Raw genomic sequence first — 54,207 nt, 5'->3', positions numbered from 1 at the left:
GCGCTGACGTGGTCAATGGCGTCTACATTGAGCCGTTGTTCGAGTTCCGCGGTGGTGTCAGCTACAACAACGTTGCGGACGCCATGTATTACTTGGACGGTCGAGTAGCCAACCTAGAGCAGAATCCGGGCACGGGTCCCGGCGCACCTGGACCGCAAGGTCCCCAAGGACCAGCGGGTCAAGACGGTAAAGATGGGGTGGACGGAACCGCAGGCACCAGTTCCGGCTCAGTGGCCAAGGCGGGCAAGAACGTTGAGGTCACCACCAACGCGGACGGTAGCCAAACCGTTTCAGTCAGCGACAACGTCCAGCTTTCGGATGCTGGATCTGTCCAGGTCGGCGCGACCACGGTCAACGCCCAAGGCGTCTCCATTCAAGGGGGGCCCTCGGTCACCACGGCGGGGATCAATGCAGGCAATCAACGCGTGAGCAACGTTCAAGCAGGCCGGGTCGAGCGTGGCTCGACGGACGCGGTCAACGGCGGTCAACTCTGGGACGCGCAGCAAGCCTGGAACGACCGCTGGACGGACACCGAACGCCGCGTGCGTCATCAGGACCGTCGCATCAATGCTCTGGGAGCACAGCTCGGCGCAATGAGCCAAATGGCGACGGCTGCAGCACAGAACGGCGGGACGGCGGTGGGCCAAGTCAACCTCAACATGGGCGTCGGCTTCTCTGGGGGCGAGGCGGCGGTGAGCGTCGGCTGGGGGGCCCGTATCTCCGAGCGCACCAGCGTTTCTGCCGGCCTGTCCTTCGGCTCCGGGAACAAGCCGGTTGCCGGGTTTGGGGTAAGCATCAACTTGGGGCGCTAAACGATTGCGTGGTGGACTAAGGAGGTGATCGATCTCGGCAAGGGTCCTTCGGAGCCATTGTTCGTTGAGCCCCTTGACGAACCCGGATTCTCTTCTATGGGTATGTAGGTATATCCATTGATGGAGGAGCCTTGGTCTGGAAACGCAACCAAAAATACTTGCCCCGCCCCCGACATCTCTACGGCCTGTTCTTCAACAACGGCTGCTGCTATGTCGGGCAAACCGTGGACTTGAAGCAACGGGAGCAGCAGCACCGGAGTAGTCGCGGAGGCTGGCAGGGACAACCGTTCTCCTTTGTTCCGCTCTCCAGCATGACCGGCACGCAGGCCGACGCTGAGCAGCACGAATTTGCGTGGCGCTACAAGGCCTTTCAGAAAGGCTGGCGGATGTACTCCAAGCCGCCGGGCGTCCTCATCCGGGATCCCCGTCGGCGGACGACGTGGCACATGAAAAGTCTGGCGCATGGGTTCATGTGGCCAGCACGCGCACCAGCACTTGGACGGCATGCAGCGACGAGCAACGGCCTGCTTTGGGGTGCCTTCAAGTGGCTGTTTCTCTACCCCGTTTTGCTCGCATTGGCGCTGTCGTCGTCACGCATCGTCCTGCGCTAGGTATGCCGCCGGAACAGGCCACTACCGTCTCTGAGCTCGCGAATCAGGCATCACCATGATCGATGTGCTGACTTCACTCCTCGCGGAGCGCATCGTCGGCCATCCGCTCATCAAGCGTATTGAAACGCTGATACAGATCTTCCACATCGCCCAGAAGGTCAACGCCCAGATGGTTTGCAAGCCGCTGTATACCCACGAAAACATAGCGACAGGACGTCATCAGAAGGTGATCAAAGTCCCTTTCCTCCGGACCTATGCGTATCGACTCTAGAACGTCCCCGTTGGTCACCAACAGGCCTTCCAAAGACTTCGGTGAAAAATGAAGCGCCTCAGAGGCCATGACGAACCTGCCATACATCAGCTGATCCACGCCACCTATCTGAGCCCAATCAAGTGTCTTGATGTCACGGGCCGTCCGTCCTTGCTGATCTTTGAAGTGGGTCAAACGGTGGGTAGCCTCTGCTATTTCCTGCCGCAACTCCTCATCCGACGGCTCGGGAACCATCTCAGGCGGCCAGTCCTGGCGGAAGTTGAGGATGTCGCCCAACATCTTCTTCCGATTCAAGACGTCTTGGATCAGATAGTCCTGAAGCAACTCAGGGCGAGCTACTAAAGCCGACAGACGGGCCAGCGCCTCCATTAGGCTTCGTTGGTGTCCCAGCGCTTCGGTGTAGAACCCGTTCACTGCCAAGAGGGCCAGCGCACGAAGCGCTGACACCTGCCTGATGAGAAGGCAGGTAGGGATGAGCTGATGCGGATCGTCGGCCGATATCTCAAGCTTGGCGACGAAGAGTTCACCAGCAGTTGCAAGAGAGCCAGTGATTTCCAAGGACTCAGCATGGCGACCAAGCATCTTTTCGATGTATGGACCCCGGCCGTTGATGGGATCAAGACACTGCCCAGACATTGAATCTGCTCCTCTTATCACTGAATCATCCCGTTCGAACTGGTTGAGAGCGAAAACGAGAGATGGCTATTGTCAGAAAACGACAGCCGTCAGCGAACACTCTACTGTCCACGGGCGTTCGCCAAGACCTCTTCGGCCTGCAATGGCGGGATATAGATCACCATGGCAACGCTCTTGGCGTCAGATGTCATGGTATTGATCAATCCGTGCCTACGGACGTCTTGTTCACTAACCGATGAACCGTAGGGAATGAAAACGCCGGCGCGGACTGCGGGATTCTGCGGGGCAGGCACACGGAAGGCGTTGAACGATTTGATGATATCCGCCTCCAGCACGGCCGCTGCCTCACCACTGACCTGAACACCACACACTCCCAAGTTGTTGATCACGAGGTTGAACGATGACGTCCCATTTCCTTTCGACGGGAGCGTATACATCTGTCGCCGCCCTCGCTGAGGCGCCCTGGAGTAGCCGCTGGCCGCCTCGTCAGCAGGTTGTAATGCATCAACTTCAATTAACCGCGTCACCTTCGCTGTATCGCTCTGGGTGTCATAGCAATACTTCCGGAAACTAGCGATAGCGGAGCTTTCCTCGACGCTCGAAGCAGAGGGAGCTTCTGAAGGAACATCCGCCGGGCTACTAACCTGCGGGCCATTGTCGACCGCAACGGGGGCAGTTCCGACCGGTGCCGGTGTGCCACCGGGCTGGCAAGCCACCAGCAAAGCCCCCATCGCTCCGGCAAAGACCGATCCGCCAAATCCATTCGCTTTCAAGCTGGTTCTCCTTGAGCACCACACGGCTCTCCGCGAACTATAACGCACCCGCATGTCGTCAGCGCCCCAGTCCCTGCTGTAGCCGTGAGGCCGGAATCCGGGCCCCTTCCAGAGATCCTGGTGGTATGGTCGCTCGTTGACGGCCATGATCGAAAACCTCCAAGAGGCGGCGCGCTTTGCGCTCGCCGTCACTCATTGCCCGTCGTGTTTCTTGCCCTTCTTTGTGCTCGTGGAACAGCGCATCGAGCTTGCTTTGAAGAGCCCCGGCCTGTGTCCTGGGACTCTGGGCTGGGGGCATGGCCCCCTGCCGCTCCTTGACCCCGGCATCGAGCACGGTTGCCTTCAATCGCTCCAGCCCCAACCGGCTATTGAGCTGCTCCACGTCGTCGTAGGTCCCGTAGAGCTTGTAGCTCCCCTTGGTGAGCCGGGTAAAGGCCACGAGCGACGACGCGTTGTCCATCATCCCCAGGTTCATGAGGTGGAACACTTCGCGCCTGCCCTGCCCCTGTGACTTGTGGACGGTCACGGCGTAATCGTGGACCACCGCCTTGTGCTCGTGCGTGTTCCAAACGACCTTGCGCCCGTTCTCCTTGGGGTTATCTGACCGCAGCGTGCCGGTGATGTCGTAGCCGCCCGCTCGTGACGGCTTGATGGACTGAATCGTGGCTTGGGATCCGTTGACCACCCCCAGCTCCATGTTCTTTGCGGTGAACATCACCCGATCCCCTTCCACCAAGGCTAGATCGAACTTGCGGCCATTGACGCGCCCCTCCACCACCACTTCATCGGTGCCGATCTCGCCGCGGTCCTTCAACCGTTGGCGAATCTTGGCATTGAGGGCATCGACCTCGGCTCGGCTATGCGCCAGCACCAGCTTGTCGTCCAGCGCGGCGTTGTTGTTGAAGTAGTCGTTCACCAGGCGCTCGATGGACTTCTCTTGGGAGTGCGCTTCCACGATGGAGTCCAATAACCGCTCCTTCTGCTTATCGCCCATGTCCAAGGTTTCGCGCCGGCTGCGGGTGCCCTTCTTCAGATCGACCACCTCGCCGTTCACGTCCTGGGCATAGAACCCCATTGCCGTTTCGCGGTCCTCCTGCCGCGCTTGCCGGCGAATCTCGGTCAACTTCACGTCGCCCACCGCCCTTTTGGTGAGCTGAAAGCCGGATCCCGCGCCGATGGGCTGCAACTGCTCTGTGTCGCCCTGGAGGATGACCTTGGCCTTCGCTTTCTCGGCATGGGCTAACAAGGCTCGGGTGTCGCGGGTGTCCACCATGCCTGCTTCATCGATCACGATCACGTCGTTGGGCTGAAGCAAGCGCTTCCCGTCATCCAAATCGAACAGCATCTGGGCCATAGACGTGGAGGGAATCCCCGATTCCGCTTCAAGCTTCTGGGCGGCCTTGTTCGACACGCACACCCCCAGGAGCACCATGCCTTCGGATTCCAGGGCCTCCTTGTAGAGCTCCGAAATCGTGGTCTTGCCCGTGCCTGCCAGGCCGCTCAAGTTCGCTACTCCACCACTGCCGCGGCAGATGTGGTTCACGGCCACTCGCTGCTCTTGCGACAGTTGGAAGCCCTTGGCCTGTTCGTAGTCCGCGACGACACGCGTCACGGTCTCCGGGCTGGCGTGGTGCTGGGTCTCATTGGCACGGCGGTTGGCAATGCCCACCACCGCCTGCTCCGCTTCCAGCATCCATGGGGCGCAGAACCGATCCTCGGTGTGCTTGCGGGCCAGCGTCAGCCCCCGGTCTTCGTCTGCCAGGCGCTCGGCGTTGACCAGCACCAGGCCATTGTCTTGCTTGAACTGTTCAATGCGGGCATCGAGCCCGGCCGCGTCCAGCTTGCCGGCGTATTCCATCCCCAGCACCCGCACCAGATCGATGTCGTTAAACACAGCCTCGTTCTGATGCAGCAGCTCCAGCAAGTCGGCGTCGCTCATGTGCTCCACTGCGTCCAGGTTGCCCTGCGCCGCTTTTAACGTTTCCGGGGTCAGCTCGAAGCCCTTCAACGCTTCCTGCCAGTGCTCCGCCAGCTCGGCATACGTGGGTTCGTGCTTGTGCTTGCGGGTGGCCTTGTTCGCCTGCTGGTTGGTGACCCCGTGCTGCTCTGCGTATTCGAGCAGGGCCTTCCGGCGCTTGCTGAAGTGGTCGATGACGTCCTGGTCGATGCCGGCCAGGCGTGCGTAGGATCGGTCGGTTTCTTTGCCGTCGTCGTCCAGCTCCCGGACGTGCTCGACCTGGTAGCCCAAGTCCTGAAGGTTCTTGTAGAGCTCCAGCTTGTAGATTTCGTCCATGGCCCGGGCATGCCGGTAGATTTCGACGGCATCGAAGGTCGATTCCTTGCCGTCCTCGCCCAACGCCACCCCGTAGACCAGGTGGTGGGTGTGGAGATCCATGTCCAGGTCTCGTCCCGCGAAGTGCTGGTGGCTGGACCACACCAAGCCGCTGACGCCGATCACGTCTTTGCCGCCTTTCCCGCGGCGGGTCTCGACCATCGATTCCAGCCGGTTCATCGCCGTTGCAGAAGCGGCCTGGTGCGCCTTGAGCACGGCATCGCGCTTTTCGGGCGACTCCATCGCAAACAGGATCCCCACGTCCTTGGGCGCCGACACCGTGACGTCGTAGCCGACCCGGTGACCACCGACGACAACAACCTCGGGCTTGCCCTGGGCATCCATGACGGGATCCCCGTTCTTGTCCACCTTTGGCCGCACCCTCCCCTTGTGCCCTGCGTTCTGGCATAGCGCCCTCCCCGTCAGTGGGTCGAACCCCTCGGCCAACTTGCTCATTGTCTCGCGTGTCACCGCGGCAGAGAGCAGATTGAGGTGCGCGGCCATCTTGCCGCCCCAGGCCATGGTGTCCTGCGCGGTTCCGTCTTTGTCGAGGTAATACTCGGTAGCCATCAAATACTCAACGACGGCTGCACCGGACTTGTTGTCCGTGCCTTGGGCGGTCAATGCGGTGACGTTGAACATGGGTTCCCCCTCGTGCTGGCTATCCCTTCAGATCTACCAAATCCCAGCCACTCCACAACCCATCACTTGCGAAAAATCGCATCCAACTCGTCGTTTGATACGGCGCGTAACTTGGGCGACACCGCGCCCCGCTTTTCCAGCTCCGCGGCTGCCTGGTCGGCGGTCATCTTCAAGACCTGCTGGACCTCCGCCGCGCTTTGCGCATCGCTCGGGGGCAAGGGCTTTTGCTCCACCGGACGCGCGCCCTGCTTGGTCCATTTCGCGCGTTTCTGCCCCTCTCGAACTTTCGGGTAGCTCACCCCAGGCCAGTCCAGCAGGAGCAAGTCTCCGGTCGTCTGGAGGATCGCACGGATACCCCAGCGCTCAGGGCCGAAGGTCTTCCCCTTGCGGAATCCCAGGTCGTCGGTGAGTCGCCCTGGCCCCACTATGGCCTTTGATTCCTCATGGGTTGTCGCACGGTCGTCGTGCGTGCGCCAAGCGACCGTGCGTTTGCCCAAGTTGCGGGAGATCTTTTCCCGGGTCTCGCCAACCTGGAGCTGACAGACTACGTGTATGCCAACCAACCCAGCAAATGCCTGCGCAGTCTTGTCGCCGTAAACCTTCTCCACTTGAGACCAATCCTGCACGGCCATGGCCGCCACCACGCCCTTGCTTCTTCCCAAGGCCAACAATGGCTCGATGTTGAGCTTGCCGGCAGAAGTAAGCTCGTCAAAGAAGAAGCCCAGGAATCGTCCGGATTCGTCATCCGGGAGCGAGGGACCGATGATCTCCGGCACCCCAACATTGATCATGGCGGAGATGTAGCTGCGCGCCAGCACCTCATCGGGACCCGATTGCACGATGACTTGCTTTCGCCCGCTGTAGTCGTCCTTGATCCAGTCCAGCATGGAGAACATTCGGTCTTGCTTGCGATCTGGCCAGGCCAGTGCCAGGCGCTCAATGATCGCGGTGCCGTTGGCAACGCACGCCATCACACTGCTGGTGGTCCCGCTTTCCGGATTAGCGATCAGGACAGCAGCCCGGGGATAGTGAACCGAAAGGGCTTTGAACATCGCGTCAGCTGATCGAGCCACCAGTTCGGCCAGCTCTGGCCAGCCCCAATTCGTCTTCTTCGTGGCTTGGAGCTCGCGCACGCAGCCTTCCAGGATCGACTGCGCCGCAGCACTCCAGAAGGCCCCTGCGCCTTCTTCGCTGGGAATGATTGATTGGGCAAAGGCAGAGGCTTGAGTGACTGTGGCCACGTCTCGGCCCACGTCCCAGATCCAGCTGCGCTTGTCGAAGGGGCACACGATGGCCGGGCGGCTGAAGATCGACGTGAAGTCTCCTTTGATGTCATAAATGAAGGCCTTCTTGTCGAGCCGCACCACCTGCTCCAGCAGGTGCTTCATGATGACGCTCTTGCCGCTGCCCACGCTCCCGTAAAGGAACATATGACGGGCCAGAAGCTTCTTGCTGCCCCCCCAGTCCGGGTGCAGCGACAGCGCATGCAGCTCGTCTTCCTGCTCTTTCTTTGTAAGTGACCGACGGCGCGCTTCTGCCAAGGCTTCTTTGCCTTGGAGCAGTTGAGCCCCACTGACGTGCCAAGTGTTGGAACGCGGAATGAGCCCCCGGCGAGTGACCCATGCAGACGCCCATCCAGCCAGCCCTGCCGCAACGCCCACCCGGACAAAGGTTCCAAAAGTCGCTTGCTCCTGGGCCATTTCCCAGAACGCCAGCGCGGGCTCGCGCATCGAGATGGTGGCCGTCGCTAGATTCACCAGCGCTGCGCTGCTTCCCCTGAGAGCCTCGGTGTAGTTCATCAGGGAGTGCGCACTGGGCACCTGCCACGTCAGCCAAAGCGCGGCTGGGTAAGCGATGGCAGCGACAACTGAACCGGACAGGATGGCCTGCGGCCAATACCGGACCTCCCTGCTGGGTTCAATCGAAGAGGGAACCGTCCAGCTCCAGCAGTTATAAACCGGCATGCACTGCCTCTCGACGTTGCGTCCCTGGCTTACGCCCTGAAAAATCCAACTGCCCCGGGTCCGCGCCCCCTCCCAAGAGGGCCAAACAGACATCCGCATGCCCCTGCTCCGCGGCCAAGTGGAGTGGCGTCTCTCCATGAGGATTGCCGTGCGTAGGGTCGGCCCCCACCTCAAGCAGGCGGAGGACGACGCCGTGACGCCCCAAGCGTGCCGCGATGTGGAGCGGCATATCGCCCCGCGAGTTGGGCACGTTGGAGTCTGCACCCATCGACAAGCACGCTTCCATGCCGTTGGCGTTGCCTCCCGCTATGCACTCGCATAACCACGATTGCCACGGGGGGCCAGACACCACGCTAGGGTGAGCGTTGAAGACGTAGGCGGCGCCCAACACCTCTGCGACATGCATTCCGGACAGGCGATCCCCATGTGTCTGGGCGAGCCATGTCGCCGTGTCCATGGCCACTTCTTCGGGGACGTCGTAGCGCTGCAACAAACGGCTGATGCCATCGGAGGAGAAACGAAGGGGCAGCGGAAGTTCACGCCGGCCCCGTATCGACTCCAGCCGATCCGCCGCCACGCGGTTGGCCTGAACCTGCTCCAAGCTCTCCTGAAGCTCACCCAGCAGGAAGCTGCGTTGATGGGCTGGCAGCATTGCGTAGGCTTGGGCGAGCCGCGGGTGTCCCGCCACGCCCGCGTGGAGCGTGGCGTCGAGTTGAGCGACAGGGATGCCCGGCTCGGTTTGGATCAGGGTTGCAAAGCCGCCTGTGCCCAACTCCACGTTGACCCGGCGAGAGAAGCGGCTCGGTGTCATGACCCAGTCAAAGCCCACCGAGGTTTCGGACTCTGCCCCGGTGACTTGCGCGTGGCGGCAGAAGCGTTCTGCAAAGGCCAGTGCCTCTCGGGGTGAGTGCTCGGCCAGCTCCGTTTGATGCTCGCGGTGAAGCGAGGCCATGGTCTGAGTCGGAACGCCGGTCTGGTGAAAGAACGACTCGTGGGAGCGATTCATGAAATCGCCCCCTGCTACATATTTAACGGCTTGATTGATTGGGGTTTCCATCCCCCATGCATAGCGCGTTTAATCGATTTGGCAATCAGCTGTAGAGGCGGATCACGTAGGCGAGACCAACGAGCGCAAACACTTGCATACAGAACGAGATGTTGTGCCAATCCACCTGCTCGAGATCCTTCTTGATCCAGGCACTCATGCCAGATACCCGGCGATATTGGCGACTAGGTAGCTCACCACCGCAAAACCACCCAAGGTGAACAGCAATCCGCCCACGTCATCTACGGCGAACTCGTAAGCGTCTGCGAAAATATACATTGGGACCTCCCCCACTTGTTTTAACTCATTACAGTTAAGCACAAGTCATTACATTGGCAACCCAAAAAAATGCCGAGCAATCGACAGTTTTCTTATTTAGTCAAATCTTTTTAATCTGCGGCCAATGCCTTTAAAAGCAAGCGATTGACCGCCTCAGAAAGAGAGAGCCCTTCTTTCCTCGCAAATGCCTCCAGAGCTACCCGACACGGGAGCTCAATCCGGGCGTTGATCGTCTCAGGTCGAAGAGGCTTTAATCGCAAGCAATGTGTTCTTTTGTTCATCGCTTCAGCATGCCCGCGCTTCTCCCTTTGTCAAACCCCCATCTGCGCACTTGCTTTGAGCCGCTTCTGACGTTGCTTTTATGGGTAGATCGATGCACTCAGATTAACCGGCCGCACAAGAGAAGGGCCCCGAAGGGCCCTTTGTTGGAAGCGTGGATACGTCACTGCCGGAAGACGTTGGGCTGGCGCTCGCGATCCTGCTTTTGCCAGTCGAACTCGTTCTCGTATTTGCGCATCTTTTCCTGTTCTGCCTTTGCAGTGGCAGCGAAGGTGGCAAAGCCGAACTTGCCGTGCCCGTATTGGGGCACATCGGTCTGCGCTCCGCCCTGCTCTTGCTCGGCCTTCTGACGGTTCTTCCGCCACTCGTCCACCCGCATCATCGGGGTTTCAACCGAACCGTCGACGCGCTGTTCCTGCTTTTTCTCTTCCGATGGCAGCATGCCCAGGCCTTGGCGCTCCTTCACGGTTTCGTTGAGCTCGTTTTGCTTGCCTTGCATGCGCGCCTGGTGCTTGGCCACCACCTCCGGCTCGGATTGCCGGGACCATTCCCGGATGTCGTTGCGTGCTTCCTTCAGGCCTGTCTCGATGCCCTGCAGCTTCTCGTCGTATTCGGCCCGCTGCTTCCGAAGGAAGAGGCCGGGGCGCCCGGCCACCTCCATCTCGTGGCGTTGAAGGCCCAGGCTCTGAACCTGCTCCTCCAACTGTGTGATGCGCTCCGGATCAAGGCGCGTGTCCAGCGAGCGTTGCATCTTGTCCACGTCGCGCTGCTCGCTCTCGGCTTTCCGGTCCAGGGAGGTCCATTGCTTGGCCTCCTCGCTGGTGGAAGCGGCCATGCGATCGCGGAACTGTTGGTCTTTCTCGGTGTGATTCATGTTGATTGGCTCCTACAGTGGGGGATGGTTGGGAGGGGGGCTTACGCCGCCCTCGATGCTTTGATGGCCTTGACCACGTCGTCTACCTTGTCCAAGGGCAAGAACGGGGTCTTGCAGATGTCAGCCCGGCGAACCCCGGCACGGTTGAACCAGAGGATGGCCCTGCCCTGCTGGTTCAGCAGACCATTGAACTCGGACTTAGAGAACAACGGCTGGGACTCACGACGCCCACTTGCTGGGATCTCGAGGTCCTTTGTCGCTTGGATGCCCGTGAACTTCTGCCCCACCCATCGAGCTTTGCTGACGGGGTCGATGTGGGTAGCCACCACGCGACCGGCACCGGCCTTGCGCAGCTGCTTCATGCCGGCTGCATTGGGGTGATTGGGATCGAACAAGGCATTGTCCAAGACCATGTCAAGTCCGCCGTCGTAATCCAGACCGGCAGTTTTGTGCTTGAACATGGTCATTTCTTCTACCCCGAAGCGCAGCTCCATGTATTCGTAGCTCTGAGGCGAGGTGCGATACAAGGCCCAGTTCTGGAAGCTGTTGCAGAACTGCTGGGCAGCGGCTTCCGGCAGTTTGGCCAAGATCCCTTCGTAGCCTTGCGTGGCGTAGATGCACGCCATTTTGGTTGCGCGAGAGATCGGCAAGATGCGCTGCTCTTCCCGGCCGATGAGGTTCTGGCATTCATCCATGATCTGGATGACGGGCAGCTCACCGCGTCCGCGCCAGTCCGCTTCAGTGACTTCGTTGCGAAGCTTGATGCCGGTGTAGAGTCGCTGACTGATGAGGTTTTGGACCAAGATGCCGGCCGTCCCGTGCCGGGTATCTGGGACGTTGACGCCCATGGACGTCCCCTTCAGCACGTCGCCGACGTTGACCGACCCGTGCTCGATGCTGTGCCACGGCACCCCTTGGTCGTCCACCAGGTATTTGCCGCGCATGAGGGGCACCAGCCGGTTCTGCACGTTGGCCATGAAGCTGCCACGGGTCTCTGCGGCAAAAGCCGGCCACGTCTTCAGCACCCAGCCGAACGACTGCTGGAGCAGCGAACCGGGCTGCAGCAGATCCGGATGAATGGTCTGTGGGGCCGTTGCCAGACGGGCCGCCCAGTCTGCCTTACGCGCGACAAAGTCTTCGTCATTTCCAAGGTGAATGGGTTGCACACCTATGTAGTTGGCAGCAGCCAACAAGCCCTCGCCAGGAATATTGCTGTCGGCACGCACGTCACCGATGGCTTGAATCAGCTTATCGAAGCGCTCCAGGGTCCATTTCCATTCGCGCTCTTCGGAAAGGGCGTGAATGCGCTCTTCCAGCTGCTCGCCAAGCCGGTTCAACGCCTCATCAATGTCAGCAACGTCGTTGCCATTGGCTTCGTCGCGATCCCTGACCTGAAGCAACCCTTCGATCTCGGTCTCCAGCTCAAGCTTTTTCGCTGCATCCAGCGCACGCAGCTTGAGCTCGTGGTGATGGAGCGCTTCGAGGATCACGGCGGCGTGGTCAATGACCAAACTCGAGATGCCCGTCCAGATGTCCGCGTTGTCGTCTTCCATCTTGGTGTTGGTCAGCGCCGCTTTGAGTCCCTGCGCGTCCAAGCCTTCGATCAGTCCCAGGTGAACGCCGGTCTCAATCACCATGTCCAACATGCCCCGCACCTCGCCCGCCAAGGCGCCCTTGCCGCAGAAAACGGCGAACGCACATGGATAGCCGGATTTCAGGATTTCGGCCATCAGCCAGCGGATGTAAGCCGATTTACCCATACCGGTTTCGGCCCAGATCATGGCGTGCATGAAGAGGTCTTCAATGGAGATGCCTGCCGGCGAGTTGGTGTCGTAGGACTTCTTGACGCCTTTCTTCCGCAGGTGACCCAGCGCCACACCCCATTGGATGAAGGGGCTGGGGTCGGCCAGCGCTTTGCGGACCTGTGTCTCAAGCGCTTGCCTGTTGAAGTCCTCCATCAGCCCTTGCTTGCCCAGGTTAAAGCGTGCGCTCTGGGACTGAAGAACCAAGGTGCGCTCTTTGTAATCCCGGGCGTAGTAGACGAAACCATAAGCCCCGGCCATCACAAACCAGAGGAACCCACCGATGACCGGCGGGAAGAGCATCGTCATCGCGATGGCCACCAGGCCTGCGGTGTTCCACAACGCAAACCCTTTGATCCGCGTCCAACGGCCTCCCCAAGCCTCGTCATCCTGTTCAACAGGTGCAATCAGGCAATAGAGCAGTCCGAGAAAGAGGTAGACGTTGAGAATCGTTGCAAACACGCCAAACACAAGCTCGTTGGATCCAGCCGCCATGAGGAACCCTTTGGCTGCTGCAAGGGGAAGGATGAAGGTCAGCACGGTTGCCCTGAACGCATCGGGCGCTTTCTCGCTGCGCGCGATCGCGCGAATGTAGGGCACCACCGCCGGGAGCAACACCCAACCCAACCAACCCACAAAGGGGATCGAAGTCACGGCAGCGATCACGGCACCGATGATCGGCAGGGCCGCATACATCAGAAAGAGCGCGGTGCTGTCCCCGCCTTGCAAGCGATCGTGCGGATGGACCAGGCTTTCAATTACCTGGCCGTCCCTTGACAGCTCGGCACGTCCCTCCTGGTTCTGGAGGTCCCGCGGAGCAGAGGGCCAGAACGGCGCGAACTTAGCATCTTTCTCATCCAGCGCGTCAGGGACAACATAGGTATTGGTTGCCGCGTCGTAGACGGCCCCCAGTGCCTCAGCTCTGGGCCCATAACTCGCGGGCACCACCAACGTGCGGCTCGACACCCGGTTATGGGCGTTCACTTTTCCGCGAACGTTGGCAAAGCGTGCGGCGACGTTGAACCACATCCTATCGGCCACCGGTCGAGCCGGTGCTCGCAACAGCACGCGGTGCTTGAACTGGATAGCGATGTCCAACAGCGAATAGATGTTCATGATCATTGTCCCCCCTTGGTTGCCAGCTCGTTCCACACGCTCGAGCACACCGGAATGTCACTATTCGTATAGCGACCGGTCCTGAATTTGTTTTCGCAATCTGCCCTTACCGTGGAGTCGTCGGTCGCCTGCGCGGCTTGAGGAGATGCTTTAGAAGCCATCAGCGCCTTAACCCCCTTCTTCACGTCCAACTTGGTCAGCAGTGAAGTGCCTTGGCCAATGGGGGAGCCTTTCCAGTCGGCAAACGGAGCAGCCACTAGCGAACAAACCAAGCTAATCGCGACGACGGCCAAAAACGTTGCTTTGGGGATCTCCGCCTTGCTCACGAGCCGGGCCTCTTCCGCGTGCTGCTGGTCGATCTGCCATGTTTTGAAATCGTGTTTGTGCTCTTGAACCGGACGGTCCACGGCCAAGTAGTAATAACTATCAAGGACATCCTGAAGTATGCCGCGAAGACCCAAGCCCTCAGGACGACCGAGGAATCGCTCACCATGCCACCGCATGAAGCGGGAGGTAAACGAAACCCCTGTGCTTTTGTATGGAAGAAACAACCAACCCAACATGACGCCTCCCTTTGGTTTAAATACCCATTACTTGTAATGGATCATTTGGTTTCGGCAAGGGGATCAGTTGATCCCTGCCTTCTTTGCCCATGCATCCATGTCGTCGCCGGCTTTTTCCTGCCATCCGTTTGTTTCATCAGGTTTTGGCTGGGGCGCGGGGACGACGGAGGCTTTCGGCTTTACCGCTAGCCGGACCGTGGGCATCGAAACCTTGGATGTGGGTTTGGCATTGGGTGTGATCGCTGGGACAAGCTTTGTGGCCGGCGCTTCAACCGGCAGGATTGCATCCGGTAGGGGAGTAGCTTTTGCGTCAACGGGTGACGCAGGCACGCGCTCAATCGGCACGGCCACCGGCAGCGGATCAACGACGGGCGCTGGACGCGGGGTAGCCACGACCGGGGGCATTGCTGCCGGGGCGGCCGTGCCTGCGGCCACGCCCGGCGTTTCGGAATCATGGCGAGTGACCCACCGTGCCGTGGCGCCAGCAAGCACCAGGACAACAAAAGCAGCCGCGGCCAACATTTGATAGCCCTTCTTTCGGCTCGGCCCATTGTTGGGGGCATGGTCCGGCGTTACCGATACGACGGGCTCCCCCTGGGGAATACTTTCGGGGGCGGATGGGGAGTGCTGATCAGGGGTGACAGGGTCCACCACTTCATCGGGCAGGTCGCGCAACTGCGGGAGCGTGCCCATCCCGTCGTAGATCAATGCAGCGACTGCGGGGTTCTCACGAACCGCTTTGGTTAGCTCTTTGGTTACCTTTTTCGCATTGGCTTTCATCGGAGCCAGTCGCTCGAGCCGCGCTGCCTCGTCCTCCGACTCGACCATGGTTTCCGTCACAACAGGCGGAGAAATCGCCTCGGGTTCGACCTGCAGCAGCTCGGTTGGCGCAGCGGCTGGAATCGCGGCGGCGGCGTCTTGCGCTCGCTCTGCTTCTTTCTTCGCCTTCGCCTCTGCTGCCCGGCGTGCGATGGCGTCCTGGGCTTCCTTGGATTTTTCGACCGCCTTCTCTGAGAGCTCTTTGGCCTTGCTCCCAAACACGCGGCCCCAATGCTTGGCGGCATTCATGACCTCGCTTGCGCCTGGCGAAGGAGCGGACCGCTCAGGGCTCGGCGTCCCAGGCATGGATGTGCCGTCGTCAAACATTTCAGCCAACTCTTGGAGGCGGCGCAGCTCTTCAGGGGATGGGGTGTTGCTCATGGTTCCTCCAGGAGATTGAGAAAGATCTGGACCAGGGGCTCACGCCCCCGGTCCACCGCTGGCATCAACGAACGTCAGGGATGGGGCTGACGGTGATGGCGTGGTCGCCGGTCCCGCAGGCGTCCTGGACGGTGGCGTTTGCCAACGCCCCCCGTTTGGCCAGCTCAACCAAGGGCACCTCGCACACGCTTGCGTCGGCACCGCTGAACGAGACGGTCAACTTTTCCTTGCTCGACTTGAGCAGCGCGCCCAACTTGTCGAGCGTGTTTGCCGTGGCCGGATTCAGGGACTTCATGTCTGCGACGGGGTATTTGATGACCAGCTTGTCCAGTGCCTCAGCTTGGCCGTCCTTGGTCTCCACTGTCTTGGTCTGGACTCGCGCATCCAAGCCCGCGGCCTTGGCTGCATCTGCCACTTCCTGGGCTTCCTTGACCTGGGCGCGGTAGCTGGCAATGCCACCCACGACGGCGGCGGCAGCACATGCCACTGCCGCCTTGTCTTTCTTTCCGGTCAGATAGGCCAGGCCACCGCCGGCCAAGCAACCGATGCCACCGGCCTTGAACATGCGCAGCTTGTCCGTCTTCTTCTGCGGTTCCGGTTGTCGCGAGTCCTGGGCAGACGACAGACCCGGAGCAAGCAGTGCGGCGATGGTGAGAGTGAGTGCGAAACGTTTCATGGATGACCTCCTTTGAGGCAGTGGGGGAAGTGTTAAGAGCCGCTGGCGTAGCGCTGCCAGTCGGTCGCATCGGGTTTGGAAGGCGTCTTCGCCGTTTCTGGACGGGGCGTGCGCGGGCTTCCTTGGGATGGCTGGGATGGCGAGAGGAACTGGCTGAAGGCCTGAAGGGTTTTCATCACCAAGTCCTCGTTTGCCTGGAGTGCTGCCGCCTGCTCGGCGCGCATGTCAGCCAGCGCGCTTTCCAGCGCCAAGGCATTTCGGGACTCGGCTTCGCGCACCGTGGTTTGGATGTATTTCAGGGCATCGTTAGCTTCCAGCCCCTGCACCACGCCGCGATTCTTTTCGAGAACCGCCAGGCGCAAATACTTGTTGAGGGAGACCCCCCCCTCTTTCGCGAGATAGCGCGCACTCTCCAGCTCATCGCTGGCGATATTGAAAGACTTCATTAGTAGCGACTGGCGAACCACTTAACCCCCTGCGATGAAAATCCATACCTAATGGATTAGCAGGAGTTTTCAGAAGCGCAAGCGGGCTAAGCCGGAGATCTTTTGATTCCCAGTGCTTTTCTCATCTTTTCAGCCGAGCTGTTGGCCAAGTTGTTAGCCAAGACGTAGAACAAGGCGCAGCAAGGCTTGACCGGGTGGAAACGCGCAGCGTTTCTAGCCAAGCCGGAAAAACACCTTGGTGCGACTTGTGTATGGCCCACTCCCTTCACCTTTCGGAAAACCTTTAACGGTGACTAGGGAGACAAATCGGTTCCTCGCAATCGCCCCCCAGTTTTCGCTCCACCGCTCTTGCCCTTCCGCTTTTCCCCGGTAGAAGTTTAGGAAAGCCCCAATCCTCAACGAACCCGGAGACCCAATGCCCACCGCCTTCGCCCCACCGCTTCCGCCCAATCCGTTCCGCTTCCCCCCTGCAACCCATCCAGCGAAGCACCCCGTCAGCCTGCTTCCCAACGATCAGCCCCACGCCCACTTCCGTAACGGCCCCCCTTCCAACCCCCACGTCCCCGCACCACTGTCACCCCCTGTTTCCGCTGATCGATTCCTTGGGTTCGGGTGGTCGAGTGCTGGGGTTCTGCAGTGCTGCTCGGGTGTTCGGAAAGCCCTGCCTCAATCCGTTTTAGTCAACGCTGCTCGGGGGCTCTGGCGGTCGAGTGCTTGGAGTTCGGCGCTCGGCTTGGTTGCGCGAAAAGCCTTGATTCATTCAGTTTTAGTCAAGCGGGTTGCCCAAACTCTCGTTCACCGCGCCTCGGCATTCGATCAGCGGCTGGAGGTTCAAAGCTGCCCTGAGAACGCATCGGCGAAGCGAGTTCTGGGTTTGAGATCGGGGGTTGCTGGCGAGGTTCGACAAGCTCGGCAAATCGTTTTAGTCAAATCTTTTTCAAGCACCTGCTACGCTCCCCTGCCCCCGTCCTGCGATCCTGGCGCTAGTTCTGGTTTGAACGGCTTTGGGGCTTCCCATGCTTGAGCTCGCCCCCTTCCTTGATGCCATCGCCCGAGCCGACGCCCCGCTGGAAGGCAAGGCCAATGGGTGGCAACGCAAAGCGGGCTTGGCGGAGTTCGGCAACGCCTGCGCCTTCTGCTCCGATCCTCTGGACCTGCCCTCTCCCAAGTCCTGGACTGCTACGTCGCTGGCCCCCGCGCAACTGGGCGGCCCCGCTGGCGTGGTGGAGAACTGGGTGCCTGCCTGCCGTTCATGCGCTGCTGCAAAGGGCCTGCGCGATGTCGTGAGCTGGTCAAAGTGGAAAGCGTCGGCGGCCCCTGACCGGGTTGCCTTGCTGCTGGCCCGGCGGCACGCTGCGTTGCTGTATGCAGAGAACCACTTCACCCCGTTGAGCCGTCACTCGAAGCGTGAGCGGCTGCTGGCTCACTTGGGTTCTCGTTTCGACAAGCCCCGCTTCCGGGTCTACGCGTGGGCTGGTGAGGTGGATGGAGAGCGCTGTTGCTTGGTAGGCTGGAGCACCCGCGCCGGGGATCCCACGGCGACTGGTGAGGCCCTACTGGCGTTACAAATTAGGGATGGGGCCGAGGTGCTGGCCGAGGGCCGGCTGAGCCTTTTACGGCTTCCGACTGATGGGTTCCTGAAGGCCCTGTGGGCGCTCATTGAGGGCCATGGGATCGTGCTGCCGCTGGACGTTCCAGGCGATGGCCCGGTGGACCCTGGTGACTGGCGCGAGTGCTGGCGCCACCGAGTGATGGACCCGGTAAGCAACCACAAGCGGGTGCCGATGACCGGCGGGCAGGCGCTGCCTCATGCCCCCCGTGTGCTCTCTACTAATCCGGATTCAGTTCGCCGGCTGGCCCAACTGCAGGCCGCGAAACGGGCCGACAGGCTGGAGGAGGCCGAGCTGTTGTATCGAGAAGCGATAGCCAGGAAGAGCAAATATGTGGAGCGAGTGAAGCGCGGACTGGAAGCCCCAATGCCGCGGGACGAATACAGGGCATGGGCGGATGAAGTGAGATCTTTACAGACTGCCTGGGCGCGCTTGGTGAGCGAGCAACGAGCCATTGACGCTTCTACGCGATGAAGCGCAGTATCAGCTCGAGGAATCCGCTTTCTACTGCGGCGTCTCGGTCAGCCAGTTCTATGCCCGAGTCGAGCAATACAACCTGGTGCCGCGCGAGTTCATGGGCAATAAGCTCTATGAAAAGGCGGAACTCTACGAAGCAATCTATAGCGCGCAGAAATAGTCAAAGTCACAATTTACTGGCGGGACGACGTCGCGTACCTCAACTGGCGTGATGGCGGTTCCCGAAGCCGCGTCGCCATCGGTCGCCTCAGCCCACGAGAGGCTGAGGAGATACGATCTGCGAAAGAAGCAGAACTAAGGCACGGTGTCCGGATCATTCCCCGCATGCCAGCGCTGCGGGAGTTCCTGGACACTTGGCTCACCTGGTACAAGGCGGAGCATCCGACCACCCACAAGAAGGCCAAGAGCGAACTTCGCATCATCATCGCGAAGCTTGGTCATCGCCCCATCGACACTCTGCGGCCGATCGAGCTGGAGGCCTACAAGACCCAGCGGCTGGTCACGGACAAGATGGCACCTGAGACGGTGGGCAAGGAGGTTCGCCGCCTCCAGGCTGCGTTGAGCTGCGGTGTCCAGTGGAAGGAGCTGGACGCCAATCCGTTTGAGGGCATCAAAGCCCCGCGCGGCGTACGCAGCGTGGCGGTGAAGTTCTACAGCGCCAGCGCCAAGCAGCAGCTCTATGCCGCCAACGAGGCCAGGGCGAACCTATGGCGGTTCATGGCGCACACGGGCATACGCCGCGGCGAGCTCATGCACTTGAAGCATGAGAACGCGGTCGCTGGTCGGCTACTGATCGAAAGTGACCCCGATGAGGATGGCAACGGGCGGACGAAGTCAGGGAGGTGGAGGGAGGTGCCATTGAACAGCCAAGCCGCCGCCGCGCTTGCCGCGCTTCCGGATCCGCTGGTGAGCGTGCACAAGGACACGGTGAGCGACTGGTTCGCCAGCGATGCAAAGAAAGCAGGCGTGGGCGGGAGCCTGCACCGCTTGAGGCATACGTTCTGCGCTCATATGGTCATGGCTGGCGTGCCGCTTCGCCGCGTGCAGATACTGGCGGGCCACTCGGATTACGCCACCACGGAGAAGTACTACGCACACCTGACGCCTGAAGGAGACGACAGTGCAGTGGCGACGCTAACTTATTGATTCGTCACTGTGACCACTGTGACCAATTCCTGAGAATTCTGGAATTTTATGGACTTATGGCACAGTGCCAATCGGCGTAAGTATTTGATTTCTGGTGACCCCGGCCCGATTCGAACGGGCGACCTTCCCCTTAGGAGGGGGGCGATCCAGCTACTTGTAGCAGCGCTGTTACTACCAGCTGTGCCAAAGGTGTGCCGATTTGCTGCGATTTGCAGCTACTAATGCTTAGCCGTATGCAGCAAGCTGCCACGGCATGCACCACCGCAGACTTCCGCCCAAAAGATATGTTCCCGCGACCACAGACTTAGCAGGCCATCTCACCACCTCATGAGACTACGGCACTTGACGCGGCCGAGCATTTAAGCGCTATCCTCCCTAGAAGGATCAAGGAGTATCCTATGCGCACTTGTTCGGAACTGCAGTTGAGCGCTCTTAAATGGCCGCGTTGAACCTCTCTCTCACGGTCCTCGACTGGGCTGCTAAGGAAGCCGGCAGAGACCGCCAATCTCTCGCCGAGGAAATCGCCAAGCGAGACGACGACCGGAGGCGCATCCTCCAGGGTGAGTTGACGATACGTCAGGCGGAGAAGGTAGCTAAGTTGGCGAGGATTCCATTTGGATTCCTTTTCCTACAGGTGCCCCCAGAACCTAGTCGCCCTTCTATCCCTGACCTAAGGCGGGTGACGGATGCCGCACCGTTGAGCGATGATTTTTTTGAAGTCTTGGCAGACGCGACTTCAAAACAGGAATGGTTCATTGACCATCTTCGCGAGGGAGGCGCGGACTCGCTCCCGTTCGTAGGCCGCTTCCGCTTTGCAAGTCGCCCAAAAGTGGCCGTCGTCGCGGAGGACATTCGCCGGACTCTCGGCGTAACCGTGGCTGATAGAACATCTAGCCAAGACGCCGACGCATATTTCCGGAAGCTATCCGACCGAGCTGAGGACCAGGGCATCTTGGTCATGAAGTCGGGAATCGTGCGCGCGTTTACTAGACGTCGCCTCTCGGAAGGCGAGTTTCGTGGCTTTGCAGTCGCGCACCCCATGGCGCCTATAGTTTTCATCAATGGACAGGACGCCGTTGTCGCCTCCGTGTTTACGCTGATGCATGAGATTGCCCACATCTGGCTTGGGGAAAGCGGAGTTTCGGATCTCAGTCCGACCACAGACCGCGGCATTGAAATCTTCTGCAATGCTGTATCTGCCGAGGTCCTAGTTCCTAATCATGAATTTTTGGCGCAGTGGACTAATACGCCGAACGTGGAAGCGCTCGCGAGATTATTCCGCGTAAGCCGAGCCGTGATTGCGCGCCGTGCTTTCGACAACGGACTCATTAGCTGGCCGGAATTCGAGCTCTATCTCCGGCCGCTTCCGAGGAAGCCGCGCGAGCCAGGCGGGGATCCATTCAGGACCATACCTGTCCGGAATAGCAAACGACTGACGCGAGCAGTAGTTGGAAGTGCGCTCAGCGGCGAGACCTTGCTTCGCGAAGCTGCAAGTCTTCTAAACAGCAAGCCTGACACGGTGATCAAACTTGGCAATCGTGTATTCGGCAGGGAAGCCTAAAAATGTATCTAATAGACACTAACGTGTTCCTGCAGGGCAAGAATTTTCACTATCAGTTCGGGTTCTGCACTGGTTTTTGGGACTGGGTAGTCAACGCTCACGCGAGCCAGAAGGTCTTCAGCATCAATAAGGTGAGAAAGGAACTGCTAGACGGGCCCGCAGGTGATCCGTGCGTAACCTGGGCCAATGCGATGCCAGCTGCGTTCTTCCTACCAGACGATACCGACCCCGGTGTAATGACCAATTACGCGGCTGTACAGCAATGGGCAGCGTCTAGCTCGCATTACCAGCCGCGGGCCAAGGCGGTATTCGCGAATGCAGACAAAGCGGATGCCTTTTTGATCGCTACGGCGATGCACAAGGGCTGGAAGATCGCTACGCATGAAAAATGGAATGCCGAGAAAAAGAATGGCATCCCCATTCCTAATGCCGCTTCCGCAATGGGCGTACAGACGCTCACAATCTATGAGCTCTTGACCCTGCACTCAGCTCCAACGTTCAATTTTGTCCCCTAGGCCGGTAGAGGAACTCGGCCTGCCGTCATCGCGGAGCCGCCCTCGCGCGCACCCAGCGCGCCTTTCCTGCGTGCTCTCTTGTCATGGGTCCATTGTCCCGCCGGCCTGTCGCAAGGGCCGATACGGAGGCAACGGCAGCTGACTGGGCCGTAGACTAAGGCGCAGACCTAGCAGAGATACCCATGAATCAGCCGATAGAGCAGATCCTCGAACGCCTGGCGAGATGCGAGCTCGAACTCCAAGCTTCACGCGGCTACATCAAGGCCCTGGAGTACGGCCTACAGGCGGTCATAGCCTCCCACCCTACGCCTGCAGCTCTGGCGGAGCTGTGGTCCCACGTACTACCCGAAGTGGCAGACGTGCATGGCGGCGATGGCAGCAGTTCCCCACTCTTCGATGCCGCTTTCCAGCAGGCGCTGGCTGGGCTATCCGATCACATCCAAGGTGCAGCAGACCGGCAAGCTGGCAGCGCCGAGCAGGTCTAGGCCGGACCGAGCACGTCGCGGGGGTCCAGTTGCTTCCCCCTGCCCCGCAGCACCACGTTGTCCTGGATCCACTGTAGCTTTTTGGCCACCTTCCGCCGCAGCGCCTGCTCGTGGCGCAAGGCCCACATCTCGCAACCGCGCCGGCCTGCATCAAACGAGCTGCAGTGCCGGAGCAGCAGCGGTGCATGCACCCCATCCTCGGGGGTCAGCCTGGCCAGCCACCTGCCATCGACCCTCTGCTGCATGGACGCTACCTGCTCCCCATGCAGGAACAGGCCTGTCGGGAGCGTGTCGAGGTGGCAGCGGGGCTTCCAGTAGAAGCCGTCAGGCATGGGGGTCAGGGTCTGGGTGTCGGCGTCCATGGGCAGGAGGATAGGCCGGCGCAGTCTCATAGCCCGATACAGCGGTGAAGGGTTCAGCCTGCGCGGCACTCGTCCTGCCGGTGCCGATCCATGATTCTGACCAAGTGGTCCATCGCCGTTGGCCGCAGCGAGCTTCCGCGGCGGACGAAGCTGTTCCAGTCCGCGACCGCGATTGTGCCGAGGTCTCGTCGCGGCGTACCTACCATGGTCATAGACCAGTACGGAGCCAGCCGGCTACCGACCAGCCCTCGAGCCAGCTGCACAATGTCGAAGTGGCTGCTCGCGATGAGCACGCGGCCATAGGCCGCACGCAATCCATCATCAGGGCCTTCCAGGTACTGCAGAAAGCGTTCCCCGTCGAATAAAAGCAGGCCGGTCACGCCTGCGATCACGTTGAACCTCGCAGCGTCCTGAACAAGGGCGTCCAGACGCTCTGCTGGTAGCTCAGCGGCCACGTGGCTGGCGTAGACGACTGCGTGAATCGGCATTGCCGGCTCCTGATGGGGAGGTCGAACATAACCGAACTGTGAATAAAATATTGTGATGCTCTAGGCGGAGTAATCACGCTGGGTGCCGTAGATGTAGCTCATGTGCGGCCGATTCGTCCAAACCCCCATCTTCAAACCTGATCAGCTCGGCCTGCCCGACCTGGCCCAGGACCTGCTCGAGCTGCCGCCCAGTTACAACCTGGCCCCGAGCCAGCGCGCATCGGTCATCATCGACCGCGGAACGGGCCGGCAGGTCACCCGAATGGTGTGGGGTCTCCTGCCCTTCTGGGCCAAGGCGAAGAGCCTGCAAGGCTCGACCATCAACGCCAGGATCGAGACAGTAGCGACGAAGCCGGCATTCCGGACTGCCTTCAAGAAGCGCCGCTGCGTGGTGCCGATGGCCGGCTACTACGAGTGGTCGGTCAACACCGAAGACGGCAAGAAGGATCCGTGGTTCATCCATGCGGCTGGGCCGCTGCTCGCCGCCGGCCTGTGGGAGGACACCAGCCCCCTCCTGGCCGAGGGCAACCTCGGCACCTTCACCGTCATTACCGGGGACAGCAGCGGGGTATCGGCCGATATCCACGATCGCATGCCGGTGTGGCTGCAGGCGGACCAGGTCGACGACTGGATGGCCGCCGAGCCCGACGACGCTATGGCGATGCTGCTGGCCAGCGAGCCCCCTGCGATGGAGGCATACCGGGTTAGCCGAGCGGTGAACTCGCCGCGCAACAACGTCCCGGAGCTGTTGCAGCTGGGCGGCTAGGGCAGGTTCGCGGATATCCAGTCCCACCAGTACCCCCGGACATCTGATTCACGGATCACGCCGACGCGCCCTCGTCAGTATCTGCCACAGGAGGCACGGCAGTCTCGGCATCCCAAACCCGCTCGGTCGCCGCCTTGATCAGCGCCATCAGCTTCCAGCCCGGCTCCACCGACTCTTCACCGGTGAACGGATCGGTGATCGTGTACTGGCCGTTGATCAGCCCAATGTCCTGCGGCACGGTCCGGTCATAACCCCGCGCGTTGACCATGCGGGTGGAGCGGTCCCAGTCCACCCGTTCGAAGTGGAACAGCACCGGGCCCGTGTTGGTGCGGAAGTCCCACTGCACATCGATGCGGGTAGCGAACATTTCCACCGCATTGTTGCCGCCCTCGGAAAGGATGAGGCTCATGCTCATTGCTCCACTGAAATGATTCCAAGGCTCTGCTGTATCTCAACATTCACAGTGCCACTGCTGGGTGTTGAGGCAGCGACGTTGCGGCTGATCAGAATTGCACGATATGTAAACTGATCGGTGCCCGGCGTGTTGTCGTTGAACGTATGCGCACCGCTCATGGTCGAAACAAGCTTGGACGGCCCGCCAGTCTCGTTCAACACCTCGAACGCGCCATTGACCACAAAGCTGTTGATCATTTGCTCTGGGCCATTTCCCACCTTCCGGTAGATGTAGATCGTAGCGTTCACTGCACCGCTCGGCGGGTTCCATGTGCCGGTGGTGGCCGTGTCCGTCTTCCGCAGGCTGTAGCTGACCACCACGCTCTTCTGCCCACCCAATGTCGAGAATGGACCGTTGATGATTTCGGCGTTGCCTGCAGTGGATGTGGTCTGTACTGCGTTGCGCAACGTACCCGCCGACAAGCTGCCACCAAAATAGGCGTTGCCCTTGTTGTCGATCCAGAAGATGCCGTTCGCCTTGCTGGCGGCGTTCGGATCTGAGCCGATCCCGATGTAGTGCATCAGATCACCGGTGGTGCCGAACGGCTTGCCGTGCACCTGCATGTACCCGCCCGAACGGGTCACCCACCCTACACTGTTCAACGGTGCCATGGTGCGCGCCATCCTGTCGGGCGCGAAGACGCAGACCCGGCGGCTGATGAAGCCGCAACCTAGCGCCAACATCGTGCGCACGGCATGCATGATCGAAGGAAGTCCCCCGCTCCGTGGCTGCTACTGGGAGTATGGCGGCCCAATCGTGTACTGCCCCTTCGGCCAGCCCGGCGACCGGTTGTGGGTGAGGGAGACGCACGCCATCTTCCCTACGTACGGCCAGCACCGCGCCGATGGTGAGCGCTGGGGCCCATGGGGCGGCCTGCCATCCACCGTGTCGGATGACGGCAAGCAGATCGCTTACTACCGCGAAGGCTTCGCCCGATGCGATCCGGGCCGGTGGCGCCCCAGCATCCCCATGCCGCGCTGGGCGTGCCGCCTGGTGCTGGAGATCACCGACGTGCGCGTGGAGCGGCTGCAGGCAATCAGTGAAGCCGATGCGCTGGCTGAAGGAATTGAGCAACTCAACGGTCGGTTCACCTTCAACGGCGGCGCGCACGAATCGCTGACTGTCCGCAGCATGACCCTGTGGGATTCGACCGGCGGCATCTGGGCGGAAAACCCGTGGGTGTGGGTGATTGAGTTCAAGCGCGTGGAGGTGGCAAGTGGCTGACCTGCTGAAGGAAGAAGCGCCCGACCACCGGGCGGTGGGCCACGAGCTGGCCCGGCGCTCCGGGGTGGACCTGACGCGCGCACGGAAAGGCGTCGTGCGGCTGTGGGACGCGCGCGGCTTGGCGCTGATCGCTTTGGTGCGCGGTGACAAAGAAGAGGTGGCCAGGATCATGGCCAATGCCAATAACAGCCGCCGAGGCGGCCGGAAGGCGGGTGCTGTCCAAGCACCACAGGAGGAAAGCGATGGGTGCGGCTGAAGATCTCAACCTATCGGGCAAAGATTGGCTGACGGTCCCTGAACATGGAGCGAGAGCGATAAATGGACCTTGCAATGGTTGAACAAATCTCCTTGAGGGATCGAAGCTACAGGCCGGTTGCTGCCGCTATGAGCGTGCTTGCTCCTCACTTCACCTCACCTTGGAAGCTATGGGCTCAACCGTATGGCGGGAACGGAGCTTCCAGTCTATTCAAACTTCACTTTAAACACGAAGGCAGGGATGATTCGAACTATCCATCAGCAATGGTGCTTGATGTCTATCCAACCGTGATTGAGATACCCAACGTCATTCTCCCTGACCATTTGCGCTACCAAGCTTTGATGTATCGCGCCCTAGAACAGGTCGTGCTTGTTGCGGAGGAAGATGGTCAACACGTTGTTGTTTCGGACTGTGTTGATCGCTATAAGCGAAGCCTTCTCGCCAGAGGAGCCACCCAGACGCCCAACGTCGTCGACGCCGTTGTTCTCCACCTTGAAATGGATTTCGGCCTGTCAGAAATGAGTGCCCAGCCAAAGGCATGATGGCTTACGCTGAACCTGCTACTGCTCGTCTTTCAGAGAACCACACCGCATAGGGCGAGTTCTCCACCAGGTGCCGGTTCCAATCCGGCGGCCCATCGGTCCACCACACCGGGCCCCGTTCGCCCTGGCCTCTCTTCGCGCTGTCCGCGGCACGCCGGGCGGCGACCAGAGCCTCCTTGTCCCCGTTGGACTTCGCCGACTTCACGGCCCGCCGCGCGTCCATCAGCTCGTGGACCAAGCGTTCCCTCTCCGGCCCGCTGAGGCCAGATTTCGTGGCTCGCCAGAGCCCCCCCCTCACGATGAGGTAGCCAGCCGTGTAGTGTTAGCAACGCCACCTAAAAACACGGAATACAGCGTTCGCTGACGGGACTAGAGCCTACGCGTGTTGATGTTTCGGATTTCCGTAAGCGCATCATTCCAGCCATCCGAATAGCCACCTTCAGCCCGCTGGTTCGCGCTAGAAATGTCAGGCTTTCCTGGGAACTTGATCGCATCAATTGGACGCTCCTCAGAACTAACGTGTTGCGTATGCTCTTCAAGTTGAATGCGCCCTATAAGAGCTCTGAAGCGCTCCCATACAGCTATAGGAATGAATGCTCTTTCCGCAGGAATCGAGTTCCCTGATTTATAAAAAGGGTCGATCTCGTTAAGCAGCTTAATCAACTCTTCGTATGTAACCTGATTACTCATCTACCGCTCCATGATGATCCGTCACCTGAGATTATCAGATCGGCAAGTGGTTTCCCCAAGCGCATGTGCGCCGGCCCTAGACGCTGGACCTCATCGAACCGGAGCTTGTAGGCCTCCACCTCCCAGAGCCAGGCCTCCTGGACCTCGTAGGCAGGGTTGTAGAGGATCCAGATCAACCGGTCCCAGTCGTAGTTTCTCGGCTTCGGCACCCAGGTCACCGCGCTCCCACGCTTCCCACTAGGCCGGTTTCCCTACACTTGGCAGCGCAGGCCTCGGTAGACGAAGTCGTAGCCCCGTTGGACTGCCCTTGCAGCCCTCTTGCTTGTGGAGTAATCGGCCAGGGGACAGCCAAGGAGCACGGCAGCATAATGCTCGGACAGAGCCGATGTGATGGATCGGGCGTTGCCGAATGCCCTTTCCCAGCTCAAGGTGATTTCTACCAACTGTCGTCGAGGATCTTCCAAGATTGATGCTCCTTCCGAATATTCTAAACGTGCTTTGCCAAGCACATTGAAGCAATAGCTAAGCATTCCAATCGCACATGAGCGTGCTTCGACCGTTCACCTATTCTGGTCCAGGCACCGGTCCATCGACTGCCGTAGGGCCCCGGCGAGCGAGATCTCCGCTGCCCAGACATCGGAAACGAACCGCTCACCCACCTCATCAAGCACACGGAAATCCAACTATACGGCGGTGTGGCCCTTGCCATGGCCATTATTCCGCGTCGGCCTAGAGCTGGCTTTAATCGGCGGCCCGGCCCTGCCTCGCGCTCCCCCTCGGCCGTTGAAATACCTCGTCCCGATGGATTTGGAGGTAGCGCTTCAACTCACCCCCGGGCAAGCTTCTCAGACGCGCCTGCGCGGGAATGAGCTTTTTTGCAATGAGTTCTTCTTCTATGAAAGCGTCAGCAAAAAGCGCACAACCATCGTCGTTGAAGGTCATCAAGCCCGAATCGAACAGCGCATCAAGGGTCGCCACAAGCGGCAGCCCATTGTTAGGATCCAGACGTGGATCCGGCGCGCCCGGTAGCGACTGATTGGCTTTCACCACGTAAGCCCAAGGCTGAACATGGGAGGCGCGAAGCAATGCCTCTACTGTGCACCCAGTGACGGCACAGCGCCGGCCCCAGCGATCAAGCACCTTCTGCCGAAAATTTCCTTGACCTAACCGCGCATCGATCAGTTGCACTCGCGTGGTAATGGATGGTTCTGAAGAAAGCTGCTGAAGTTCCCCCAGTAGAAGGGAGCCTTGCTCATTGTGGCCATCGTTCAAAAGATAGTCAGATGGCATCAACGACTCACCTTCGATCCAGACTTCGTAAAGATCCTCGTGTTCTTTCTTCAACCAGGTGCCAAGCCTTTTCATTTTTGATGCGAACACTGAGCTATTTTCTGCAAGCTTTTCCAGGGGGTAGACCTCACCCTTGATCAAATCGCCCCAGGTCCCGGCATCAAAAAAATACTGGAGCACTTGACGTCCGCTTTTCTGAGACTTGGCGAAGCCCAGCACATAGGTGTTACGAACTTTTCTGACTATCAGCAGCGGATTCCCTTTCCGAGCATCAACGGCTTTCCTACCAAAAATCAGCGTAGGGTTCCGCATGCCTGCATACGTGGCCATATAGGCATCCAACGGGCCTAGCAACCGCCTCACCTCAGCCAATGCCCTATCGAGCCCAGCCGCCTCTTCGGGTGACATTCCCAGTGCAACAACCGCAGGTTCATTGCTGATGAGCATCTTCCATGCCTCTGCTAAACTTAAAAACACCCCATCTGAGGGGCTCGATCGCCTACTACCGCCATTGCGTGGGGGGATCAGCGAGTTTTTCGACTTTTTGCGACGATGGCCTTCCGCACCTGCTTGCGCACCGGGTCCAGGTCATCAGTCGCCGTCGTCACCACCAAGCGCCGCTTGGTCTTCTTGAGCTCTTGGCAGGCCCAGGACGCGAGGGCGATGATCGACGTCGTGACGATGGGCTGCTCCTCCCCTGTGATCTCTTGGAGCTGCTCTCGCAGTTTTGGGGGAACGGTGACCATCGTTCGCTCTACACGCGTCCCGTTCTCGTCGCGGTAGTCGAACATCGTTGAATCGCGCCCCACCTCCAGGTAGATCCTCTGCCCGGATCGGGTGTAGGGCGCTTCTTCGCTGTAGTCGAAATACGTCTTTCGCGCAGGGGCGTCCCCTGCAGCCACCATCAGCTCAGCCAACTCCTCCTCAGAGAACTGCCCCAAGTCGATGAGCGGTGCATATTCCCGCTCCGGCTTGGAGTGAACCACCTTGGCGGCGGCGGCCAGGTTCTTGCGGACCGGGGCTTTCTTACGCATGGCGTTCTTGACAGGGTTCTTCTTGGTAGCCATGAGCTCAGGCAGGGGCAGCAACGGGGCCTCCATCATGCAGCCCCCTTAGCATCGGTCAACCTTTTTTGGATAGCTCCACCCACCCTCAAAATGTCTTCCCGTGCATCCTTTACGCCTGCGCCACGCATAGAGAAGACGGTCTCGCCCAGCTCGTAATAGCTCGCCAGGGCCGCACGCTCGGGGATGACAACGGCCCCTGCTAGGCTCGGGTCTCCCAGCCGGCGGCGGTGTTCTGCACGCTTGAGGTTGACCCGGTTAGCCACCGGCAGGAACGGCTTGCCCTGACGTCGCAGGGTCTCAATGGTGCGCAGGTAGACCACATAACTGCCACCGTCCAGCAGCGTGGGCACGATGTAGAGATCCCCGTCCGGGAGCTGGTCTTTCACCGGTGCGCTGGGCGGCAGGTCCTGGATCTCCAGATCGAACCCCGGGGAGGACGAGCGGCCCACGGTGAACGGGGTTTCGTCAGACAGCGCAGCCCATGCCACTGAACCGCATTGCGGGTCACGGTCGTTGACCAGCACGCGGGACTGGCCGGCGAAAGCGGCCGCGAGGTTGAGAGAAAGCGTTGTGCGCCCCACGCCCCCTTTGAAGCAACAAACAACAAGTCGCATGCGGATATTTCCTTTTATGGATAGGTCGTGCAACACACTACGATGCAAACCTATTCCCGCAAGGGCCGTGCAGCTAGGGGGTTGTAGCCGTGCAGACGTCTTGGGTTAAGCAAGGCCTGGGCCCGGCGGAAGCCGTGGCCCTCCCCTCCTTTTCTCCCCACCGCTTTTCGGCGGCGAGCAGCCGCCGGCTCTGGCTTCAGGCGACTTCCGCGATGTGCCGTGGGGATTGAACGAACGCCGGGTGGTGTCGGTGGAGTTCGGTGTTCATCCGGTCGACGGTATACCGTTCAAACCAGGCCTCCATAGCGGGGGCGAGAACGCTCTCGCAAACTTCAGCCAGCGTCTTACCATCGGCCACCCGACGCCGTTCGAGCTTCCCGGCATGGTTTCGCCTCACAACGAAACGCTCCCCGATCCGCGCCAAGGGATTGGCTCCCGCGTCCAGAAGCGCTGCAACCATGGCCGCATACCCCCCTGCTTGGTGACGGTCTGACTTGAGCACATTGGCATACATGACCGCGGCCACCGCCAAAGGGGTGATGCCCGGATCACCGGCCACGCCGGCATCCAAGGCTGGCGTTCCCCTGAGCGCGTGCAGCCATCCGTAGAAGGCCATCGAATCGTTGGTTTGAATGGCCCGGATGAGGTTTTCGGTCCCAGCGCTCATTGCCCACCTCCCAGGATCCCGATGAGCACCAAGGCCGACAAAACGTATACGGGCAACAACATCACGCGCCACCACTCCGCCGATACGTCCGGAAGAACGCTGCTTTGCCGACGTTGGGCCGGTAGTTGGTAGAACCGGAGCAATCCACGCCCGGCGTCAAGGGGGTTGGCAACCAGGTCCCGGTAGAACACCGCAGTGCTCAGGATGCCGACCAAAAGCAAGGCCATGTTCAAGCTCATGCGAAGCGCTCCGCTTCCTTGTTCCATCGCCGCTCATGGCGGGCGCGGGTGGCCAGGCGCTGGATTCGGCGGTGCTTTTCGGCCAACTGATTCAGGCCATTGGTGCGGTCCAGGAACTGCATGGCGGTGTGGAGCTGGAAGTGCGTCAGGTCGTTGCTAGCGGGCTCTACGGGATGGATCTTCATGCCTTCACTCCCTTTTTGTGGGTAGGTCGATTTACCCATTAAGCCGCTCCTACACCACGATCCAACCACATCTCCAACTGATGTCAACCCATTGATTTCAACCATTTTTGACTAAAAACAGGAGATGCTCTCAGGGCTTGTCAAAACGCGGTTCTGTCGCATGCTGAAGTGAATGACACCGCATGCCCGCCCACGCCCACGTTCGCCCACTCCAGGCTTTGCCCTGGCCGAGTTGCTGCTGGCCTTGGGTGCTGCCGCAGCCATGGGCGCAGCGGCGTTGTTCTTCTATCCCCGCGTCCAGACCCGGGTGTATGTGGCAACGGATGTTGAGAACCTCCGCGCGATGGCGAACGCCATTGATCGTTCCTACGGCGTTGTGGGCACGTATCGAAACGTGAGTGCGTCTAGCGTGGTCGAGGACAACCTGGCGCCCGCCGACTTCCGAAAGGCATCCTCTGGGTCGGCGCTGAGCAACGCCTGGGGCGGTCCCATTGCCATCACTCCCTCCACGGTTCGCCGCTTTGGAGACAGTTTCACCGTGGCGTTCTCCGGCGTGCCCCGCCGGGCTTGCGTGCCGTTCCTCAGTGCAGTGGCAGGAGACGCTTACGTCCAGGACGTTCGTGTGGACGCGACCTCGGCGAAATGGAACACGGGAGGCCAGTTGGATGTGCCCACGTTGGCCGCCGCCTGCCAGGAGAGCGGGAACGTGTTGGAGGTGGTGTATTACTCGGGGCTGGCAAGCGGAGGCTCGGTGGCCACTGTCATTGAACCGGCTGCACCCGTGCCGTCTCCCTTCCTTGATGCACCAACGACCCCAGCGGGACCCGTGGCATCCGCGCCTTCGGTGGACGATGCACTCCCAGGGAATCCCGTCACGCCCTCGCCTGAGGGGCTGCCTCCTGCCCCTCCTCCAGTTCCAGCCCTGCCCCCTGCCGCAGCGACCCCGTTGGTGCCGCAGCCCTCGCCCATCGGCCTTCCACCGACCTTGCCGCCGGCGTTGGTGCCCTGTCAGCAGGCAGAGTCGTTGACGCAAACGGGAACGTGCCCGGCGGGGACGTGGGGGACGGAAACGCTTCGCACCCGCACCGTCTGTCCGAACGGAGGCGTTGATCCCAACACCGACGCGGCGTGGGAGCATCCGGAAGCCTGGGCTCGTGCTGTCGAGGTAAAAAAGACGATTGCCAGCAACTGCCAGGCGTGCCCCACCAGCGAGCGGCAAACGCAGGCCCAGTGGGTCACGCGCACGGGGTCATGCCCTTCCGGGATGACGGGGACCGTGTCGCAGGAATGGGAGCAGGTCCGTTCGCGGGATATCACCTACGCCTGCCCCGCCGGTCGCACAACGGTTCCATTGCCTAACGTTGGTGGATGGTCGGCCTGGTCGGATACCGGCAGCCAGCGCAATTCGGTCAACACGTGCGTGCCGACGGCCCCGCGCTGCAGCGATGGCAGCTTGCAGGTCGCTGCGTGGCATTCGGCGGCCGTGGACGAGTTGCCACCGCCCCCTGGATCGAGTGGCGTGGGGTATTGGTATCACGACTCAGTGGTCGGCCTGACGGCAGCAGAGAAGGCCCGCCTGGCGTGGGCCATCCAGAACGTTCCTGTTGTCCGCACGGAAACCCCTGCCCCGATGCCCGGGAACTGGCCGGCGAACGTCAGCGAGTCAGCGAGCTACGCGGAGCAATGCAACGCATTGGGAGACGTTGGAAACATCAACTACGCCTACTCTTATGACTTCGAGTGCGTGTCCAACATGGGCATGCACTATTGCGACTACAACTGGACCGGCGGGGGCACATCCATGGCGGTTTGTCGCCAGGCCTGCGCGTCCGACCTGGTGGGGAAGACGAACAACCCCTATCGCTGGGAATGGCCCAGCAGCTCGGCGCTTGCGTCCGTTCCTTACGTGACCTGCACGGGGCAACCCGGATGCACCCCCAACGGCAGTTTTGGAAACCAATCCGGCCTGCCTGCATGCAGCGAGAACAACGTGGGCCAAGCCACCGCTTACCGCTGGTATCGGCAGTTCTACAACCCAGGACGGGTGGACTACCAGGAGTTCAGTCTGACGTGCATTGGTCCTCCGCGATGACCGCACTGCCCCTTATCCGCGCGGTTGAACGCCTGTTTATTCATTCGCCCTGTTAAACGAAGCAGCAGTAGTGTGTGAGGCTGGTCACTGAACGTTCTTCGTTTGACTGATAGCCTGCTTTCTCCCTACGCATTGCATGGCGCTGGGATCAACCTACAGGGACACGGAGACCCTTATGAAATGGAAGCTTCTCGGTTGTTCATTCTTGCTTTGCCTGTCGACGAACGCTTGGGCACAGGTGCCCGATCCGGACTCCGAACTAGGCGAGGAGATGCAAACATTGGTGAAGAATTATGTGACCGAGCATCCCGAAGTATCCATCGACGACGCGGTCACCCGACTCGCAGTTCAGACCGAAATACTGCAGCCGATGGAGGACCTTCGGCAGGAATTTTCAGAAAGACTGACCGCAATATCTATTCAGCAGGGGCCGGATCAACACATCCTGGTCGAACTGAAGGGCTCAGAGCCCGTGAACAGCAGGGTTCTAAAAACAGCCAGCGGCACCACCCGCGTCGTTATTGAGACCGGCCGCAAGCATAACGAAGAAGAGTTTTACGCCATTGTAGATAAGCATCGAGACCTACTCTATGGCGCAATACCCGGCATCGTGGGCACGATGGGGCTGCCCGGTCAAGACCTGCTTGTGATCCACATTACGGGTGATGAGGCAAAGACTGAGGAACTCAAGACGACCCTTAAAAAGCTTGAACGCGTCTTAGGCATTTCTCTCTCCCTCAGGCCTAACATGTCCAAGTCGTTGAACATGGAATACATCAACGGCGGCGCGGTGCTTCAGAACAACAACTCTTTTTGCACCTCAGGATTTCCCGTCAAGCATACCGCGACGGGTCGGAAAGGTATTACGACTGCTGCCCATTGCCCCGACGCTCTGATTTACGGCAACTACGGCTACCCCACCAAGTTTTCCACGCCGCTGACCTACGTCGATGGCATCAACGATGCCAGTCATGACGTTCAATGGCATACGGTCGGCGCCCATACGCCACTTAGGAGCGTGTATGCAACCTCAACCTCGGACTACAACAAGCGCTCGATCATGTACATGTGGACAGGTGCACAAGTGGGGCAAGAACTCTGTTTCCGAGGCGTCCGAACGGGGTGGAGTTGCGGCAAGGTAGTCAGCATCGGGTGGGATCCTGGCATCTCGTGCGGACCCGGCCAGGCTCTTCCGTGTGCGAGCACTTGGATACGCGTCCAGGGTCCAGCGCTCGCATGCGCGCCGGGGGACAGCGGTGCCGCAGTAGTCCGAGGGAACAACGGACATGGCATCGTTTCCAAGGCGGATTCCAACGGCGTCCTCGCGGGCGAATGCGACGGCATTACCATAATGCCTTGGGGCGCGATCAAAGAGCTTGGCCTCACGTCAGGCTGAACACTTGCGCAGCATGGGGGTGGCTGAGTCGGCGCCCCTTCTGCGGAACGTTCGATCAACCACACGCCTCGCCGAGCAGCTGGACGGTTGCGTCCATTTCTGACGAGAGCTGCATCGGGCAGCCCGGGTGGGTGTCTAACGGCTGGTCTGGGTAATAAAAGGCGTGGCCATCGTGCCCGGTGAACAACGTGTGCCACGTCATCGCTCGCCACTGGTATCCGTAGCTCGACCACCTCATCAGGATCAACCCTGGAGTTCAGCCTGACGTGCATGGGGCCTAAGCCATGATACGCCTACCTCTTGTCGGTGACGCCTGGCGGCGGCGGAAGCCGCTGCCACCTGCCTTTCCTTCCCCTACGACGCGGCCCGGGGCCGCGTGCTCTTGAGGCCAAAAGCAAAGGCGGCCCAAGGAAAAGGCGCACGGGAGGGACACGTGGAAAGGGCCCCTTTTCGGGCCCCTGCTTTGCTTCAAGTGACATGCCGTTCGCTGTCCCCAGGGCCGCTGACGTTCTTCAGCGGTGGAGGGATGGCCGTGCGATCCCACGCTCGCTTTGCCCAGCCGGCCACCACGGCCATCAAAACCAACACCGGCAGACCATAGAGGAAGGCCCCGTAGAAGGCGTAGTTGGCAAACGTCCCATAGAGCGGGTCGTCCATCAGCCGCAAGCCGAGCCACGCCGCCATCACCACCAAGCCGCCCCCGGTCACCGCACCGACTGCCGCCCCCTTCAGGAACCCGTGATTGCGGAACGTCGGGACACGGCCGGTTTGGACGTGCCAGCCCCAAAGCCGCTGAGCTCGAACATGGAGAGCGAAGCAGAAGGCCAAGAACGCAAAGATCAGGCCTCCCGGCACGCAGCAGATCAGGCCGATGAAGAAGTCCCGCTTCATGACTTCCAGTCCCGATGCCAGTGCGACAAGCCCCAACGGGCCCAAGATCACGAACGGCAGGATCATCTGAGACGGCCCAGGTGGGGCCATCATGCGGGGCTGCGGTGCGTAAGCAGTCATCTTTTCTCTCCCTTGGGGTCGTGGCTGCACGCTTGATCGGAACCCGTGTGCAGTCAAGACATGGCGTCCAGGCGTTTAGCCTGCGGACGTCCCTTCGTCCTTCACCTCGACCGGCTGCCAACCCTCGCCTTGAGGGCGGAACAGTGCACGCAGCTTCGGCTTGAGGGTGCCCGGCTCCGGCTTGGTGGGCTGGCCACCGATGGAACCCTGGGCTTTTACCGACCCGCCCACCATGCACTCTTGATCCCCATTGGGCTTCTTCTCGCAATCGAACTCCAGGCCGCCCGCATCGGTGACCTCAAGCTTCCAGGTGCGCTGCAACGTCGCCTGCTTCCCTTGCTCGGTAAAGAACCCTTCTACAACTTTGACCCCGTCCTCCTTGGTGGGCCCCTTGTCACCAGAGCAGGCCGTCAGGGTCAGGAGTGCCACTGCTGCGGCCACGATCATTGCTTGTTTCATATCATGCGTCCTTGTCTTTGGAAGGGATGATGCCGATGACCTGGTTCTTGTAGCCGATCTCCATCCGGTCGATTTGGAGAACAATGTCCGGCAATCCATTGGGCTGAAGCCCGCCCTTCACGACTTTGAAAAAGATTCGGTCGCCGGTAGCGTCGCGTCCCACCCGGCCAAGCTCTGCCACGTCTTCGGGCTTCAGGCGCAGCGCCGCGTGATAGCGCCCACCGTGTTCCACCCCCACCACCGCGTTGCCCTTGCCGAAGGGCGATGCACCGATCACCGCCGTGGGAAGAAACCCGGGGGAGTTCGGATACCAGGAGTTGTTAAAGATTTTGGCGTAGGCGTGGAGGATGCCGGTTTTCTGGTCGATCTCCACGTCGAGGTGCGGCCGAAGGTAGAACGCGTCCGTTGATGCAATCTGGCGCGCCTTGGCGTCAAAGGCGGAGGCAGGGTCGCCCCTCTCTCCCACCCGCTTGAACTGGTGCTCCCAGGAGCCGATGCAGTGGGTCCGGGTGGATGGGGCCATTGCGAACCCGGCTTTGGTCAGCGCGATCAGGTTGCCTTCGCACATATCGAAGCCGCCTGAGGCTGTGGCCGCAAGGCCCCAACGGATCCGCGTGTAGCCGTCCAACACCGGTGGATCGCCGTCGTCCCAGTAGGTGCCGGCGGGCTCAAAGTAAGGGGTCCTGACACGATCAGCCGCCGCCTTGGGCGTCCCCGAAATGGCCTGCCCGATCTGTCGCAGCAATCCCGTTGCATCTTGGGCGTGAGCCCCGGTTGAAACCATCAAAGCAACCGCGCAAATGCCCCCTGTCCAACGCTTCATACCCTGCTCCTAGCTATGGGTTGCCGCCAACTTACGTGTCACGTAGAGTCTACCCGGGGCGTAGGCCTTCCGTCATCCTGACCGCATGCCTGCAATGCATCCGTTCAGCCCATGACCGCTGCCCCGTCCACGCCTAGGGCGATCGTGGCCGCGCGCCTGCGCCAAGCCCGTGACCTTCGGGGTTTGAGTCAGCGCGAAGTGGGGATCCGGATGGGCTTGGACAAAGACACTGCCTCCGCGCGAATCTCTCGATACGAGTCGGGATCGATGTCGATCAGCCTGGAGGCGCTCTTTAAGCTCGCCGAAGCACTGGAAGTGCCGCCTGCATACTTGGTCGCCACGACGCCAAGCATGTCCGAAGCCATTCTTGCCCTGAGCATGGAGGGCATCTCCCAGCAGTCCCACCTGGCGGACATGTTGAACGCGCTCGTCAAGCTGCCGATTCAAGAGCGCGAAACATTCGCCAAACTGCTTGAAGCCAAGACCAAAGACGGTCCCGCGTAACGGGACATTTCCTTCCGCATCTGGCGACATCGCCCATCGTCCTTGAGTTGGCCTCGAATACGGGCTATCGGCCTGCCCTGCCAATCCTTGAGCGCAATCCTTGATGCATAGGACCATCGCCGACTTGCCCCCAAATGTGACCCGCGTCACTATTGGCAAAGGGGGACGGAGCCTTCCTGGCTACCGCCACGCACAAGGGAAGTGACCGATGGCAAAGAAGGACGGGGCTACTGCGCCCGCGACGCTAGAGAGTTGGCTGGACTTGCGACCGAGTTGGTTGCGAATGGCCGCGGACGGGTTGGTGCGAGACCGGCGCAATCCGAACGAACTGGAAATCGACGCACTCGCCGATCATTGCATGCAAGAGGCGGCCAAAACCCTTGCCGCCAAGCATCCCGCTCTGGCTCCTGGCGTCATCTTGGGAACCCCCACCGCGGGATCACTGCGCATTGATTCGGTATCCGAGATCCGCGGCGTGAACGCAATCGGACCAGATGCGGTGCTGGACGTGTCTACAAAGGGTATGACGGTTGTTTACGGTGCCAATGGCTCGGGCAAATCTGGCTACGCGCGCCTGTTGAAGCACATCTGCGGTGCACGCGCCAAGGGGATGATTCACGGCAACGTGTTCCACGATGCACAGCAATCCGCTTCTGCTCAGGTCGCCGTCACCACACTCAGTGAAATCGATGGATCCGCTACCCCCAGCACCCTCGGCTGGAACGCAGCGTCAGGACCACACCCGAAGCTCAACGCGGTGCCAGTGTTCGACTCAGCAACCGCCATGGAGCTTGGCGACACCCCAAGCGAAGCAACTTACCTGCCCCGTTCGATGCGTTTCGTCAGCGCCCTGATCTCCATTGCTGACCGGGTTGGAAAACGCCTAGAAGCCCGAGCGGGCCAGCTCCAGACTCACCTCCCACTTACACCAGTAGAGCACGCCCAGTCCGTGGCCAACCGCTTTCTCCAGTCTCTGAAGCCTGCGCTGGACCATGATGCAATCGACAAGGCCTGCGCTTTTCCTGACCTATGGCTTAAAGAGCGACTGGCCTTGGAAACGGCGCTTGCGCAAGCCAATCCTGCTGATGCCCACGCAAAGGCCATCTCGGATCTGGATCGCCTCTCGAAGTTTGCCGAGAACATGGGTGAGCTTGCATCGGCATTGAGCGACGAGAAAGCGCTTGGCCTGATCGCGGCACGCAAAATCGCTGCGGACAAGCGGCAGGCCGCCACTGCCTACGCCACCGCCTTCATTGAAGGCATGCCACTGAAGGGCGTTGGGGACGCGGTCTGGGAGACGCTCTGGGAGGCGGCCAAAGCTTATTCAACGGGCCACGCCTATCCAGAGCACGCCTATCCACACGTGGGAGATGGAGCCCGTTGTGTGCTCTGCCAACAACCTCTGGACGGAGAGGGGAAGGATCGGCTCAAGAGCTTTGATCAGTATCTCAGTGCGACCCTCCAGACCGAGGCGAAGGCGGCTGAGGCTGCGCTTACTGCCCTCACGCTCCCCGCTTTGATCGACGCAGAAAGCCCATCGTGGCAAGCACAGTGCGCGGCCGTCACCCTCGACAGCGAGCAAGCCGCAGCGCTGGCACAGAACGTCAACGCCAGAGTCAAAGCGATGGGCAGTGCAATCGAGTTGTCGGCGGTTCCTGAAATGGACTGGTCCCCCTGGACCGGCGCGCTCGCCTCTTCCACTGCCACCATCACGGCTCAACGCGAAGCGCTGGCCACCTTGTTGGACCCTGCCGGCCGCGCCCAGAAGGAAGCCAGGTTGCGGGAGCTAAAGGCGCAGGAATGGTTGTCTGGTCAGGTTGAGCCGATAAAGGCAGAGGTGGAGCGACTCAAGAAGCTTGCCATCGTCGCGAAAGCCCTTCCTATGACGAAAACGACCCCACTGACGACCAAAAGCAATGACATCGGGAAGCTGGAACTGGCCCAAGGGTATTGCGATCGATTCAACGCGGAGCTTGATGGCTTGGGGGGTGGCAGTCTCCCGGTGCGCATGAACCACAAGTCCTCGGGGAAAGGCGTCTACAGTTTTTTCATTGAGTTGAAGGACGCAGCACTGTCGGTCAAGAACAGGGACGTTCTCAGCGAAGGGGAACAGCGTATCGTGGCGTTGGCCGCGTTCCTCGCCGATGCCACGGGAGCCGATCGTGGCATCCCTGTCATCTTCGACGACCCGATCTCATCCTTGGACCAACTCTATGAGGAAGCTGTCGCTAGGCGTTTGGTTAGCTTGGCAGAGCAACGACAGGTGATCGTATTCACCCACCGGCTGTCCCTGATGGTGCTGCTAAGGAACGCAGCAAAGCAGCGCGCTGACCTGGCACTCCCGCCGGTGGAGGTCACCACGGTGGCCATCGGCCGCGACGGCGCGAGCACCGGCATGCCGACTACGATTGACGCATTCTCACTCAAGCCCAAGACAGGGTTTGAACATATCAAGAACAGCATCGTCGGAATCAAGAAGCAAGACCCTGACGTCAGAGCAATCCTTCTCAAAGCTTCTTGCAGCAACTTCCGCATCCTGGTGGAGCGATCCGTTGAGGATGATCTTTGCTCAGGCGTCATCAATCGGTTCAGGCGCGAAGTAAGAACGCTAAACGTGCTTCAACGCTTGCATGCCATCACAGCAGATGATTGCGCGCTGATCAACAAGATGATGACCAAATACTCGGCATTCGAGCACTCCCAGTCTATGGAGACGCCGACGTGGCTGCCGGCGCCGGATGAGCTTCTGGCGGACGTGCAGACGATGCTGGACTGGATCAAGGACTTTAACGGACGAGCGGAAGCGGCGGCCAAGCCCAACAGCTAGTTTCGGCGTATTCGCACTCCATCCATCGGACAAACGGATCGTCGGGTTCAGAAGCGTCGCTTGCCCTTGCAGGTGGCGCTCAGCGGCGGAGGGAGGTCTTGCCGCAACTCGTGGGCCCTTAAAAACGTATGGAGCCAGGCCTCCGCTTCCCCCGCGCCCGTCAACTCCCGCATCACGATCGCGGCCACGCAGTCGCCGACGGCCACGAAGGGGTCGTCATCGAGATCGCGGCTGGAAAGCGGCGCATAAAAGTCTGCGCCTGCTTGGAAGGCTTGTAGCAGCTCGCCCCGTGCGAGGCTGTCTCGCCGTGCCGCCCAAGCCAAGCGGACGAGCTCCGCTTGTGACCAGGAAACGTCATCGTCCATTAGAACCGAACCTTGGCCCGTGATGCCGCCAACTGCGCGGACTGTAGGGACTCGGCCTGTTGCGCCCCATGAGCATCGTCTCCTGTTTTCATGCGGGGGATGAAATCTTGAATGTGCCCATGATCACCACTCGTAATCGTCTGGAGCACCCGAGGGAATCCCGACCATCGGCCCTGAATAGCCGACGTTCTGAGCCAAGTTTTGGGCGGTATGCGCCATGCGATCAAGGCGCTCCGGAACCTTGTCCAGGGCGAAGAGGACCATTCCGAAGAGGGCGATGTTGAGCAGCTTGTTGAAGATCTTGCGCATGGGACGGTGTCCTCCGCTATGTCAGGTAATCGGGTTTCAGATGAGACGGTAATGCTGGGCAACGCCCACCAAACAGCCGCCCCAGATGCAGGCCACGACCAATGGAGCGCAGAGCAACAGGACTCCCAGGGCCACGTCGGACAGCGCTGCTTGCTTGCCGGTGACCATCTCCCAGCCACACCGGGCAACGCCAAGGCCTGAAACGCCCAGCCAAAGCAAGTGCAGCAGTGCCACGTAGTCGTGAGCGGCCAGCGGCTTGAGCTCGGGGATCATGGGCAGCCGATCGGGTTGAGCGCTCATGGTTCGTCCCAACGAAGAGCGCTCAACGCGGCGAGCTGTTGCTCGCATTGAGCGACGGTGAGCACGTAACGGGCGTAGGAATGAGCCTGATAGGCCCGAAAGCCCTCCTCGGAGGAAACGTTCGACGCCTCGTCGACCTTGGCCGTCAACGCCTCCCACTGATCATTTCCGGCGCCTTGCATTTCCAGGAACAGTGCCCAAGCCTTCGGTCCTCGTTCCCGAGCGAGCGATTGCACCTCATACATAAGGCGGTTCGTTTCGTTGTCTCGCTCGGCGTCCAACTGGTCCACGCAAACATACCCTTGCTCATTGAATGGATAAAAGAACATAGAAACTCCTTAAACGAAATGTGGATTGGATTCGATCCGGTCAGCGATGACCTGGGCGATGAAAATGCCGAGCAACAGGCTGGATGCGTAAACGGCAAGGACGATGATCATGGGCTTGTCTCTTTCTTGAAGTCGTGGTCAGCGGGCTGCCTTCCTCTGATTCCAGGTTATGAGAAAACCCATTTTTGACAATGCCATTTACCGATCATTTTTTGACTAAATCTAAAAACTGGATATCCAAAAGCAGATCTTGGAAATAGTTGCACCAACTCACATTTCCCCGTTCAAAATTGATCCCAGGGAGGCGCATAGGCCCTTGCATCTTTCCCCATGCAGGGTTTTGCTCTAGCCGCTTTTGGCTTTTGGCTTTTGGCGTTCGCTTCCCCTGATGGCACTGCATCCTCCACGGAAGCCAGTCAGCCGTTCTAAAGCGCAGACAAGAAAAAGGCAGCAACCGCCGTGCGGCTCACGAGCCCTCGCTATCTGGCCACGAACTGGCAGCCAGGCACCGGCTCACCAGCTGCCGCACGGCTTCGCCTCGCTTGATCCCGGCCCTGTTCTCATCAATCAGCAACGCCATCGCCACATGTGGTTCGACCCAGCACTCCGGCAGCATGGCCGTGTAACGCTGGCCTCCCCCCTTCTGGAGACGCACGCGCTTGGCAAACGGCTGCCGCACCTGGGCATGTTCCCGGATGAGTTGAGTCAACGCGGCTTGAACGGAAAGCCCCTGCCCTGCCGCCAAGCGGGAGAATGCAGCCAACACGTCGGGAGCGATGCGCGCTGCATAGATCTCCTCAAGGTCCGGCTTTGGTGGTTTGGGCCTCAACGTGTAGGGCATGGAGTGCTCGGTTTGGGCTTGGGCAACCAAGCGTGATCGTTCGCTTCAGAGGCTGTCAGCAGCGCGGACGTGCCCAGACAGCGGGCCAGCTGGTAATGGCCGATGGTGTGCGGATAGCGCTGCAGGTGCTCGTGCATGTCCTTGGCAAAATAGCAGGTGCCCCCCGAGCGACGCTCGTAAGCGAAATAGCGTTTGCGGCGATCAGTCACGTGCTCTCTCAGATGTCATTCCCCTTCAACAAACACTATAAAAACCCCATGTGTTGACAAGGGCGTCCGCCGATCATTTATTGACTAAACCCGCTATTTGCCGCATCGAAAGCAAGAAACACGAATACTGTGAGATGGCCCTCATCTCTCTGCATCCTTGATCACCTCCGACACTTGGCAGGCGCAAATGCAGTAACCGTGGTGATCGCTGAAGGTGTTGTAGACCAGTTCGGCGATCTCGTCCGGGGCTCGATCGTCAATCTGCTCAGCACCAAGGAGAACTTCCCCTTCGCTCGGCAAGCGCTTCAGCACGCGCCCGTCGGTGTCCCACTCGACACCCGAGATGAGGAACTTGCGCATGCCGTAGCCCCAACCGGGTGCAACGGCAGCGGCCTTCAGCACGCGGCGGACGGTGCTCGTGGACGCTTCAACGCCATGGGCGATGTCGCGAACAGTGCCACCTGCTTGTGCAAGGACAACGATGGCCAGGTCGCGGTGATGGTTGGACAGGGGGAAGTGCGGGGTTGCGTGCTTCATGGGTAGCCGCTCATCGATTGGAATGATGAAAGGCTACGATGCGGGCCGCGGGCCGTCAGGACGAAAGGGGCAGCTGCCCCTTTTCGTTGCCCTGATGGTCGCACCCCTTCAGGCGTGGCCTGCCGTCCGGCAGCGCCGTCTCAGCAGTTTCCGTGGATGTGCTCAACCCAAATCGCTTTGCTTGTGGGGTCCGACACCTTCCCAGCCTCAGCCCCAGCTCCAGCTTGAGCTCCAGCCCCTGGATCGGCCACAACCTCAGCCCCATCCACAGCCTCCCCGTGCATGTTTTCCTCCACGGCCAAGGCCAGCTCGAGAGCGTGGCATCGCAAACCGATGTCTTGGAGGATGACGTCCTTCGTCCTTACGTTGTCATCCTCAACCAGCCACGGCCGCCCAACGGCGCCATGTAACCAAGACCGGTCAGGGGCGCCCAGCCCTGCGGACGTCATGGCCATAGAGGCCAGCATCTGGAACGGAAAGAACGTCCTTCCCTCTTCGTCGTTCATGCGTTGCGCGATGAGTGCCCGTCTCGCCCTCGCGTCGCTCCGTATCACCCGCTCAAGCTCAGCGGGCGTGGGGGCGTTCATGGGGATCGTAACTTCTGCCGGCAGGCACGCGCGAACCCAATTCCAAGCGCTGTCACTGCTTCCCTGATGAACCGGATACAAAAGCATGCGAGCGTCAAACAGCGTCATGCAATGCTTCTGGTGTAACCATCGACCTCCTTGCATGAAGTGTCCCCACGCATTCTTGTAGTCGTCCACGTTTGCTTTGGCAGCTAAACGTCGCTTTCTTTGTCGCCAAAGTCTGTAGCCCACGATGACTAGTGAGATGGCTGCCAGCAACACAATCGACACATTACCCGTCCACCAGGTCATGCCCCCCTCCCCTCGTTGAGTGTTTCGTTCAATCCTCGCCGCACCGCTTCTGCGACGCTGACCTTCTCCTCGGCGGCCCTGGACCTTATCGCGAGCACTAGATCGGCAGGCGCATTGACCGGGGCCAGTGCGACCCGCCGGCTTTCCTCCTCGCCTGCGGGGGACCCCATGGGATAGGCGAGCGCCTGCGCCAACAACTGGCGGACGGCTTCGGCCGTGGTGATGCCGGCAGCCTGGGATTGCCGGCGAAGCACTTCATGGATGGCTGTTGGAACCAGGACCTTGGGCAGGCGTTGGGGTTTGCAGAGGCGTGCCATCAGAAGCGCGCCTGCGCCTTGGATGGCGCAGCCTTCGGCAGCCACTTATCCAGTGCTCCTGCCCGCCGCACCGCTTTCCTGCGTTGGCGCTCGCGCTCACGCTCCGCGAATGCCTTTTCCATCTTCCGGAAAAATGCCTGCGCCGCAGGCGACACCGCCACCGACCCGGATACCGCTGCGCTCATAAACCTGGTTGGCTTCTCAGCTAATGACGGAAGCAACGCTCCGAATGACGGGAGACCATGAACCTCACCCTCCACCAGCTGACCATCCGATCCAATGAAGAAGATCTTGCTCGTTCCCTCGGCCTTCTCGCCTTGTTTTAATGTGTAACTACCCATCGATTCGCCCTCCCATGAATGTTTATTCATTCATCCTTGATCGGATCGGCGGTTTGGCAAGGGTTGACCGGCCGAAGAAAACGACTAATTTTCAGATCTGCTTTGATGCCTCCAAAACGGAAGAATCCGTGAAACGGCTCACATCCGATGCAGCGGCGTGGCAAAGCCAGACCTCAGCGCCCTTGACGCGTTATTTCTTCGCCCAGGCCCGCATTGCCTGCACCACGTCCACGCGCGCACGAACCGGCTATAGGAGCTGCTCGTGTCCTCAGCCACCGAGTGGGGCGGCTATCGCCACCCCAAGTCCACGCGATCCAGGTCGTAGTCAGCGCCGGCTTCGAAGGCGGCTTGCTTGGCTGGGAGGTCGCCGTAGCGTTGCGCGAACTCGGCCGGGGTGTATCCGGCGTCTTCGAGCGAGACGGCGGAGAGGCGTTGGAACTCGGCGTTGGCTTCGGTGTAGTAGTTCATCGGGCTTGGCCTGCTGGCAGAGCAGATTGCCCGCGAACCGATGGCCCCGGATCCGGCCCTTCCCGCACCCAAGAGCAAGCACGGCCATGCCGAGCGCAGGGATGGGCCGCAACGCAGTGAAGGAGTAGAAGACTTGAGGGAAGGCCCACTGGGGCAAGTTCGTTGAAGAGTAATCGCGTGGCAGCATTAGATCTCCTAATCCAGCCACCCTTCGGCTAATCTCCATACCACTGCTGCGTCCATGGAGGACGATGAAACATCTCAAGCGCTGCGTGCTTGATGGGCGCTGGCAGTCTAAAGTTTTTTTGTGAACGGCCGATACCAACGGCTTCTGCTCGAAACAATCGTGATCTCAAGGAGGAGACGTTGCCCAGTCATGCCCCCTCTTGCGCTGACGTACCTCCTTCTGATCAACACTCTATTTCTTCGTCACCGCGTTGCACAAGCAAGGCGGCTGTATCCATGTCACACAAGGAATGACTCGTGGCAAAAAGTGAACTGACTGAAAGCAAGATCATGCAAGCACTCGACTATGCATACGACAAGGCTATGAACGGCTTGCCTGGCGTGGATAACGCCATTGAGATGGCTGAGAGCTACAAAAAGGAGTCCGGAACACTCTTAGAACAAGCCAACTCCCTTGTCCGCTGGCAGAACACGAAAGCCGCTACATCTGGATTTGTGACTGGCCTGGGCGGTCTCTTGGTCATGCCCGTGACGATCCCAGCCAACCTAGCCAGCGTGTATTTCATCCAGATCCGAATGATCGCAGCCATCGCCCACATGGGTGGCTACAACGTCAGGGACGACAAGGTCAAAACAATGGTTTACGCGTGCCTTACCGGCAACGCAGCCAAAGAAGTGCTTAAAGACGTTGGCATTCAGGTTGGCAAGAAGATGGCCCAGGCCAGCATCAACCGGATCACGGGCGCGACGCTCACAAAAATCAACCAAGCAGTCGGTTTCCGTCTGCTGACCAAGGCCGGCACAACTGGAGTAGTCAACCTCAGCAAGATGGTTCCTGTCTTGGGCGGCGTCATCGGCGGAGCTGTAGATCTCGCTGCGACCAACATTGTTGGCAACACCGCAGTCAATCTCTTCATTGCCGATGGTAAAGCGACTGACCCAGCGCTGGTGATCTGAACCTACGAAATTCGGTAGATACGAACGGCTGGGACCAAGACTCCTGTCTTGGCCCAGCTCTATCGACCCCATATTTTCCGTTGCCTCTCTCAAGAGATGCCGATATGCTCCACGGACGGTGGAGACCTTGAGTTGTGAGTGGCTCGAACCCTCGCTTGAAAGCTTGACCCGTCCCTACCCGATTCGACTGCCAGCTTGGCGACGAAGACGGCGTAATCGCTCACCCGGCTTCGTAAAGAGAGCTGACCATGTCGATCTATTCCCGCCCCGCCTTCCTGGCGGAGAAGACCCTTGCCGATGCTGGCATTGTGGTTACCAAGAACCACATTCGAGAACTGATTGCCGCCCTCTGCGGCTTCAAGTCGTTGGCTGCCCTCCAAGCCAGCCCACTGCTTCCTGCCGGAGAGCCTCCCGGCAACGTGCTTTTGGTCGTAGATCGGGCGTTGGCCTCCGCCAGGTGCAAGCACCTGCTGCCTGACCTTGCCCCCGCGCCTATCCTCAATGAGCTGGTCCGGTTCTTAGACACTACCGCTTCAGCAACGGTCGCGATTCACCAATCCCCTGGCCTGCCCCTGCCGTCCCTTCAGCGCTTCGCCCAGCGCCAACTGATGGCCATGACGGAGCCCAATCGCCGCATGCTTGGTGAGAACGCGCAGATCCAATGCTCGACGGATTTCTCCGGACACCTACTGGTCGGTCAGCAACACTTGATTGCGCAGCTGACCGGCGAATACACCACACCGAGCGGGGACGGAGGCTTGGTCCACGTCGAGCTTCAATACCGAGCCACGTCGCACGCCCTCTATGTGCTGGACTCTCAAGACGTGGAGTTAAAGCCTGGCGAGGATCTGGTGTCCGCTGCGGACATGGATTTCCAGTTCCCGAGCGACGACTAACGGGCAGGACCGAGACGCTGGCGATTCACTTCGCCAGCGTCATCCACAACGCCTTGCCACTCTCGGCGCTGATGCCAGAGAACTGATCCGGCTCCCAGTGGGTATGGGTCAACAAGACGCCCAGGTCTGCCAGCAGTTGCTGGCATCGCCGACCGAAGCTAAAAACCTCGTTGAACGTCAGCCCCAGCGTAGCGATGTCGAATGACTTGGGTTCCTGCCCCATGGGCCGCATTTCCATGTGCGCGTGGTGTTTGTCGCGGGAGGTCTTGATTTTCAGCGCAAGCGGGTCGGCGTCCAAATCAGCCATGGCCTGAGCAATCGCTGCCCACTTCTCATCAAACTGAGCAGCGTTGACGTCGCGATCACGCTGGCGCCAAGCGTCAACGGTTGCAGCACTGATGCCTTCAATGGAATCCGCCTGAAGCTCATCAAACATACAGCTGTAACTCTCGCGGTAGTGATCGCGCATTCCTGGCATCTGAAGCTTCTTCCAGATGTCGGTCAAGCTGCCCGTCTTCCCTCCTTTGTCCAAAAACAGTCGAGCCAAGTCTCGGATGTAGTCTTGCCCCAGCAATGGGGCCAAGTGATTCCACAGCGCCACACCCCGAGTCTTGTCCAGCTTGGCTTTCATGGCGATCTGAACTTCGGTGTCCAACACCAAGGGCTTGAGCAGATGAACCCGCTCGTCCTGGAAATGCGCTTCGTTGGTCAACGCCCGGATCCACCCATCGATCCGCTCGATATGTTTCTCGGGGGTGTCCACCTCTTCCAATGCGTCGTTCATGCGTTCTCCTAAGCCAGCACCAACAAGGTGCCGCAGTCGTGAGGCTGGGGTTGCGAAGCTTCCGAGGGCATGGAACAGGTGCGTTGAGATCAGGCCAGCAAGGTTTGGCTTCGCCGCGTCTCAACGGCTGCAACGCCTGCTAGCGCTGGCAGGTCCCGGTGTAGGCGAGCGACCCCACAGACTCGGAAAAGCCGGTTTGAACAAAGTTACCCGTAGGCTCCTTGGTCCAGCGACGCGAGACCACCTCGAACCCCTTGCACCCGTTGGCCTCGGTGTATTGCTTGATCCACCCCAGACGGGCCTTTTCCGCCGAACCACTGTCCGGAGCATAGTTTGCCGCGGTCTTGGCTGTCATGTTCCACCCGCTGTCGGTCATTTCGAAGTGGCTCAAGACTGGCCGATCAATTGAAGCACACCCAGCTAAGGCGATCATGGCCGCAGTCGCAGCGAGCGAAACGAGGCAGGGATAGCGCGTCATCGGTTGTGAGCTCGTCCAGTTAAGTTCGGCCAGTTTAAGGCGGGTGGCTGTGGGAGTGAGGTCGCCTTTGAGGCAGTCAACGCAATGCAGAACATTGCGGAGGACGGTGTTTGGCTGACTCCTCACTGACACCGGCCTCATGTCCTTGAGAAGCGCGCCTTGGCGCCGTTTCTCGACCAATCTTCGAAGAACTCCGTTGCAGCTCGATACCCCACCGCGTGGGCTTCTCGACTGGCATTCGAGATACCGGCCTGCCCTGGAACACGCCCTGACTCATACGGGCTGATGTTCTTTTGCAGCACCAGGAACTCGATGCGATCCGCATCCCGCCCCTGGACGGCCCTGATCAGCTCTGCAACGCTCGCCCCTCGACGTGATTCGCTGCGCTGCCGCTTCGATTCCGTTGCATCATTCGCTGCAGACGAACCCTGCGGCTTCAACCAGCCGAACCTCGCTATCAGAGCCACAACTTCACGCAGCAGGACGATTCCCATTACCAAATAGAGGAGCACTTTGAAGGCACCCTCGCCTATTGTGTTGAGTATCCAGCCTGCTACGACGAGCAGCCCAATGGATCCCCAGCCCAGTCCCCTCACGCCCGCTCTCCCGCGCGCCCTTGCTCAGCGTTCTGCATCGACGGGCGCCCGGTGGAAGTTCACGTTCAGTCGCTTGATGAGCGCTTTAGTCGTCTTGCCGGGAGCCCGCGGGCAGACCAGGACGGCCTCGCCGTTGGGCACTTGGCGCATCGCCAACTGTTCTGCCCGGAGGATGGCTCGGTATTTTACGCACTGATAGACCCCACGCATCAGCTCGTCCTCCGAGCACTTGCTGGTCTTGACCTCTACCGCCAAACGTTGGCGGCCGTTGTCGAACAATACGTCTAGGCGATCGCCGCTGCTCAGCACCACTTCGTTCTGCCCCAATTCGAAAGCGCCGAAGTCCGCCAGTTCCTCGGGGTGCTCTCGCACCCAGCGCTTCAGGGATTGGTGCTCTGCGCTCTCTGCCCCTCCTCCCTGCTGGACCTTGGGCAGCGGAATAACCTGCTCGTTAGCGTCTATTGGCTTGGCACCAGCTCGCGGCATGAGCGTTGTCGCCCCCAACGCGGCCGCCACTCGGCTCCAATCAGGGTAGGAGAACACGTCTTCCATGGCTTGACGGAGGTGTGCACGCTTTTCGTCCTCAGTATCCAACTTTTTACCGGCAAAGTAGGCGGGAGATATGGTGATCGCGCCGTCGCCCGGATGCTTGGTCTGCTTGTTCACGACGATCACATGCAGCGGAGGGATTGGGATCTTCCATTGATCACTTAACCACTCGATCGCTTGGGCCACGCCGCCGGCTACAGTGCCGTAGAGGTCCTTTCGCGGCTTTATGGCATGACCAAAGTGGTCATGCAGCTCCTGCGCCAAGTCGCTGTAGGTGTGCGGCTCGCCTTCTTGTGCCCAGCGAATCAGTATCGGCAACGCGTCAGGGATGACTTGTCCCCGCCAAAAAGTGGTGGCAAACCGCGCCTTTGACCAGTGAAACGCTTCCATTCTTGGCATTCCTTGCGCCGCTTGTTACCGCCGATAATAACCGGTCCGCCAGCCGACTGCTTTTTTTGGACCGTCTCGTGTCGTCGCCTTGCTCTGGCGATACGTGCAAACCGAACTACTTGAAAGTTCAGTGCTCCTCAAGCTTTCGCGCTCCCGGTCGATAAAGGCTCGACTCCTATGCTGACCTAACCGGCGGCAGGATGTCAGGAATGCATTCACCAAACCAAGGATGTGGAATGAACAGGAACTACTTCGTCGCAGCGCTTTTCATTATCGGTGCCGCCATGGCCCCATCACGTGCCCATGCAGAGATATTGAAGGGTGAGCGGATCGTGGGCCACTATGACTGCGGCACGATGATATGCAACTTCGAAACGCCAGACGCCGGCACCTTTGACTTTGAGGTCGCAGACGAGAAGGTAGCTCCCAAGATCTTTGACGCCTGCAAGATCGGAGATATATGCGCTATTACAGGGGATTTTGATATCGACGATGCTGTCATCGTCAATGTCATCGAGGTAGAAAACAGCGGCCAGAAAAACCAAGACTAAGCCAGCGGAAGCCATCATTGGCATGAAATGCTGATGATGGCCTCAACGCCCGGCAGCGGGGATGGCAACACCGCCCTGCACACGCCAGGCACATCCACCACCTGCCCCGCTTCTGGGTGCTCCAGGTAAAGCGCCCCATCAAAGCCCACCACCGCTTGCTCGGTTGAGGTCGTAGCCATAGAGCCTGGAGGAATGGCCTTGCCGGTCAGGGCGAAAGCGCGCGCGTTCTGGGTGAGCACAGGGAAGGTCACGCGCACCCCGCCTTGCCGAGGTGCCGTGACCGATTTCTTGGTCTCACCAATCTCCACCCCCATGGGGAGCTCCTTGTCCTTGAGTGACACCTCAGTGGGCAGCAACCCGGAGACGTTGGTCACCAGCACGCGGCCTTGGGCATTGGTGACCCCTGCAGGGCTGCCGCCCACCCGCACCGGAATGCCCGCTTGGCCGGGCACGTCCACCACCGCATAGCTGCTGTAAGCCGGGCGGCCGAAAGCGATGCCCTTGTGGTCGATGAACAACGCACCAGCGACGCTTCCCGATACGCTGCTTTGCCCGTCGTATTGGCTGGCTTCCATACGCGCGTCGCCCCAGCGGGTGCTCACATCGGCGGTGACCCGGGCCTGGGTGCCCCAATCGCCGTTCTGAAGTTCTGCCGCTAGGCGAACGCCGTTCTCAGTTCGGTAGTTGCCTCGCAGACCCACGCTGTTCTGGCCCGGCGCTTGGCGGGCGCGAACGCCCAGCGATGCCTTGCGGTTGAAGCGGTAGGTGTAGCTCCCGGCCACCTGCAGATCGCCGCCTTGAATGTCTCGCAAGACGTTGGCTGAGACTTGGCCGGCTGCACCCAAGTTGAGGGACGCCCCAACGGCAACAAAGGCGAGGTTGGAGCGGCCAGTGTCAATCGCACTGTAGGTCCCTTGGACGGACACGCGCCGGTTGGGACGAAAGGACACGCTGGCTTGGGTGCGCTGTTCCACCGGGGTGCTGAGCTCGCTTTGAAGGCGCCAGAAGTCCTGATTGCGCTCGTGCTGAAGACGAATCCCCCACACCGGGCCTCGGTAGTCATACGCAGCGGCCCAGCGCGTGCCGCCGCCCGTGGACGTGCCCGCTTCCACGTCGACCACGCCCCACGTGCCCAAGGCTTGGGTGCTACCCACCGTGACGTGGTAGTTGCCGAACTCGTCGGCCTGGCCGCCAGCCCTCAGCGTCCACCGGTCGTTGATGCCCCGCTTCAGGTTTCCGGACACCCCCGCCGTGCCATACCGGTTTTCGTCCTCGCGCACTCGGCCTGCGGCCAGCTCCCACGTGGAGAGCCCGGGGCGCAGCAGACTAGGGGCCACGTAGAGCCGTTGCGTGATTATCGCGGTCTCGCGGCCGTAAGCGTCGCGCACCACCACCGCTGTTTGGCTGGCGCCTTGGGTCAAGTGACGCCCATCCAGGGTGAACGGTCCGGCTTTGACGTCCTGGCGAGACACCTCGGCCTGGTTGGCCAGCACCCGCACCGTCCCTGGATCCAGCGCCAAGCCTCCCAGCATCGGGACCGGATACGTGGGGCTCAGCGGGTCCAGGGCGCCAGGGTCTTTCGCGATACGGAACCCGCCCAAGGCCACCGGCCCGCCGCGCGGGGTGGCGTAGACATCGCCGGCTTGGGTGGTGATTTGGCGTTGCACTTCGTCCCTGCCCCACGTCGTCATGCCCCGACGCATCTCAAACCCGTTGGGCGATTGGTTGAGCTGGCCGGTGCTGGAGACCACGCCCCACCGCCCCCCCGTCCGCAGATCCAACGCTGCCGACGTGGCTTGCTGGCCATCGGCCCACTGCGTGGCCACGTTGTAGTTCACGAGCACCCCACCGATGGCGGGAGCGACCGTTCGAATCGGGTTGCCTTGCTTGGTGAGTTCTTGCGCGGGTTTGCGGTCGGCGGGAATGTCCAGCTCAACCGTGGCGTTCTCCGCGTTGTATCGAACCGTCACGCCTAGGTGGGTGTCGGTGAGGTCGCCGGACTCGCCAGGCCTCAGGTTGATGCCCATCTGCGCCCAGGTCGAGGCCTCGGCCACCCACCCGCCGTTGTCCTGCCACAGCATCACGGGATCCTTCGCCGGCTTGCCGTTGACCAGGGGCGCTGCAAGCACCGCTTCCACCCCGTCTGGGATGCCGGCATGTGCAGTGCCGGCCAAGGCAAGGGCCATGGCCAGGGCTCCCCAGCTCCGCATGAGGGTCTCAGTTCGCTTGAACGGTGACGGGCTTGCCGTTGACCGTGATCGAGAGGGAAGTGGCGCGGAGGCCGGGCTTGAGCAAAACGAGCTTGCTCTGGCCGGGCAACACCCACCCCAACGCGCCTTCGCGCCAGCTCGCTTGGCCCTCCGGGCCAAGGGTGGTCAAACGGGCTGCGATAGCGCTGGCGTTCGACAGCAGCACGCCCTGCGCCGTGAAGCGTGCACTCAGCACGGGCTCACCGGCGTTGGAGTTCTCAAATGCGACAGGCAGGTCTTGGTTGACCAGCAACCTCATGCGGCCGTTGGGCGCGTTGGCTGGTTGAGCAGATGGGAGCTGGCGCAGCAGCAAGCGGTAATACGTCTGCGAACCCTGCTCTCGAACGCGGAGCACCCGGACGGCACGTTTGGATCTCGCCGGGATCTCGATAACCGAAGGCGCCGCCATCAGGTCTTGCGTCGGCACCGCAACGTCGTGGCCGTCCGGGGTTTGCGACCAAGCGTAAACCGAAACCTGGTAACGCTCGGTGCCGTCCCCTCTGTTTTCCAAAACCAACGCAGCCGACTTTTCTTGCGAACGGGAAACAATGGACGTCGGCGACAACGAGATGCTGCTCGCGAAAACAGCACTTGGCAACGAGAGCAAAGCAGCACACAACAGCAGCGAACGAATCATAAGTCCTCCCAGACAAAACACCTCCTTTGATCCAACCAAAACATTTGTGTTTGTCAACCCACACATAAACGAAAGCCCCCGATTACTCGGGGGCCTCGTTGCACCTTGCTAACTCGCTATACGGGTCAGAAGGTCAGGGTGACGGATACGGTGTCCGAGTAGTCGCCACCGGGGACTTTGCTGATGTTGTAAAACGCGTAGCCCACGCCGAGTTGCAAGAGCTCACCGTTCCCCACCCCTTCTATTAAATCCGCACCCGCGCCCCACGTTTGAGTTGCACCTGGATCTTTGAACAACCCGTAGGCAACGAAGTTGCCTGCACCATCGGAGACGGCACGCTTGTTGGGCTCGCCCACGGCTTGGCCGTAGTTGGTGCCATCTCCCGGCACGATGCTGTAAGCCGTCCCGGCGTTGCAGCGGACGAGCAGAGCACCATTTGAGAAGCCTTGGGTGCCAGTGCTCAGGCCACCGTATTCGCCTCCACCGATGTCATTGACCTGCAGGAAGCACTCGTTGCGGAAGGTCGCTGACACCGTGAGGTCTTCGGTGAGGTCGTCAGCGGCGACGGACCAAGAAGCCAGGGAGGCTGCCAGGGCGAGGGTGAGAATGGGTAGGGACTTGCGCATTGATTAAACCTCCGTTGGTTTGTGGGTAGAGCGAAAGGGCCGTTGTAGCCTTCCCTTTAGATCTACTTCAAAAAGCGGAATGCGCAAGGGGTCGATTTTTAACGGTGCTGACACCCGACTGATTCTCGGCCGGCACCTCTCCCAAGCCACCCAATCGCTTGTAGATGGGAATGGTGGCGGCCTCTGGGCCCTCGGCAAAACGTTACTCGCCGTCGCCTCGCGATCGTCCTGACGGTCACCGGTTGCGCGCATTCCCGCCCCACGCTATAAAGCCGGTGCCGGTCGCAGAAGCGCCGGTGTTGTGCCCGCATAGCCAATAGGCTCCGGGTGCCCGAGGTTCTCC

63 protein-coding genes and 1 tRNA gene (1 of these 64 cut by a window edge) are annotated in these 54,207 nt (G+C 60.3%); 19 read left to right on the top strand and 45 right to left on the bottom strand.

Features of this window, described 5'->3' with window-relative positions; translation table 11 throughout:
- Both IFT65_RS12360 and IFT65_RS12355 read left to right on the top strand, forming a co-directional pair.
- Positions 1-812, top strand: partial view of a YadA C-terminal domain-containing protein gene (locus tag IFT65_RS12360; protein WP_192081686.1) — the 3' end only. Its footprint begins 979 nt before the window's first position; 812 of the gene's 1,791 nt are visible here — the last part of the coding sequence; its start codon lies beyond the left edge, outside the window; its stop codon occupies positions 810-812.
- 131 nt (positions 813-943) lie between these two features.
- Positions 944-1,423 carry a GIY-YIG nuclease family protein gene (locus IFT65_RS12355; RefSeq protein WP_192081685.1) on the top strand — a complete coding sequence of 160 codons (480 nt, stop codon included), beginning with the start codon at positions 944-946 and terminating at the stop codon, positions 1,421-1,423.
- 73 nt (positions 1,424-1,496) lie between these two features.
- On the opposite strand, the gene IFT65_RS12350 is transcribed toward IFT65_RS12355, so the two are convergent.
- The 12 genes from IFT65_RS12350 to IFT65_RS12300 form a co-directional block, all read right to left on the bottom strand.
- Positions 1,497-2,330, bottom strand: a complete 834-nt coding sequence (locus tag IFT65_RS12350) for a DUF5677 domain-containing protein (protein WP_192081684.1) — start codon at positions 2,328-2,330, stop codon at positions 1,497-1,499.
- A 101-nt stretch (positions 2,331-2,431) separates the two neighbouring features.
- The gene (locus IFT65_RS12345; protein WP_192081683.1) at positions 2,432-3,103 is read right to left on the bottom strand and encodes a hypothetical protein; all 672 of its coding nucleotides are present in this window, start codon (positions 3,101-3,103) and stop codon (positions 2,432-2,434) included.
- A gap of 58 nt (positions 3,104-3,161) precedes the next feature.
- Positions 3,162-6,077 (bottom strand): MobF family relaxase, encoded by a 2,916-nt coding sequence (gene mobF / locus IFT65_RS12340; protein ID WP_192081682.1) that lies wholly within the window; start codon positions 6,075-6,077, stop codon positions 3,162-3,164.
- A gap of 62 nt (positions 6,078-6,139) precedes the next feature.
- A complete protein-coding gene (locus IFT65_RS12335) occupies positions 6,140-8,041 on the bottom strand; it encodes a type IV secretion system DNA-binding domain-containing protein (RefSeq protein WP_192081681.1) in 1,902 nt (633 codons plus the stop codon).
- Positions 8,028-9,098 carry an ankyrin repeat domain-containing protein gene (locus IFT65_RS12330; protein WP_192081680.1) on the bottom strand — a complete coding sequence of 357 codons (1,071 nt, stop codon included), beginning with the start codon at positions 9,096-9,098 and terminating at the stop codon, positions 8,028-8,030. The genes IFT65_RS12335 and IFT65_RS12330 overlap by 14 nt, the downstream gene beginning before the upstream one ends.
- Positions 9,099-9,242: 144 nt before the next feature.
- Positions 9,243-9,365 (bottom strand): hypothetical protein, encoded by a 123-nt coding sequence (locus IFT65_RS18880; protein WP_274602814.1) that lies wholly within the window; start codon positions 9,363-9,365, stop codon positions 9,243-9,245.
- A gap of 442 nt (positions 9,366-9,807) precedes the next feature.
- Positions 9,808-10,518, bottom strand: coding sequence for a hypothetical protein (locus tag IFT65_RS12325; protein WP_192081679.1), 711 nt, complete (start codon positions 10,516-10,518; stop codon positions 9,808-9,810).
- Positions 10,519-10,559: 41 nt separating this feature from the next.
- The gene (locus IFT65_RS12320) at positions 10,560-13,436 is read right to left on the bottom strand and encodes a hypothetical protein (RefSeq protein WP_192081678.1); all 2,877 of its coding nucleotides are present in this window, start codon (positions 13,434-13,436) and stop codon (positions 10,560-10,562) included.
- A 2-nt stretch (positions 13,437-13,438) separates the two neighbouring features.
- Complete coding sequence (locus IFT65_RS12315; RefSeq protein WP_192081677.1) at positions 13,439-13,999, bottom strand: hypothetical protein; 561 nt, start codon at positions 13,997-13,999, stop codon at positions 13,439-13,441.
- 63 nt (positions 14,000-14,062) lie between these two features.
- Positions 14,063-15,199, bottom strand: a complete 1,137-nt coding sequence (locus tag IFT65_RS12310) for a hypothetical protein (RefSeq protein ID WP_192081676.1) — start codon at positions 15,197-15,199, stop codon at positions 14,063-14,065.
- A gap of 64 nt (positions 15,200-15,263) precedes the next feature.
- Complete coding sequence (locus tag IFT65_RS12305; RefSeq protein WP_192081675.1) at positions 15,264-15,875, bottom strand: hypothetical protein; 612 nt, start codon at positions 15,873-15,875, stop codon at positions 15,264-15,266.
- A gap of 32 nt (positions 15,876-15,907) precedes the next feature.
- Positions 15,908-16,321 carry a hypothetical protein gene (locus tag IFT65_RS12300; RefSeq protein ID WP_192081674.1) on the bottom strand — a complete coding sequence of 138 codons (414 nt, stop codon included), beginning with the start codon at positions 16,319-16,321 and terminating at the stop codon, positions 15,908-15,910.
- Between the two features lie 1,016 nt (positions 16,322-17,337).
- Here IFT65_RS12300 and IFT65_RS12295 point away from each other — a divergent pair.
- From IFT65_RS12295 to IFT65_RS12285, 3 genes are all read left to right on the top strand, one after another.
- Entirely contained in the window at positions 17,338-18,405 is a 1,068-nt protein-coding gene (locus IFT65_RS12295; RefSeq protein ID WP_192081673.1) for a hypothetical protein, read from the top strand.
- Positions 18,386-18,568, top strand: a complete 183-nt coding sequence (locus IFT65_RS12290; protein ID WP_192081672.1) for a hypothetical protein — start codon at positions 18,386-18,388, stop codon at positions 18,566-18,568. Before IFT65_RS12295 ends, IFT65_RS12290 begins: the two co-directional genes overlap by 20 nt.
- Before the next feature lie 164 nt (positions 18,569-18,732).
- Positions 18,733-19,554 (top strand): site-specific integrase, encoded by an 822-nt coding sequence (locus tag IFT65_RS12285; protein WP_249405148.1) that lies wholly within the window; start codon positions 18,733-18,735, stop codon positions 19,552-19,554.
- Between the two features lie 92 nt (positions 19,555-19,646).
- Here the strand turns inward: IFT65_RS12285 and IFT65_RS12280 are convergent.
- Positions 19,647-19,739 (bottom strand) — tRNA-Ser (locus tag IFT65_RS12280).
- Between the two features lie 251 nt (positions 19,740-19,990).
- On the opposite strand from IFT65_RS12280, the gene IFT65_RS12275 reads away from it, so the two are divergent.
- The 3 genes from IFT65_RS12275 to IFT65_RS12265 all read left to right on the top strand — a co-directional run bounded on the left by IFT65_RS12275 (position 19,991) and on the right by IFT65_RS12265 (position 22,115).
- A complete protein-coding gene (locus IFT65_RS12275) occupies positions 19,991-21,115 on the top strand; it encodes an ImmA/IrrE family metallo-endopeptidase (protein WP_197974114.1) in 1,125 nt (374 codons plus the stop codon).
- Positions 21,116-21,117: 2 nt separating this feature from the next.
- The gene (locus IFT65_RS12270) at positions 21,118-21,630 is read left to right on the top strand and encodes a DUF4411 family protein (RefSeq protein ID WP_192081671.1); all 513 of its coding nucleotides are present in this window, start codon (positions 21,118-21,120) and stop codon (positions 21,628-21,630) included.
- 182 nt (positions 21,631-21,812) lie between these two features.
- Positions 21,813-22,115: a hypothetical protein gene (locus IFT65_RS12265; protein ID WP_192081670.1), complete on the top strand. Its 303-nt coding sequence runs from the start codon at positions 21,813-21,815 to the stop codon at positions 22,113-22,115.
- Here the strand turns inward: IFT65_RS12265 and IFT65_RS12260 are convergent.
- Together IFT65_RS12260 and IFT65_RS12255 are read right to left on the bottom strand one after the other, a co-directional pair.
- A complete protein-coding gene (locus IFT65_RS12260; protein ID WP_192081669.1) occupies positions 22,112-22,477 on the bottom strand; it encodes a hypothetical protein in 366 nt (121 codons plus the stop codon). The genes IFT65_RS12265 and IFT65_RS12260 overlap by 4 nt on opposite strands.
- A gap of 53 nt (positions 22,478-22,530) precedes the next feature.
- Complete coding sequence (locus tag IFT65_RS12255; protein ID WP_192081668.1) at positions 22,531-22,965, bottom strand: BLUF domain-containing protein; 435 nt, start codon at positions 22,963-22,965, stop codon at positions 22,531-22,533.
- 100 nt (positions 22,966-23,065) lie between these two features.
- Here IFT65_RS12255 and IFT65_RS12250 point away from each other — a divergent pair, with 100 nt between their 5' ends.
- Positions 23,066-23,731 (top strand): SOS response-associated peptidase, encoded by a 666-nt coding sequence (locus IFT65_RS12250; RefSeq protein WP_192081667.1) that lies wholly within the window; start codon positions 23,066-23,068, stop codon positions 23,729-23,731.
- 55 nt (positions 23,732-23,786) lie between these two features.
- Here IFT65_RS12250 and IFT65_RS12245 read toward each other — a convergent pair whose 3' ends face one another.
- Both IFT65_RS12245 and IFT65_RS12240 read right to left on the bottom strand, forming a co-directional pair.
- Positions 23,787-24,140, bottom strand: a complete 354-nt coding sequence (locus tag IFT65_RS12245; RefSeq protein WP_192081666.1) for a hypothetical protein — start codon at positions 24,138-24,140, stop codon at positions 23,787-23,789.
- Between the two features lie 2 nt (positions 24,141-24,142).
- Positions 24,143-24,796 carry a hypothetical protein gene (locus tag IFT65_RS12240; protein WP_192081792.1) on the bottom strand — a complete coding sequence of 218 codons (654 nt, stop codon included), beginning with the start codon at positions 24,794-24,796 and terminating at the stop codon, positions 24,143-24,145.
- A 145-nt stretch (positions 24,797-24,941) separates the two neighbouring features.
- Between IFT65_RS12240 and IFT65_RS12235 the strand changes: the two genes are divergently transcribed.
- The 3 genes from IFT65_RS12235 to IFT65_RS12225 all read left to right on the top strand — a co-directional run bounded on the left by IFT65_RS12235 (position 24,942) and on the right by IFT65_RS12225 (position 26,207).
- Entirely contained in the window at positions 24,942-25,409 is a 468-nt protein-coding gene (locus tag IFT65_RS12235) for a hypothetical protein (protein WP_249405147.1), read from the top strand.
- Complete coding sequence (locus IFT65_RS12230; protein WP_192081664.1) at positions 25,402-25,665, top strand: hypothetical protein; 264 nt, start codon at positions 25,402-25,404, stop codon at positions 25,663-25,665. Before IFT65_RS12235 ends, IFT65_RS12230 begins: the two co-directional genes overlap by 8 nt.
- A gap of 74 nt (positions 25,666-25,739) precedes the next feature.
- Complete coding sequence (locus tag IFT65_RS12225; RefSeq protein ID WP_192081663.1) at positions 25,740-26,207, top strand: hypothetical protein; 468 nt, start codon at positions 25,740-25,742, stop codon at positions 26,205-26,207.
- Between the two features lie 4 nt (positions 26,208-26,211).
- Here the strand turns inward: IFT65_RS12225 and IFT65_RS18495 are convergent, their stop codons facing one another.
- From IFT65_RS18495 to IFT65_RS12190, 8 genes are all read right to left on the bottom strand, one after another.
- Positions 26,212-26,505, bottom strand: coding sequence for a hypothetical protein (locus IFT65_RS18495; RefSeq protein WP_342029559.1), 294 nt, complete (start codon positions 26,503-26,505; stop codon positions 26,212-26,214).
- Positions 26,506-26,576: 71 nt separating this feature from the next.
- Positions 26,577-26,897: a hypothetical protein gene (locus tag IFT65_RS12220; RefSeq protein WP_192081662.1), complete on the bottom strand. Its 321-nt coding sequence runs from the start codon at positions 26,895-26,897 to the stop codon at positions 26,577-26,579.
- Positions 26,898-27,638: 741 nt separating this feature from the next.
- Positions 27,639-28,634 (bottom strand): HNH endonuclease, encoded by a 996-nt coding sequence (locus IFT65_RS12215; protein ID WP_192081661.1) that lies wholly within the window; start codon positions 28,632-28,634, stop codon positions 27,639-27,641.
- Between the two features lie 77 nt (positions 28,635-28,711).
- Positions 28,712-29,275 carry a hypothetical protein gene (locus IFT65_RS12210; RefSeq protein ID WP_192081660.1) on the bottom strand — a complete coding sequence of 188 codons (564 nt, stop codon included), beginning with the start codon at positions 29,273-29,275 and terminating at the stop codon, positions 28,712-28,714.
- Between the two features lie 11 nt (positions 29,276-29,286).
- Entirely contained in the window at positions 29,287-29,868 is a 582-nt protein-coding gene (locus tag IFT65_RS12205) for a ParA family protein (RefSeq protein WP_192081659.1), read from the bottom strand.
- Between the two features lie 196 nt (positions 29,869-30,064).
- The gene (locus IFT65_RS12200) at positions 30,065-30,535 is read right to left on the bottom strand and encodes a hypothetical protein (protein ID WP_192081658.1); all 471 of its coding nucleotides are present in this window, start codon (positions 30,533-30,535) and stop codon (positions 30,065-30,067) included.
- The gene (locus tag IFT65_RS12195; protein ID WP_192081657.1) at positions 30,532-30,774 is read right to left on the bottom strand and encodes a hypothetical protein; all 243 of its coding nucleotides are present in this window, start codon (positions 30,772-30,774) and stop codon (positions 30,532-30,534) included. The genes IFT65_RS12200 and IFT65_RS12195 overlap by 4 nt, the downstream gene beginning before the upstream one ends.
- Complete coding sequence (locus IFT65_RS12190; protein WP_192081656.1) at positions 30,771-30,998, bottom strand: hypothetical protein; 228 nt, start codon at positions 30,996-30,998, stop codon at positions 30,771-30,773. Before IFT65_RS12190 ends, IFT65_RS12195 begins: the two co-directional genes overlap by 4 nt.
- Positions 30,999-31,131: 133 nt before the next feature.
- Between IFT65_RS12190 and IFT65_RS12185 the strand changes: the two genes are divergently transcribed.
- Positions 31,132-33,051 (top strand): type 4 pilus major pilin, encoded by a 1,920-nt coding sequence (locus IFT65_RS12185; RefSeq protein ID WP_192081655.1) that lies wholly within the window; start codon positions 31,132-31,134, stop codon positions 33,049-33,051.
- A gap of 175 nt (positions 33,052-33,226) precedes the next feature.
- Entirely contained in the window at positions 33,227-34,447 is a 1,221-nt protein-coding gene (locus tag IFT65_RS12180) for a hypothetical protein (protein WP_192081654.1), read from the top strand.
- Positions 34,448-34,915: 468 nt separating this feature from the next.
- Here the strand turns inward: IFT65_RS12180 and IFT65_RS12175 are convergent, their stop codons facing one another.
- The 3 genes from IFT65_RS12175 to IFT65_RS12165 all read right to left on the bottom strand — a co-directional run bounded on the left by IFT65_RS12175 (position 34,916) and on the right by IFT65_RS12165 (position 36,740).
- Entirely contained in the window at positions 34,916-35,404 is a 489-nt protein-coding gene (locus tag IFT65_RS12175; protein WP_192081653.1) for a hypothetical protein, read from the bottom strand.
- Between the two features lie 129 nt (positions 35,405-35,533).
- Positions 35,534-35,917: a hypothetical protein gene (locus tag IFT65_RS12170; protein WP_192081652.1), complete on the bottom strand. Its 384-nt coding sequence runs from the start codon at positions 35,915-35,917 to the stop codon at positions 35,534-35,536.
- Between the two features lies 1 nt (position 35,918).
- Complete coding sequence (locus IFT65_RS12165) at positions 35,919-36,740, bottom strand: hypothetical protein (RefSeq protein ID WP_192081651.1); 822 nt, start codon at positions 36,738-36,740, stop codon at positions 35,919-35,921.
- 111 nt (positions 36,741-36,851) lie between these two features.
- Between IFT65_RS12165 and IFT65_RS12160 the strand changes: the two genes are divergently transcribed.
- A complete protein-coding gene (locus tag IFT65_RS12160; protein ID WP_192081650.1) occupies positions 36,852-37,244 on the top strand; it encodes a helix-turn-helix transcriptional regulator in 393 nt (130 codons plus the stop codon).
- A gap of 208 nt (positions 37,245-37,452) precedes the next feature.
- Positions 37,453-40,071, top strand: coding sequence for an AAA family ATPase (locus IFT65_RS12155; protein WP_249405146.1), 2,619 nt, complete (start codon positions 37,453-37,455; stop codon positions 40,069-40,071).
- Between the two features lie 47 nt (positions 40,072-40,118).
- On the opposite strand, the gene IFT65_RS12150 is transcribed toward IFT65_RS12155, so the two are convergent.
- The 10 genes from IFT65_RS12150 to IFT65_RS12105 all read right to left on the bottom strand — a co-directional run bounded on the left by IFT65_RS12150 (position 40,119) and on the right by IFT65_RS12105 (position 44,965).
- On the bottom strand, positions 40,119-40,436 hold the full coding sequence (locus IFT65_RS12150; RefSeq protein WP_192081649.1) for a hypothetical protein: 318 nt from the start codon (positions 40,434-40,436) through the stop codon (positions 40,119-40,121).
- 123 nt (positions 40,437-40,559) lie between these two features.
- Entirely contained in the window at positions 40,560-40,745 is a 186-nt protein-coding gene (locus IFT65_RS12145; protein ID WP_192081648.1) for a hypothetical protein, read from the bottom strand.
- Between the two features lie 36 nt (positions 40,746-40,781).
- The gene (locus tag IFT65_RS12140; protein WP_192081647.1) at positions 40,782-41,018 is read right to left on the bottom strand and encodes a hypothetical protein; all 237 of its coding nucleotides are present in this window, start codon (positions 41,016-41,018) and stop codon (positions 40,782-40,784) included.
- 23 nt (positions 41,019-41,041) lie between these two features.
- Positions 41,042-41,374: a hypothetical protein gene (locus IFT65_RS12135; protein WP_192081646.1), complete on the bottom strand. Its 333-nt coding sequence runs from the start codon at positions 41,372-41,374 to the stop codon at positions 41,042-41,044.
- 466 nt (positions 41,375-41,840) lie between these two features.
- Positions 41,841-42,215 carry a hypothetical protein gene (locus tag IFT65_RS12130; protein ID WP_192081645.1) on the bottom strand — a complete coding sequence of 125 codons (375 nt, stop codon included), beginning with the start codon at positions 42,213-42,215 and terminating at the stop codon, positions 41,841-41,843.
- Between the two features lie 350 nt (positions 42,216-42,565).
- Complete coding sequence (locus tag IFT65_RS12125) at positions 42,566-42,961, bottom strand: hypothetical protein (RefSeq protein WP_192081644.1); 396 nt, start codon at positions 42,959-42,961, stop codon at positions 42,566-42,568.
- Between the two features lie 140 nt (positions 42,962-43,101).
- Positions 43,102-43,839 carry a hypothetical protein gene (locus IFT65_RS12120; RefSeq protein ID WP_192081643.1) on the bottom strand — a complete coding sequence of 246 codons (738 nt, stop codon included), beginning with the start codon at positions 43,837-43,839 and terminating at the stop codon, positions 43,102-43,104.
- On the bottom strand, positions 43,836-44,156 hold the full coding sequence (locus IFT65_RS12115; RefSeq protein WP_192081642.1) for a hypothetical protein: 321 nt from the start codon (positions 44,154-44,156) through the stop codon (positions 43,836-43,838). Before IFT65_RS12115 ends, IFT65_RS12120 begins: the two co-directional genes overlap by 4 nt.
- Positions 44,156-44,527: a hypothetical protein gene (locus IFT65_RS12110; RefSeq protein ID WP_192081641.1), complete on the bottom strand. Its 372-nt coding sequence runs from the start codon at positions 44,525-44,527 to the stop codon at positions 44,156-44,158. The genes IFT65_RS12115 and IFT65_RS12110 overlap by 1 nt, the downstream gene beginning before the upstream one ends.
- 258 nt (positions 44,528-44,785) lie before the next feature.
- On the bottom strand, positions 44,786-44,965 hold the full coding sequence (locus IFT65_RS12105) for a hypothetical protein (RefSeq protein ID WP_192081640.1): 180 nt from the start codon (positions 44,963-44,965) through the stop codon (positions 44,786-44,788).
- A gap of 483 nt (positions 44,966-45,448) precedes the next feature.
- Between IFT65_RS12105 and IFT65_RS12100 the strand changes: the two genes are divergently transcribed.
- Entirely contained in the window at positions 45,449-46,108 is a 660-nt protein-coding gene (locus tag IFT65_RS12100; RefSeq protein ID WP_197974112.1) for an EcsC family protein, read from the top strand.
- Positions 46,109-46,356: 248 nt separating this feature from the next.
- Positions 46,357-47,004, top strand: a complete 648-nt coding sequence (locus IFT65_RS12095) for a hypothetical protein (protein ID WP_192081639.1) — start codon at positions 46,357-46,359, stop codon at positions 47,002-47,004.
- Between the two features lie 25 nt (positions 47,005-47,029).
- On the opposite strand, the gene IFT65_RS12090 is transcribed toward IFT65_RS12095, so the two are convergent.
- The 4 genes from IFT65_RS12090 to IFT65_RS12075 form a co-directional block, all read right to left on the bottom strand.
- Positions 47,030-47,788, bottom strand: coding sequence for a hypothetical protein (locus tag IFT65_RS12090; RefSeq protein ID WP_192081638.1), 759 nt, complete (start codon positions 47,786-47,788; stop codon positions 47,030-47,032).
- A 139-nt stretch (positions 47,789-47,927) separates the two neighbouring features.
- Positions 47,928-48,179, bottom strand: coding sequence for a hypothetical protein (locus tag IFT65_RS12085; RefSeq protein ID WP_192081637.1), 252 nt, complete (start codon positions 48,177-48,179; stop codon positions 47,928-47,930).
- A gap of 224 nt (positions 48,180-48,403) precedes the next feature.
- Positions 48,404-48,862 (bottom strand): hypothetical protein, encoded by a 459-nt coding sequence (locus IFT65_RS12080; protein WP_192081636.1) that lies wholly within the window; start codon positions 48,860-48,862, stop codon positions 48,404-48,406.
- 24 nt (positions 48,863-48,886) lie between these two features.
- The gene (locus IFT65_RS12075) at positions 48,887-49,801 is read right to left on the bottom strand and encodes a hypothetical protein (RefSeq protein WP_192081635.1); all 915 of its coding nucleotides are present in this window, start codon (positions 49,799-49,801) and stop codon (positions 48,887-48,889) included.
- 236 nt (positions 49,802-50,037) lie between these two features.
- Between IFT65_RS12075 and IFT65_RS12070 the strand changes: the two genes are divergently transcribed.
- Positions 50,038-50,352 carry a hypothetical protein gene (locus IFT65_RS12070; RefSeq protein WP_192081634.1) on the top strand — a complete coding sequence of 105 codons (315 nt, stop codon included), beginning with the start codon at positions 50,038-50,040 and terminating at the stop codon, positions 50,350-50,352.
- 14 nt (positions 50,353-50,366) lie between these two features.
- Here IFT65_RS12070 and IFT65_RS12065 read toward each other — a convergent pair whose 3' ends face one another.
- The 3 genes from IFT65_RS12065 to IFT65_RS12055 form a co-directional block, all read right to left on the bottom strand.
- Positions 50,367-52,538, bottom strand: a complete 2,172-nt coding sequence (locus IFT65_RS12065; RefSeq protein ID WP_192081633.1) for a fimbria/pilus outer membrane usher protein — start codon at positions 52,536-52,538, stop codon at positions 50,367-50,369.
- Positions 52,539-52,569: 31 nt separating this feature from the next.
- Positions 52,570-53,238 (bottom strand): fimbria/pilus periplasmic chaperone, encoded by a 669-nt coding sequence (locus IFT65_RS12060; protein WP_192081632.1) that lies wholly within the window; start codon positions 53,236-53,238, stop codon positions 52,570-52,572.
- A gap of 125 nt (positions 53,239-53,363) precedes the next feature.
- Positions 53,364-53,864: a spore coat U domain-containing protein gene (locus tag IFT65_RS12055; RefSeq protein ID WP_192081631.1), complete on the bottom strand. Its 501-nt coding sequence runs from the start codon at positions 53,862-53,864 to the stop codon at positions 53,364-53,366.
- Positions 53,865-54,207 lie beyond the last annotated feature (343 nt).

The organism is Stenotrophomonas sp. CFBP 13725 (assembly GCF_014841935.1).
Classification (GTDB): Bacteria; Pseudomonadota; Gammaproteobacteria; order Xanthomonadales; family Xanthomonadaceae; genus Stenotrophomonas.
This window is presented reverse-complemented; position numbering and strand designations above follow the sequence as displayed.

Bases quoted from the DNA above. Each gene is read 5' to 3' on its own strand.
- IFT65_RS12350 (WP_192081684.1), bottom strand. From the start codon at position 2,330: ATGTCTGGGCAGTGTCTTGATCCCATCAACGGCCGGGGTCCATACATC.
- mobF (WP_192081682.1), bottom strand. From the start codon at position 6,077: ATGTTCAACGTCACCGCATTGACCGCCCAAGGCACGGACAACAAGTCC.
- IFT65_RS12335 (WP_192081681.1), bottom strand. From the start codon at position 8,041: ATGCCGGTTTATAACTGCTGGAGCTGGACGGTTCCCTCTTCGATTGAA.
- IFT65_RS12330 (WP_192081680.1), bottom strand. From the start codon at position 9,098: ATGGAAACCCCAATCAATCAAGCCGTTAAATATGTAGCAGGGGGCGAT.
- IFT65_RS18880 (WP_274602814.1), bottom strand. From the start codon at position 9,365: ATGTATATTTTCGCAGACGCTTACGAGTTCGCCGTAGATGACGTGGGC.
- IFT65_RS12325 (WP_192081679.1), bottom strand. From the start codon at position 10,518: ATGAATCACACCGAGAAAGACCAACAGTTCCGCGATCGCATGGCCGCT.
- IFT65_RS12320 (WP_192081678.1), bottom strand. From the start codon at position 13,436: ATGAACATCTATTCGCTGTTGGACATCGCTATCCAGTTCAAGCACCGC.
- IFT65_RS12315 (WP_192081677.1), bottom strand. From the start codon at position 13,999: ATGTTGGGTTGGTTGTTTCTTCCATACAAAAGCACAGGGGTTTCGTTT.
- IFT65_RS12310 (WP_192081676.1), bottom strand. From the start codon at position 15,199: ATGAGCAACACCCCATCCCCTGAAGAGCTGCGCCGCCTCCAAGAGTTG.
- IFT65_RS12305 (WP_192081675.1), bottom strand. From the start codon at position 15,875: ATGAAACGTTTCGCACTCACTCTCACCATCGCCGCACTGCTTGCTCCG.
- IFT65_RS12300 (WP_192081674.1), bottom strand. From the start codon at position 16,321: ATGAAGTCTTTCAATATCGCCAGCGATGAGCTGGAGAGTGCGCGCTAT.
- IFT65_RS12295 (WP_192081673.1), top strand. From the start codon at position 17,338: ATGCTTGAGCTCGCCCCCTTCCTTGATGCCATCGCCCGAGCCGACGCC.
- IFT65_RS12285 (WP_249405148.1), top strand. From the start codon at position 18,733: ATGCCAGCGCTGCGGGAGTTCCTGGACACTTGGCTCACCTGGTACAAG.
- IFT65_RS12275 (WP_197974114.1), top strand. From the start codon at position 19,991: ATGGCCGCGTTGAACCTCTCTCTCACGGTCCTCGACTGGGCTGCTAAG.
- IFT65_RS12270 (WP_192081671.1), top strand. From the start codon at position 21,118: ATGTATCTAATAGACACTAACGTGTTCCTGCAGGGCAAGAATTTTCAC.
- IFT65_RS12265 (WP_192081670.1), top strand. From the start codon at position 21,813: ATGAATCAGCCGATAGAGCAGATCCTCGAACGCCTGGCGAGATGCGAG.
- IFT65_RS12260 (WP_192081669.1), bottom strand. From the start codon at position 22,477: ATGGACGCCGACACCCAGACCCTGACCCCCATGCCTGACGGCTTCTAC.
- IFT65_RS12255 (WP_192081668.1), bottom strand. From the start codon at position 22,965: ATGCCGATTCACGCAGTCGTCTACGCCAGCCACGTGGCCGCTGAGCTA.
- IFT65_RS12250 (WP_192081667.1), top strand. From the start codon at position 23,066: ATGTGCGGCCGATTCGTCCAAACCCCCATCTTCAAACCTGATCAGCTC.
- IFT65_RS12245 (WP_192081666.1), bottom strand. From the start codon at position 24,140: ATGAGCCTCATCCTTTCCGAGGGCGGCAACAATGCGGTGGAAATGTTC.
- IFT65_RS12240 (WP_192081792.1), bottom strand. From the start codon at position 24,796: ATGGCACCGTTGAACAGTGTAGGGTGGGTGACCCGTTCGGGCGGGTAC.
- IFT65_RS12225 (WP_192081663.1), top strand. From the start codon at position 25,740: ATGGTTGAACAAATCTCCTTGAGGGATCGAAGCTACAGGCCGGTTGCT.
- IFT65_RS12220 (WP_192081662.1), bottom strand. From the start codon at position 26,897: ATGAGTAATCAGGTTACATACGAAGAGTTGATTAAGCTGCTTAACGAG.
- IFT65_RS12215 (WP_192081661.1), bottom strand. From the start codon at position 28,634: ATGCTCATCAGCAATGAACCTGCGGTTGTTGCACTGGGAATGTCACCC.
- IFT65_RS12205 (WP_192081659.1), bottom strand. From the start codon at position 29,868: ATGCGACTTGTTGTTTGTTGCTTCAAAGGGGGCGTGGGGCGCACAACG.
- IFT65_RS12200 (WP_192081658.1), bottom strand. From the start codon at position 30,535: ATGAGCGCTGGGACCGAAAACCTCATCCGGGCCATTCAAACCAACGAT.
- IFT65_RS12195 (WP_192081657.1), bottom strand. From the start codon at position 30,774: ATGAGCTTGAACATGGCCTTGCTTTTGGTCGGCATCCTGAGCACTGCG.
- IFT65_RS12190 (WP_192081656.1), bottom strand. From the start codon at position 30,998: ATGGGTAAATCGACCTACCCACAAAAAGGGAGTGAAGGCATGAAGATC.
- IFT65_RS12185 (WP_192081655.1), top strand. From the start codon at position 31,132: ATGACACCGCATGCCCGCCCACGCCCACGTTCGCCCACTCCAGGCTTT.
- IFT65_RS12180 (WP_192081654.1), top strand. From the start codon at position 33,227: ATGAAATGGAAGCTTCTCGGTTGTTCATTCTTGCTTTGCCTGTCGACG.
- IFT65_RS12175 (WP_192081653.1), bottom strand. From the start codon at position 35,404: ATGATCCTGCCGTTCGTGATCTTGGGCCCGTTGGGGCTTGTCGCACTG.
- IFT65_RS12170 (WP_192081652.1), bottom strand. From the start codon at position 35,917: ATGAAACAAGCAATGATCGTGGCCGCAGCAGTGGCACTCCTGACCCTG.
- IFT65_RS12165 (WP_192081651.1), bottom strand. From the start codon at position 36,740: ATGAAGCGTTGGACAGGGGGCATTTGCGCGGTTGCTTTGATGGTTTCA.
- IFT65_RS12160 (WP_192081650.1), top strand. From the start codon at position 36,852: ATGACCGCTGCCCCGTCCACGCCTAGGGCGATCGTGGCCGCGCGCCTG.
- IFT65_RS12155 (WP_249405146.1), top strand. From the start codon at position 37,453: ATGGCAAAGAAGGACGGGGCTACTGCGCCCGCGACGCTAGAGAGTTGG.
- IFT65_RS12150 (WP_192081649.1), bottom strand. From the start codon at position 40,436: ATGGACGATGACGTTTCCTGGTCACAAGCGGAGCTCGTCCGCTTGGCT.
- IFT65_RS12145 (WP_192081648.1), bottom strand. From the start codon at position 40,745: ATGCGCAAGATCTTCAACAAGCTGCTCAACATCGCCCTCTTCGGAATG.
- IFT65_RS12140 (WP_192081647.1), bottom strand. From the start codon at position 41,018: ATGATCCCCGAGCTCAAGCCGCTGGCCGCTCACGACTACGTGGCACTG.
- IFT65_RS12135 (WP_192081646.1), bottom strand. From the start codon at position 41,374: ATGTTCTTTTATCCATTCAATGAGCAAGGGTATGTTTGCGTGGACCAG.
- IFT65_RS12130 (WP_192081645.1), bottom strand. From the start codon at position 42,215: ATGCCCTACACGTTGAGGCCCAAACCACCAAAGCCGGACCTTGAGGAG.
- IFT65_RS12125 (WP_192081644.1), bottom strand. From the start codon at position 42,961: ATGAAGCACGCAACCCCGCACTTCCCCCTGTCCAACCATCACCGCGAC.
- IFT65_RS12120 (WP_192081643.1), bottom strand. From the start codon at position 43,839: ATGACCTGGTGGACGGGTAATGTGTCGATTGTGTTGCTGGCAGCCATC.
- IFT65_RS12115 (WP_192081642.1), bottom strand. From the start codon at position 44,156: ATGGCACGCCTCTGCAAACCCCAACGCCTGCCCAAGGTCCTGGTTCCA.
- IFT65_RS12110 (WP_192081641.1), bottom strand. From the start codon at position 44,527: ATGAATAAACATTCATGGGAGGGCGAATCGATGGGTAGTTACACATTA.
- IFT65_RS12105 (WP_192081640.1), bottom strand. From the start codon at position 44,965: ATGAACTACTACACCGAAGCCAACGCCGAGTTCCAACGCCTCTCCGCC.
- IFT65_RS12095 (WP_192081639.1), top strand. From the start codon at position 46,357: ATGTCGATCTATTCCCGCCCCGCCTTCCTGGCGGAGAAGACCCTTGCC.
- IFT65_RS12090 (WP_192081638.1), bottom strand. From the start codon at position 47,788: ATGAACGACGCATTGGAAGAGGTGGACACCCCCGAGAAACATATCGAG.
- IFT65_RS12075 (WP_192081635.1), bottom strand. From the start codon at position 49,801: ATGGAAGCGTTTCACTGGTCAAAGGCGCGGTTTGCCACCACTTTTTGG.
- IFT65_RS12070 (WP_192081634.1), top strand. From the start codon at position 50,038: ATGAACAGGAACTACTTCGTCGCAGCGCTTTTCATTATCGGTGCCGCC.
- IFT65_RS12065 (WP_192081633.1), bottom strand. From the start codon at position 52,538: ATGGCCCTTGCCTTGGCCGGCACTGCACATGCCGGCATCCCAGACGGG.
- IFT65_RS12060 (WP_192081632.1), bottom strand. From the start codon at position 53,238: ATGATTCGTTCGCTGCTGTTGTGTGCTGCTTTGCTCTCGTTGCCAAGT.
- IFT65_RS12055 (WP_192081631.1), bottom strand. From the start codon at position 53,864: ATGCGCAAGTCCCTACCCATTCTCACCCTCGCCCTGGCAGCCTCCCTG.